Origin of the sequence: Micromonospora sp. DT231 (assembly GCF_049847025.1) — a bacterium.
In the GTDB taxonomy this organism is placed as follows: Bacteria; Actinomycetota; Actinomycetes; order Mycobacteriales; family Micromonosporaceae; genus Micromonospora.
Genome location: NZ_JBNCNO010000005.1, coordinates 230304 through 287198 on the forward strand (window position 1 = coordinate 230304; position 56895 = coordinate 287198).

Annotated in this window: 48 protein-coding genes (1 of these 48 cut by a window edge); 25 read left to right on the forward strand and 23 right to left on the reverse strand. The window is 71.9% G+C overall.

The window, feature by feature from the left end; genetic code table 11:
• The 4 genes from ACPXBU_RS15385 to ACPXBU_RS15400 all read left to right on the forward strand — a co-directional run.
• Positions 1-295 carry the 3' end of a DUF5753 domain-containing protein gene (locus ACPXBU_RS15385; RefSeq protein ID WP_393361420.1) on the forward strand. Its footprint begins 473 nt before the window's first position, so 295 of the gene's 768 nt are visible here — the last part of the coding sequence; its start codon lies beyond the left edge, outside the window; it ends in the stop codon at positions 293-295.
• Entirely contained in the window at positions 292-474 is a 183-nt protein-coding gene (locus ACPXBU_RS15390) for a DUF397 domain-containing protein (protein WP_393361423.1), read from the forward strand. Before ACPXBU_RS15385 ends, ACPXBU_RS15390 begins: the two co-directional genes overlap by 4 nt.
• 164 nt (positions 475-638) lie before the next feature.
• Positions 639-902, forward strand: coding sequence for a VanZ family protein (locus ACPXBU_RS15395; protein ID WP_425758527.1), 264 nt, complete (start codon positions 639-641; stop codon positions 900-902).
• The gene (locus ACPXBU_RS15400; RefSeq protein ID WP_425758772.1) at positions 883-1989 is read left to right on the forward strand and encodes a hypothetical protein; all 1107 of its coding nucleotides are present in this window, start codon (positions 883-885) and stop codon (positions 1987-1989) included. The genes ACPXBU_RS15395 and ACPXBU_RS15400 overlap by 20 nt, the downstream gene beginning before the upstream one ends.
• Positions 1990-2030: 41 nt before the next feature.
• Here the strand turns inward: ACPXBU_RS15400 and ACPXBU_RS15405 are convergent, their stop codons facing one another.
• Together ACPXBU_RS15405 and ACPXBU_RS15410 are read right to left on the reverse strand one after the other, a co-directional pair.
• A complete protein-coding gene (locus ACPXBU_RS15405) occupies positions 2031-2249 on the reverse strand; it encodes a hypothetical protein (protein ID WP_393361428.1) in 219 nt (72 codons plus the stop codon).
• Between the two features lie 846 nt (positions 2250-3095).
• Entirely contained in the window at positions 3096-3557 is a 462-nt protein-coding gene (locus tag ACPXBU_RS15410; RefSeq protein WP_425758528.1) for a PLAT/LH2 domain-containing protein, read from the reverse strand.
• A 222-nt stretch (positions 3558-3779) separates the two neighbouring features.
• Between ACPXBU_RS15410 and ACPXBU_RS15415 the strand changes: the two genes are divergently transcribed.
• Positions 3780-6575: a BTAD domain-containing putative transcriptional regulator gene (locus tag ACPXBU_RS15415; RefSeq protein ID WP_425758529.1), complete on the forward strand. Its 2796-nt coding sequence runs from the start codon at positions 3780-3782 to the stop codon at positions 6573-6575.
• Positions 6576-6605: 30 nt separating this feature from the next.
• A complete protein-coding gene (locus tag ACPXBU_RS15420) occupies positions 6606-7214 on the forward strand; it encodes a class I SAM-dependent methyltransferase (RefSeq protein WP_425758530.1) in 609 nt (202 codons plus the stop codon).
• Between the two features lie 33 nt (positions 7215-7247).
• On the opposite strand, the gene ACPXBU_RS15425 is transcribed toward ACPXBU_RS15420, so the two are convergent.
• The 3 genes from ACPXBU_RS15425 to wrbA all read right to left on the reverse strand — a co-directional run bounded on the left by ACPXBU_RS15425 (position 7248) and on the right by wrbA (position 9527).
• The gene (locus tag ACPXBU_RS15425; protein WP_425758531.1) at positions 7248-7976 is read right to left on the reverse strand and encodes a tetratricopeptide repeat protein; all 729 of its coding nucleotides are present in this window, start codon (positions 7974-7976) and stop codon (positions 7248-7250) included.
• Between the two features lie 68 nt (positions 7977-8044).
• Positions 8045-8785 (reverse strand): GNAT family N-acetyltransferase, encoded by a 741-nt coding sequence (locus tag ACPXBU_RS15430; protein WP_425758532.1) that lies wholly within the window; start codon positions 8783-8785, stop codon positions 8045-8047.
• A gap of 142 nt (positions 8786-8927) precedes the next feature.
• Positions 8928-9527, reverse strand: coding sequence for an NAD(P)H:quinone oxidoreductase (gene wrbA, locus ACPXBU_RS15435; protein ID WP_393361444.1), 600 nt, complete (start codon positions 9525-9527; stop codon positions 8928-8930).
• 338 nt (positions 9528-9865) lie between these two features.
• On the opposite strand from wrbA, the gene ACPXBU_RS15440 reads away from it, so the two are divergent.
• Positions 9866-10810: an acyltransferase domain-containing protein gene (locus ACPXBU_RS15440; protein ID WP_425758533.1), complete on the forward strand. Its 945-nt coding sequence runs from the start codon at positions 9866-9868 to the stop codon at positions 10808-10810.
• Between the two features lie 19 nt (positions 10811-10829).
• Here ACPXBU_RS15440 and ACPXBU_RS15445 read toward each other — a convergent pair whose 3' ends face one another.
• The 3 genes from ACPXBU_RS15445 to ACPXBU_RS15455 form a co-directional block, all read right to left on the reverse strand.
• On the reverse strand, positions 10830-11264 hold the full coding sequence (locus ACPXBU_RS15445; protein WP_393361450.1) for a VOC family protein: 435 nt from the start codon (positions 11262-11264) through the stop codon (positions 10830-10832).
• Positions 11265-11355: 91 nt separating this feature from the next.
• Positions 11356-13953: a rifamycin-inactivating phosphotransferase gene (gene rph / locus ACPXBU_RS15450; protein WP_425758534.1), complete on the reverse strand. Its 2598-nt coding sequence runs from the start codon at positions 13951-13953 to the stop codon at positions 11356-11358.
• A gap of 97 nt (positions 13954-14050) precedes the next feature.
• Positions 14051-16252 carry an MMPL family transporter gene (locus tag ACPXBU_RS15455; RefSeq protein WP_425758535.1) on the reverse strand — a complete coding sequence of 734 codons (2202 nt, stop codon included), beginning with the start codon at positions 16250-16252 and terminating at the stop codon, positions 14051-14053.
• Positions 16253-16321: 69 nt separating this feature from the next.
• Here ACPXBU_RS15455 and ACPXBU_RS15460 point away from each other — a divergent pair, with 69 nt between their 5' ends.
• On the forward strand, positions 16322-16948 hold the full coding sequence (locus tag ACPXBU_RS15460) for a TetR/AcrR family transcriptional regulator (RefSeq protein WP_393361459.1): 627 nt from the start codon (positions 16322-16324) through the stop codon (positions 16946-16948).
• Positions 16949-17001: 53 nt separating this feature from the next.
• Positions 17002-18408, forward strand: coding sequence for an acyl-CoA synthetase (locus ACPXBU_RS15465; RefSeq protein ID WP_425758773.1), 1407 nt, complete (start codon positions 17002-17004; stop codon positions 18406-18408).
• Positions 18409-18453: 45 nt separating this feature from the next.
• Here the strand turns inward: ACPXBU_RS15465 and ACPXBU_RS15470 are convergent, their stop codons facing one another.
• Together ACPXBU_RS15470 and ACPXBU_RS15475 are read right to left on the reverse strand one after the other, a co-directional pair.
• Entirely contained in the window at positions 18454-20829 is a 2376-nt protein-coding gene (locus ACPXBU_RS15470; protein ID WP_425758536.1) for an FtsX-like permease family protein, read from the reverse strand.
• On the reverse strand, positions 20826-21518 hold the full coding sequence (locus ACPXBU_RS15475; protein WP_425758537.1) for an ABC transporter ATP-binding protein: 693 nt from the start codon (positions 21516-21518) through the stop codon (positions 20826-20828). The genes ACPXBU_RS15470 and ACPXBU_RS15475 overlap by 4 nt, the downstream gene beginning before the upstream one ends.
• Positions 21519-21723: 205 nt before the next feature.
• Here ACPXBU_RS15475 and ACPXBU_RS15480 point away from each other — a divergent pair, with 205 nt between their 5' ends.
• The 4 genes from ACPXBU_RS15480 (at position 21724) to ACPXBU_RS15495 (ending at position 27331) form a co-directional block, all read left to right on the forward strand.
• Positions 21724-23100 (forward strand): sensor histidine kinase, encoded by a 1377-nt coding sequence (locus ACPXBU_RS15480; protein ID WP_425758538.1) that lies wholly within the window; start codon positions 21724-21726, stop codon positions 23098-23100.
• Positions 23097-23756 (forward strand): response regulator, encoded by a 660-nt coding sequence (locus ACPXBU_RS15485; RefSeq protein ID WP_393361474.1) that lies wholly within the window; start codon positions 23097-23099, stop codon positions 23754-23756. The genes ACPXBU_RS15480 and ACPXBU_RS15485 overlap by 4 nt, the downstream gene beginning before the upstream one ends.
• 331 nt (positions 23757-24087) lie before the next feature.
• A complete protein-coding gene (locus ACPXBU_RS15490; protein ID WP_425758539.1) occupies positions 24088-25602 on the forward strand; it encodes a family 43 glycosylhydrolase in 1515 nt (504 codons plus the stop codon).
• A 79-nt stretch (positions 25603-25681) separates the two neighbouring features.
• Positions 25682-27331, forward strand: coding sequence for an RICIN domain-containing protein (locus ACPXBU_RS15495; protein ID WP_425758540.1), 1650 nt, complete (start codon positions 25682-25684; stop codon positions 27329-27331).
• A 48-nt stretch (positions 27332-27379) separates the two neighbouring features.
• Here the strand turns inward: ACPXBU_RS15495 and ACPXBU_RS15500 are convergent, their stop codons facing one another.
• Positions 27380-28645 (reverse strand): prolyl oligopeptidase family serine peptidase, encoded by a 1266-nt coding sequence (locus ACPXBU_RS15500; RefSeq protein WP_425758541.1) that lies wholly within the window; start codon positions 28643-28645, stop codon positions 27380-27382.
• 293 nt (positions 28646-28938) lie between these two features.
• Between ACPXBU_RS15500 and ACPXBU_RS15505 the strand changes: the two genes are divergently transcribed.
• Together ACPXBU_RS15505 and ACPXBU_RS15510 are read left to right on the forward strand one after the other, a co-directional pair.
• A complete protein-coding gene (locus ACPXBU_RS15505; protein WP_425758542.1) occupies positions 28939-29730 on the forward strand; it encodes a hypothetical protein in 792 nt (263 codons plus the stop codon).
• 13 nt (positions 29731-29743) lie between these two features.
• Positions 29744-30022 carry a hypothetical protein gene (locus ACPXBU_RS15510; RefSeq protein ID WP_393361487.1) on the forward strand — a complete coding sequence of 93 codons (279 nt, stop codon included), beginning with the start codon at positions 29744-29746 and terminating at the stop codon, positions 30020-30022.
• 97 nt (positions 30023-30119) lie between these two features.
• On the opposite strand, the gene ACPXBU_RS15515 is transcribed toward ACPXBU_RS15510, so the two are convergent.
• Positions 30120-31127, reverse strand: coding sequence for a hypothetical protein (locus tag ACPXBU_RS15515; RefSeq protein WP_425758543.1), 1008 nt, complete (start codon positions 31125-31127; stop codon positions 30120-30122).
• Between the two features lie 84 nt (positions 31128-31211).
• Positions 31212-32105 carry an N-acetylmuramic acid 6-phosphate etherase gene (murQ, locus tag ACPXBU_RS15520; protein WP_425758544.1) on the reverse strand — a complete coding sequence of 298 codons (894 nt, stop codon included), beginning with the start codon at positions 32103-32105 and terminating at the stop codon, positions 31212-31214.
• 257 nt (positions 32106-32362) lie between these two features.
• On the opposite strand from murQ, the gene ACPXBU_RS15525 reads away from it, so the two are divergent.
• Genes ACPXBU_RS15525 through ACPXBU_RS15535 form a run of 3 tightly spaced genes read left to right on the forward strand, consistent with a single transcriptional unit; the run spans position 32363 to position 38001 of the window.
• A complete protein-coding gene (locus ACPXBU_RS15525; RefSeq protein WP_393361495.1) occupies positions 32363-33922 on the forward strand; it encodes a sodium:solute symporter in 1560 nt (519 codons plus the stop codon).
• An 11-nt stretch (positions 33923-33933) separates the two neighbouring features.
• Positions 33934-35103 carry an anhydro-N-acetylmuramic acid kinase gene (locus tag ACPXBU_RS15530; protein ID WP_425758545.1) on the forward strand — a complete coding sequence of 390 codons (1170 nt, stop codon included), beginning with the start codon at positions 33934-33936 and terminating at the stop codon, positions 35101-35103.
• Positions 35104-35127: 24 nt separating this feature from the next.
• A complete protein-coding gene (locus tag ACPXBU_RS15535) occupies positions 35128-38001 on the forward strand; it encodes an FAD-binding and (Fe-S)-binding domain-containing protein (RefSeq protein WP_425758546.1) in 2874 nt (957 codons plus the stop codon).
• An 11-nt stretch (positions 38002-38012) separates the two neighbouring features.
• Here ACPXBU_RS15535 and ACPXBU_RS15540 read toward each other — a convergent pair whose 3' ends face one another.
• The 8 genes from ACPXBU_RS15540 to ACPXBU_RS15575 form a co-directional block, all read right to left on the reverse strand.
• The gene (locus ACPXBU_RS15540; RefSeq protein ID WP_425758547.1) at positions 38013-39056 is read right to left on the reverse strand and encodes an NAD-dependent epimerase/dehydratase family protein; all 1044 of its coding nucleotides are present in this window, start codon (positions 39054-39056) and stop codon (positions 38013-38015) included.
• The gene (asnB, locus tag ACPXBU_RS15545) at positions 39053-41023 is read right to left on the reverse strand and encodes an asparagine synthase (glutamine-hydrolyzing) (protein ID WP_425758548.1); all 1971 of its coding nucleotides are present in this window, start codon (positions 41021-41023) and stop codon (positions 39053-39055) included. Before asnB ends, ACPXBU_RS15540 begins: the two co-directional genes overlap by 4 nt.
• Positions 41024-41034: 11 nt before the next feature.
• Entirely contained in the window at positions 41035-43128 is a 2094-nt protein-coding gene (locus tag ACPXBU_RS15550; protein WP_425758549.1) for a 3-oxoacyl-[acyl-carrier-protein] synthase III C-terminal domain-containing protein, read from the reverse strand.
• 38 nt (positions 43129-43166) lie between these two features.
• Positions 43167-44438, reverse strand: coding sequence for a beta-ketoacyl-[acyl-carrier-protein] synthase family protein (locus tag ACPXBU_RS15555; protein WP_425758550.1), 1272 nt, complete (start codon positions 44436-44438; stop codon positions 43167-43169).
• Complete coding sequence (locus ACPXBU_RS15560; protein ID WP_393361516.1) at positions 44438-44737, reverse strand: acyl carrier protein; 300 nt, start codon at positions 44735-44737, stop codon at positions 44438-44440. The genes ACPXBU_RS15555 and ACPXBU_RS15560 overlap by 1 nt, the downstream gene beginning before the upstream one ends.
• Positions 44738-45046: 309 nt before the next feature.
• On the reverse strand, positions 45047-45763 hold the full coding sequence (locus tag ACPXBU_RS15565; protein ID WP_425758551.1) for an alpha/beta fold hydrolase: 717 nt from the start codon (positions 45761-45763) through the stop codon (positions 45047-45049).
• A 122-nt stretch (positions 45764-45885) separates the two neighbouring features.
• Entirely contained in the window at positions 45886-47067 is a 1182-nt protein-coding gene (locus tag ACPXBU_RS15570) for a MalY/PatB family protein (RefSeq protein ID WP_425758552.1), read from the reverse strand.
• 26 nt (positions 47068-47093) lie between these two features.
• Entirely contained in the window at positions 47094-47873 is a 780-nt protein-coding gene (locus tag ACPXBU_RS15575; protein ID WP_393361524.1) for a group II truncated hemoglobin, read from the reverse strand.
• Positions 47874-47946: 73 nt separating this feature from the next.
• On the opposite strand from ACPXBU_RS15575, the gene ACPXBU_RS15580 reads away from it, so the two are divergent.
• The 7 genes from ACPXBU_RS15580 to ACPXBU_RS15610 all read left to right on the forward strand — a co-directional run bounded on the left by ACPXBU_RS15580 (position 47947) and on the right by ACPXBU_RS15610 (position 55032).
• On the forward strand, positions 47947-48306 hold the full coding sequence (locus ACPXBU_RS15580; RefSeq protein WP_425758553.1) for a winged helix-turn-helix transcriptional regulator: 360 nt from the start codon (positions 47947-47949) through the stop codon (positions 48304-48306).
• Between the two features lie 593 nt (positions 48307-48899).
• Positions 48900-49964, forward strand: a complete 1065-nt coding sequence (locus ACPXBU_RS15585) for an ABC transporter substrate-binding protein (RefSeq protein ID WP_393361531.1) — start codon at positions 48900-48902, stop codon at positions 49962-49964.
• Positions 49961-50797, forward strand: a complete 837-nt coding sequence (locus ACPXBU_RS15590; protein WP_425758554.1) for an ABC transporter permease — start codon at positions 49961-49963, stop codon at positions 50795-50797. Before ACPXBU_RS15585 ends, ACPXBU_RS15590 begins: the two co-directional genes overlap by 4 nt.
• On the forward strand, positions 50773-51510 hold the full coding sequence (locus tag ACPXBU_RS15595) for an ABC transporter ATP-binding protein (protein ID WP_425758555.1): 738 nt from the start codon (positions 50773-50775) through the stop codon (positions 51508-51510). The genes ACPXBU_RS15590 and ACPXBU_RS15595 overlap by 25 nt, the downstream gene beginning before the upstream one ends.
• Positions 51507-52844, forward strand: coding sequence for an LLM class flavin-dependent oxidoreductase (locus ACPXBU_RS15600; protein WP_393361539.1), 1338 nt, complete (start codon positions 51507-51509; stop codon positions 52842-52844). The genes ACPXBU_RS15595 and ACPXBU_RS15600 overlap by 4 nt, the downstream gene beginning before the upstream one ends.
• A gap of 20 nt (positions 52845-52864) precedes the next feature.
• Complete coding sequence (locus ACPXBU_RS15605) at positions 52865-53908, forward strand: aldo/keto reductase (RefSeq protein ID WP_425758556.1); 1044 nt, start codon at positions 52865-52867, stop codon at positions 53906-53908.
• Positions 53908-55032, forward strand: a complete 1125-nt coding sequence (locus tag ACPXBU_RS15610) for an LLM class flavin-dependent oxidoreductase (protein WP_425758557.1) — start codon at positions 53908-53910, stop codon at positions 55030-55032. Before ACPXBU_RS15605 ends, ACPXBU_RS15610 begins: the two co-directional genes overlap by 1 nt.
• A 42-nt stretch (positions 55033-55074) precedes the next feature.
• Here ACPXBU_RS15610 and ACPXBU_RS15615 read toward each other — a convergent pair whose 3' ends face one another.
• Positions 55075-56439, reverse strand: a complete 1365-nt coding sequence (locus tag ACPXBU_RS15615) for a hypothetical protein (RefSeq protein WP_425758558.1) — start codon at positions 56437-56439, stop codon at positions 55075-55077.
• Between the two features lie 37 nt (positions 56440-56476).
• Positions 56477-56848, reverse strand: a complete 372-nt coding sequence (locus ACPXBU_RS15620; RefSeq protein ID WP_393361557.1) for a DUF302 domain-containing protein — start codon at positions 56846-56848, stop codon at positions 56477-56479.
• Between the last annotated feature and the right edge of the window lie 47 nt (positions 56849-56895).

A 56895-nucleotide genomic window follows, 5' to 3' on the forward strand; every position in this document is an offset into this window, starting at 1 on the left:
CATGGCCGCCCAGCTTGACTACCTGGTGCAATGCTCCGAACTGCCCAACGTCGAGCTTCATGTAATACCGCGCGAAGCGATGGCCTACCCAGGGCTCAACGGACCGTTCACCATTGCCGATCTACCGAACGGGACGCGAGTGGCGCATGTGGACAGCCAAGCGCACGCGCAGATCGTTGAGCAAGCGTCCGAGCTTGGTACGCTCGAACGGCGGTGGGAACTCATCCGGAGTGAGGCTCTACCCCGGGGGCGATCAGTGCAACTCCTGAGAGAAGCGGCAACATCATGGACATGAGCGGCGCGCAGTGGCGTAAGAGCACCAGAAGCGGCAGCAACGGTGGCGACTGCATAGAGGTCGCCGACAATCTCCCCGGCGTCGTACTCGTGCGCGACACCAAGAACCGCGACGGCGGAACGCTCAACTTCAGCGCCCAGACCTGGCGCTCCTTCCTTTCGTTCGCCAAGCAGCACTGACCCCGAGGCGCAAGAAGGCCCGGCTCCCACTCGGGGGCCGGGCCTACGTCTTTCGGTGGTGAGGTCGAGGCGACGATCATGTGCCGGACCTTGGTCGCGGATGCAGGTCACCGGGGCGCCATCCCGGAGTGGGAGCCTCCAGGGCCGGCGGCAGGTGTACGGCGATGTTCGCGGCGCTGGCGTCGGTGTCGCGGATCGTCGCGCTCGCGGCGGGCTGCTCGGTCGGTGTCGAGGCCGCGCAGTACGTCCTGCGGCTGGATCGGGTGTCGTCGGTGGACGACGTACTGCTCAACGCCGCCGGCGCCGGACTTGCCGCGTTGGCGTCGCGCCGCTGGTGGCGCGCTGCGGCCCGAGACTCGGGTCCCTGCGCCATCGAAGGCTCGCCGACGGTGGGATCGTGTACGGGTGATGGAGGCCGCGCGACGTGAACTCGAACGGGCACGAAGCTCCTCGGCCGGGTGGCACGAGCTGCGCTACGAGCGCGGCACCGACGCCGATGGCCAGGCCTGCGACGAGAACGCCTGTCGGCGGGCGAGCGTGTTGTGGGCGCTGCAGTACGGCCGTCGGGCCGAGGACCTCCCGCTGGTGCGGTGGCTGACCAGGCAGGAGGCACAGTGTCGACGCGAGGCGCCGTCCCAGGGCATGACCGACGAGACCGAACTGGCCGGCTATCTGCTCGCCGAGTATCGACAGGTCGAGGACGTGTGGCTGCACTGGGAACTCAAGCGGGCCAACTTCGACACCTGGTCTGGCTACGACGGTGAGCACCTGTTCGCCGCCGGCGTGCCGGTCACCGTTGCCTTCGTGCGGGACAGCGGGCACGCCGAGCGGGACGACGTGCTGGCGTACCTGTTTGACGAGGAGGGCCAGCCGTGGGTCTCCGAGGAGACGCTGGCGGAATGGTGGCGAGGGAAACGATCGTTCTTCCCGGATGATCCGAACGCCGAGGACCCGCTCACCTGGATCGCTCGCGCCAAACTGGTCGGTGATCGGGTGCTGGCGCTGGAGTTGTTGGACCGCTGGGCGGTGGACCGGCCTCGGGACGAGTCCACACTGAGCCATCTGCGATATGAGTTGGCCGACCTCGGGGCGTTCGCTGAGGCCGCTGCGGCGCAGCGGGAGAGTCTGGTGTTCACCGACACCGCATGGGATGCGGCGTCGGCGTGGCAGTCCCTCGCCGAACTGGAGCGCCAGGCCGGCGACCACGCCGCCGCCTGGGAGGCGTTACGTGAGTGTCGCCGGGCCCTGCACGACGTGTCCGGCTGGACCGAGGTCGGCCTGGGTCGGATGTACGTGGGGGAGCTTTTCCTCCTGGCCCGTTGCGCCAGCGCCGAGCTTGCCGCTGTGGTGTTCGCCGAGGCCGACCGGCAGGCGCACCAGGTCCCCCGGTTGCCTGTGGTGGTGCTGCGAGTCGCCGCCGAGGCGGCGGACCGAGTCGGTCACCAGGCCGCGGCGAGGCTCTACCGGCAGCTCCGCGATGCCGAACAACGCCGCATCGACGGCGAGCGCGGGTAAGGCCGGACACCTCGCGCTCTCGCGCGGGAGCCGGTGGCGGGTCACGCGGGGCCGCGTGCCCTCCGACCCGCTCGGCCGAGGTCTGGCGACTTCTTGAGCAGGACGACACCGCCCACGACGAAGATGATGCTGAGGACTATCCCGGTGACGTTGCCCTGGGCCAGGGTCGCGAAGAGGCCCAGCAGGCCCACGATGACCGCCACCCCGCCGACAAGTCGCATGAAGTAGCCGCCGACCGACTTGACTCGTTCATTCGCCATGGTGATTCTGTGCCCGACGGGCCGGTGCCACAAACACGCGATGGCGGCGGAGCGCTCAGCAGTGCCCGGCCCAGTCGTCAGGCTGCGACAGCGATCCGCACAGTCAGCCCAGGACCGCTCGGATGACCGCGTTGTTTCCGTCCAGTTCCAGCAGGTTGACGACCCACCCTCCCGGTTTGGGCTCGGCTCCGGGTTGGTCGCATCCGACTCGCCCGCCGCCGTCGGCGTGTATCGCCACAGTGCACCCGGGGCGCGACAGGAAGCCGCCACCGCCGCCCCTGCCATTGGCGTCGGTCAGTCGCACCCGGACGCCGCCGTCCTCCACCGAGGACGACACCGTCCATCTGCCGAGCGGGAATTTGACCGAACCGGAGAAGGACACTGTGCAGTCGCCGTCGGCACACGCCGGGTACGTGGTGCCGCCCCCGCTCGGCGCCTTCGTCCTCGGTGCCGCCGTGGACTCCTGTGCCGCTTCGGGCTTCCGTGACGCGTCCGCGGAGGGGGAGGAAGATACGGAAGGTCCGGCGTCACGGGGACTTGTGGGGGAAGCAGCGAGGGAGGCGGTCGCGGTAGCGGCGGTGTCAGGGCTCGACCACGTGGCACCGGAGGACGATTCCGCCGTGGAGTTGCAGCCTGCTACGGCCAAGACCAGCAGTAACGCCCCGATCGCGGTGCGCTTGGCGGAGGAGGGTCGGCAATGCTTCACGCGCGGAGTCTAGTGGCCCGACTGTGCCGGACCCTTGGAGCGCCCAGGCGTCGCCGGCCCATCGTGAACGCCGGGCGCGGCGGTGTCCCCGGCCGTCGATTGGCCGGGGACACCGCCGAGGCGCCGGATCGGGCTCGATCTCAGGGGCAGTCGAACCAGCGGGTCTCCTCGCCGTCGCCGTAGTAGGCGTTCATCGGGCAGTTGTACCAGGTTCCGGTGGCGTGCGCGTAAACCTGCGCGTACTCCGGGTACCACTCGGAGCCATTACTTCCCTTGTAGACACCGATGAAGTCCGGGCGTCCGATGTCGAACCACGAGAATGGCCCGAAATAGTCATTGCTGTTGCGCTCGAAGTTGTCGGCCGAGTTGTCGAGGTTGACATAGCCGGGCGATTCGGCGACCGTGCCGTAGACCTTCATCTTCACGGTGGCGTCGGTGCCGGCCCCGTTGATGTTCGCGGTGTGCACGAAGATCGTGTACCGCTGAACTGCGTTGACGCCCATGTCACCGGCCGCGGCGGCGCTGGCGGCGGTGCCGCCGACCAACGCCGTCATCATCACGACGAGCGCGCCGGCAACTGCGATGGGGATTCGGAATCTCATGGCTGACTTCCTCCTACGGAGAGCTGGAAACGATTGCTGCCAGGGCAGTGCAACGACTGTGGCAGCGCCTACTGTCGCGACGCTGACGTGGCGCTGAAAATGCCGGCACCGTCCGGTCTCCGACTGAGCCGTCCAGGCCACGGGTTCCGTCGATAACCTGAGTCGAATCGTGTGGTCGAGGCGGGGGACCCAATGCGAGTCAGGCTTCTTGGACCGGTCGACGTGACCACGGAGACGACCGCCCGTACGATTTCCGGACTCCGCCGCAAGGGCGTGCTCGCCGTGCTCGCCCTGCACCCGGGCGTCATCGTCAGCACCGACCGCCTGATCGACGTGATCTGGGCGGACCAGGCCCCCGCCACCGCGCCGAACAGCCTGCAGAGCCACGTGTCCTACCTGCGTCGCGTCCTCGGCGCGCGCAGCGCGATCCTGAGCCGTCCACCCGGCTACCTGCTGGATCTGCCCGGCGAGGCCACCGACGTCGAGGTGGCCGAGCGGCTCATCCGCGAGGGCACCCGGTCGACCGACCACGGGCACGCCCGCGCGCTGCTGGCGGATGCCCTCGACCTGTGGCGGGGTCGTTCACTCGTCGACGTCGCCAGCCTCGACTGGCTGCACGCGCAGGCCGAACGCCTGGAACACCTCCGGTTGGTCGCCGTGCGCGCGCTCGCCGACAACCGCCTGGCGCTCGGCGAACACGCGCAACTCGTACCGGAGTTGGAGCTGTCGGCCCAGAACCATCCCCTCGACGAGCACATCCACGACCAACTCATGGTGGCGCTCTACCGCGCCGGCCGACAGTCCGACGCGCTCGCGACGTACCGGCGGTTGCGCCGCACCCTGCGCGACGACCTGGGCATCGAGCCGAGCCCGGCGCTGCGCGACCGGGAGAGCGCCATCCTGGCGCAGGACCCGGCGCTCGCCTGGTCGGCGCCGACCGGGGAGGTGGTCGCGGTCGCGGCCCGCGAGTCCGCGCCGGCCCAACTACCCCCGGCGGTACGCGCCTTCGCCGGTCGTCACGACGAGGTGCGCTGGCTCGACGACCGGCTCGGTCGGCCGGGTGCGCCACACCCGCCCGCGGTGGTCATCTCGACCATCTCCGGGACACCGGGCGTCGGCAAGACGACGCTCGCCGTGCACTGGGCCCACCGGGTCGCCGACCGCTTCCCGGACGGCCAGCTCTATGTCAACCTTCGGGGCTTCGACGCCGGTGGGGCGGTGCTGGACCCCGCCGACGCGATCCGGGGATTCCTGGACGCGCTCGGTGTGCCGGTGCAGCGCGTCCCGGCCGGCCTGTCCGCACAGGCCGCGCTCTACCGCAGTCTGCTGACCGGCCGACGGGTCCTCGTCCTGATCGACAACGCGCGCGACGCGGAGCAGGTCCGCCCGCTGCTGCCCGGCTCGGCCGGCTGTGTTGCCGTGGTGACGAGTCGCAACCAGCTCACCTCGCTCGTCGCCGGCGAGGGCGCCCAGCCGCTCGCTCTCGACCTGCTGCCCGCGTCCGAGGCCCGGGACCTGCTGGCCCGCCGGCTGGGCGGTCATCGCGTCGCCAGCGAGCCGGTCGCCGTCGACCAGATCATCGCGAGCTGCGCCCGGCTGCCCCTCGCGCTGGCCGTGGCCACCTCGCGGGCCGCCACCCGTCCCGGTTTCCCACTGGCGGCCCTGGCCGGCGAGTTACGCGACGCGGCCGACGCGTTGGACGCCCTCGACGGCGGTGACCCGACCACCGACGTACGCGCGGTCTTCTCGTGGTCCTACCGCGCACTGAGCCCGGCGGCCGGTCGGATGTTCCGGCTGCTGGGGTTGCACAGCGGTCCGGACATCGCCGTGCCGGCCGCGGCCAGCCTGGCCGGCGTCCCGCTGCGCGAGGCCCGGGCGCTGCTGACCGAGCTGACCCGCACCCACCTGGTCATCGAGCACACGGCCGGCCGGTACGCGATCCACGACCTGCTGCGCGTCTACGCGACCGAGCTGACCCACGACCTCGACAGCGACGGTGAGCGGAAGGCCGCCGTGCGCCGTGTGCTCGACTCCTATCTGCACGTCGCGTATGCCGGCGCCCGGCTCCTGCAACCCTTCCGCGACCCGATCGACCTGGGCATCGTCCACGCCGGCGTCGCGGCGGTGGCGCCGGCCGACGCCGGACAGGCGATGGCCTGGTTCGTCGCGGAGCATCCGGTGCTGCTCAACGCCGTGACCCGCGCGGCGGAGGACGGGCTCTACGCGCACGCGTGGCGGTTGGCGTGGACGATGGCCGACTTCTTCGACCGTAAGGGTCACTGGCACGACTGGACCACGACCCACGAGACGGCGTTGACCGCCGCCGACCTGCTCGCCGACAGGTGGGCGGCGGCGAGCGTACGCCGTGGTCTGGGTCGTGCCCGCGCCCACCTGGGCCAGTTCGCCGAGGCGCACGCCCAGCTCCGGCAGGCGGCCGACCTGTACGTCCTCCTGGGCGACCTGACCGGCCAGGCGCACGTGGCCCGCAGCATCGCCTGGGTCTGCGCCCGGCAGGGGCGGCACCGGGAGGCCCTGGCCCACGCGCAGCACGCCCTGACGTTGGTCGAAGCCGTCGGTGACCGCGCCCTGCAGGCCCGCGCCCTCAACTCGGTCGGCTGGCAGTACGCCCAGCTCCGCGACCACGGCGCGGCCCTGCGGCACTGCCGGCGGGCGCTGCGCCTCGTCCGCGAGGTGGGCGACCGGTTCGGGGAGGCCAACACCTGGGACAGCATCGGCTACGCCCACCACCACCTCGGCGACTTCCAGCAGGCGTCCGTCTGTTACCAGCGGGCGGTGGAGCTGTTCCGGGATCTCGGCGACCGCTACTACGAGGCCGACACGCTCACCCACGCCGGGGAGAGCCACCAGGCGGCGGGCGACCCGGAGGCCGCCCGGGTCGCCTGGACGAGGGCGTTGGACATCCTCGGCGCCCTCGGCCATTCCGACGCCGACCGGCTCCGCGCCAAGCTCCGCCACCACCGGATCGTCGGCCCCCCGACCCCGGCGCCCTGCGCCTGACCCCCACCCGGGCCTCGTATAGTTCCGGCGGTGCGGAGCGAGAAGGTTCGGCAGGCGTACGGGTCCGTCGCAGACCTCTACATCGACCTGTTCGGCACGACCCAAAAGATCAACCCGGACGACCCGGCCTTCATCGGCCGACACCTGGCCGGTCAGACCGGCACGGTGCTCGACCTGGGCTGTGGCCCTGGCCATCTCACCGGTTACCTTCGGTCGCTGGGCGTCGACGCCAGGGGGATCGACCTGGTCCCCGAGTTCATCACCCATGCGCGGGCGGCCCACCCGGACGTCGAGTTCCACCTCGGGTCGTTCGAACGCCTCGACGTCGACACCGGCTCCGTCGACGGCATCCTGGCCTGGTACTCGCTGATCCACCTGCCGCCGGAGGAGGTCGACGGCGTACTCGGTGAGTTCCGCCGGGCGATGGCGCCGGGCGGCAAGCTGGTGCTGGGCTTCTTCGACGCCGACGAGGTCGGCCCCTTCGCGCACAAGGTGGTGACCGCGTACCGCTGGCCTCCGGACGAGGTCTCCGCGCGACTCAGCCGGGCCGGCTTCCGGGAGGTCGAACGCGTCCAGCGGCCGGCCGAGGGCGGTCAGCGGCCCCATGCCGCCATCGCGGCGGTCGCGGAGGCCGGGTAGCCGGGGTCCTCGGCGCGGTCGGTGTCGATCGCGTCAGTCGGCGTCCTCGACGAACGCCGCGCGCGGCGCGAGGTGCTGGCCGCGCGCGTACTCCGCGGCGAAGCCGGTCGCGCCGAGCGCCTCGACCGCGGCCGTCCGGACGGCGGCCAGGTCGGCCGCGTCGTCGGGGTCGGGCACCTGGCCCAGCTCCGCGAAGGCGGCGTCCGTGACGGCGACCAGCAGGCCGGCCCGCGCGTGGTCGCCGTGGGCCGACGCGAGCGCCGCGCCCGCCAGGCAGACGTACGGGACGAAGTCCGCCCAGCCGTTGCGGAAGACCCTCTCCCGACTCGCGGCGAACAAGGCCCGCGCCGCGTCGAGATTGCCGAGACCCAACTCGCAGAACCCGAGGTTGTGGGTCTCCGAGCTGGCGAGCTTGGGCTGGCCCAGAGCCTCGTTGAGCGCGATGCTCTCCCGGTAGAGCTGCCGGGCCCGGGTCAGGTCGCCGGACATCCGGGCCACCGCGGCCAGCACGTGGCGGGGCCGCTCCTCCAGACTCCGATCGCCGGACCGAAGGGCGACCACGAGCGCTTCCCGGGCGCGCGCCTCCCCGCCCGGGAGGTCACCACCACGGATGGCGACCCGGGCGAGGCTGTAGCGGGCCTCCACCTCGCCCGCCGGATCACCGGCGGCCCGTGCCCTGTCGATCTCGGCCTCGCTCATGCGCACCACCGCGTCGGTCTCGCCCCGACGGAAGGCCGCGCGAACGTCCTCGCGGAAACCCATGTCTGCTCTTCCCTCTCCGCTGCGGTCGTCGTCCTGCGCGTACGCGTGCTCGTCGGCCCGCTGTGCGGTCAGCCCGCTGTGAAGAGGGTCCAGGTCTCCACGAGACCGAACCCCATCGACTCGTAGAGCGCCCGGCCCATCGCGCTCGACTGCAGGTAGGCGGCGTCCGCGCCGGCCGCGATGCCATCGCGCAGTACGGCCTCCGTGATCTCGCGACCCAGTCCGCGGCCTCGTGCGGATGGCACGACCGCGATGTTGAACACGCCAACCACGCCGGAGGTCGACATCGCGAGCCCGGTGCCGACGGGCCGACCGGACTCCTCGGCCAGGTAACCGGTGATGGAGTCGGCGTCGAGCACACCGCCGCTCATCAGTGAACCGAAGATGCCCTCGGGAGCTTCGAAGCCCCGCGTGAGGGTGTCGGTGTAGAGGTCGGCCTCCGCCGCGCGGACCTGGCGGACCGGTTCTCGCCGCCTCGCGTCGGACCGGAACACAACGTCCTGCGCGCCGCAGGCCAGCATCGGCACATCGCTGCGATGGAGCAGCCCGTGTCGAGCCGCGAGAGCGCGGACCTCGTCGTCGGCCTCGCCGCGAACCATTATCGACCAGCGCGAGGCCTGTCTGCCCACCTCGACCGCCATCTCGGCGAGCGCCACGAGGTCCGGTTCGAGCGTCGTGTCGTAGGCCGCGTTCAGCGTCGCCACCCCGGAGTGGGTCAGCGCTGCGCGGGCGGTGCCCCGCTCGGCGTACCAGCCCTTCGGGGTGACCGCACAGAGGCCCCTGATGGCGTCGAAGTACGACGCCGCCATCCGCTCGGCGATGGTGGTGATCGGAACCCCCTCGTGCTGTCCGCGGCCACCAACCCCAGCCCCGCGGCCCCGGACCAGCCCGGGAAGCGTTCGAGTGCCTGGGCCGGTCTCCACCGATGGAAACCGGCCCCAGCGAGGGCGGTCAGGCGGCGAGCTTGTCGGCGATCTTGACGACCCGCTGTGCCATGTGGTCGAGGGCGTTGAGCTGCGCGTCACCCAGCGGGGCGTCGTTGCTGCCGCCGGTGACGTGCGAGACGCCGTACGGGTTGCCGTCGGCGAACTTCAGCGGGTCGGTGTAGCCGGGCGCGACGACCAGACCGCCGAAGTGGTGGATCGTGTTGTAGAGCGCCAGCAGCGTGGACTCCTGCCCACCGTGGGCGGTCATGGTCGCGGTGAAGCCGGCGTACACCTTGTCGGCCAGCAGGCCCTGCGCCCACTGCGGGCCGAGGGTGTCGAGGAACTGCTTGAGCTGGCTGGCGACGTTGCCGAACCGGGTGGGGCTGCCGAACAGCACCGCGTCGGCCCAGACGACGTCGTCGGCGGTCGCCTTCGCCTCGTCCTTGGTGGCGTCGAAGTGCTGGCTCCAGGCGGCGTTGGAGGCGATGGCCTCCGCCGGGGCAAGCTCCGGGACCTGGCGCAGGCGCACCTCGGCGCCGGCCTTCTCGCCGGCCTCGGCGAGCCGCTTGGCCATGGCGTGAATGGTGCCGGTGGAGGAGTAGTAGATGACGGCGAGCTTGGTCATCGGAGGGTCCTTCCGTCGAAGTAGTTGCTAGCGATAAATTTGCTGCCGCAACAATCTCACTCTAGCAACGGCGGCGAGCGGTTGCCACCGGACCTCGGCCCGACCGGTCGGCGGGGAACCGAATACCGACAGACCGCGCTCGGCGGCGCAGAACCGCCGAACGACTACTGATGCCCCAGTCAGGACGGCTGACGCCAGACGGGGCAAACTCGTGTCCCGTGCCACACCGGGCGCCGCTGCCGGATCACCCGACGCCACGCCGGTGGCTCGCCAGGGATCGGGGCCGCCAGAGCATCGACGGGCGATGGGGCGAGTCCACCGCCGGTACGATCGCTCGCGTGGATCTGGAGGTCGTCGCCGACCAGCTCGGGGTGCCCGTCGAGGCCGTCGACCGCGTGCACCGCCTGGCGAACGACGGGCCGTCGGCCCCGCTGCCCGCCCCGGCCGACGCGCCAGCGATCCTCGCCCGGCTCGCGGTACGACCGGACGACGCCGCCGAGATCATGGCGGGCTGGCCCCACCCCAATTCACCACTGTGGACACCGGAGTTGCGCTGGCTGCTCGACCGCTCGACCGCCCTGGTTCTCGCCGATCTCGGTGGCCACGGCTGGCTGCCGCCCGGTCCGGAGCTGCCGCGCGACCGAGGTCCCGCCTGGCGGCACCTCTACGTGTACGCGTACCTGGCCCTGGTCGACGTCGTCCGGGGATACCACCGCGACCACGGCATCACCGACGAGGTGTCCTGGGCGACCCTCGCGGACCTGGGCCGCAACCTCGCGATCGACAGGCGGATGCGCGGCGAGGGTTGGCCGGTCATGCAGAGCTGGCTGACGCTGCACGCGCGCGGCGGCCTCTACCAGTTGGGCCGATTGCAGCACCAGCGCGGCGGCACGGCCATCGACCTGCACATCCCCGAGGCGGGGCCGCTGACCCCGGAGGCCGTCGAGGCGTCGCTCGACGAGGCCCGCGCGTTCTTCCCCCGTCACTTCCCCGACGAGCACTACACGGCGTTCGCCTGCGGATCCTGGCTGCTCGACCCGCAGTTGCGGGAGTACCTGCCCGCGGACTCCCACATCATCCGGTTCCAACAACGCTTCGTGCTGGACCCCTACGAGGAGCCGGAGGGGCTGGACGCCGATGTCGAGGTGCGACGATTCGTGTTCCGCACCCTGACCACGCCACTCGACGAGTTGCCGCGCGACACCGTGCTCCGGCGTGCGGTCGTCGACCACCTGGCGGCCGGCCGCCACTGGCGCTGGCGCCGGGGCCGGTTCCCGATCTAGTCGCGGGTGGCGCGGCCCCTCAGCCGAGACAGAACTCGTTGCCCTCGACGTCCTGCATCACGAGGCACGACTCGTTGTCCTCGTCGGCGGTCAGCAGCCGCACGCGCGTTGCGCCGAGCGCGACAAGTCGCGTGCATTCGGCCTCCAGCGCGGCCAGCCGCTCGCCGCCCACGAGCCCGGTGCCGACCCGCACGTCGAGGTGCAGCCGATTCTTGACGATCTTGCCTTCGGGGACGCGCTGGAAGAACAGGCGCGGGCCCACCCCGGAGGGATCAGCGCAGGCGAACGCCGAACCCCGCTGCGCAGCCGGCCGGGTCGCCTCGAAATCGTCCCAGGTGGCGAAGCCCTCCGGCGGCGGCGGTACGACGTATCCCAACACCGCACACCAGAACCGGGCGACACGCTCCGGCTCCGCGCAGTCGAAGGTGATCTGGACCTGCTTGACCGGCGACATCGCTCCACCCTAGAGGGGCCCACGCGGCGGTCGCACCGAATTATCGGCGCGACCGCCGCCGTCGGTGGTCCACCGCGACGACGACCGGCCGTCACGGCAGAATCTCGACGTACCCGTCACTGCCGTGTACGCGGATCCGCTGTCCGTCGGCGATCAGCCGGGTGGCGTCCACCACGCTGACGACAGCCGGCAGGCCGTACTCCCGGGCGATCACCGCGCCGTGTGTCATCAACCCGCCGACCTCCGTCACCAGGCCCGCGATGGCGACGAAGAGGGGCGTCCAGCTCGGATCCGTGTGCGCCGTGACGAGGATGTCGCCGGGTTCGAGATGAGCCTGTGCCAGGTCCAGGATGACGCGGGCGCGCCCCTCGATCGTCCCGGCCGAGACCGGTAGGCCGACCAGAGCGCCGGCCGGGACGTCGTCGCGTCGGTACGCCCCGGTGAGGGCCTCGCCCTCGGAGGTCAGCACCCGGGGCGGCGTGAGCGCGTGGTACGACCGGAACGCGTCCCTGCGTTGCCGGATCAGCGTGTGGTCCACCCGGTGAGAGCGCACGACGTCGTGCAACTCCTGGAACGTGAGGTAGAAGGCGTCCTCCGGCTCGCGGAGCACGTCGGCCCGCACGAGGCGCTCGATCTCTCGCAGCAGGGCCTGCTTGTAGACGAAGTAGCGGCTGATGATGCCGTACTTCGGGTACTCCCGGTAGCCGACGAAGGTCCGGACCCGTTCGATCATCCGCTCGGTCTCGTCGGCCTTCTGCTCACCGTCCGGCAGCGCCCGCAGGCGCGTCAACACCTCGCGCGTCTTCCGCTGCGCCTCCTGCCTCCCCTGCTCGAAGCGCTGCTGGGCGGCGCCCGGCGCGAAGTTCGCGACGTTGTCGAGGAGCACGGGCAGGAGCGTGGCCGGGCGTTCGCGCCACCGCGGTCTCGTGATGTCGATCTCGCCGACGCAGCGCATGCCGTACCGGTCGAGGTAGGCCTCGATGGCGTCGCGCGCTTCGGCCCCGCCCGCGAGCTTCGGCAGCTCGTCCAGGAAACCGTCGTCCTCGACGCCCCGCAGGAACGCCACCACCTCCGGATGCGGTCGGATCACGTCCGCGACGTCGAGCAGCGCGAGCCCCATCTCCGACGTGACGTTGCCGGGGGCGGACAGGGTGAGGGTGTCGGCGGCGTTCCGCTCGCCGAGCCATTCCCCCAGCCGGTCGTTGAGCCACCAGGTGGCCTGCATCCCCGCCATGATCGCCTGCATGCTCAACGGATCGCCGAGGTCGCGCCTGTGCTCGTCGAAGGCCTTCAGCAGGAAGTCGAACAGCGCTGGTCCGGTCAACGGGGCGATGTCGTGCCGCAGGGCGGCGACGGACGCCTCGTTGCGCTCGACCAGTTGGGTGACGATGGCCGGGTCGGTGGCGATCGGGGTGGCGGTGGCACCGCCCGGCGGCCGGAGGGGACCGCTGTCCGGCAGCGCCGGGACGAAGCCGGGGCGGTCGAGGACGGTCCGCAGCGCGTCCCCGGTCAGCGGATCGGTCCGGCCGGCCATCTCCAGGAAGCTGGCGCGGCTCGCCGGCGCGGCCAGCATCCGGGTCGCGTCGACGAACAGCCTGCCGCCGGCCTCGTGCATCGGCGTCATGGCCGTCAGCTGCCACATGGAGAGGCCCAGCGGCTTCATGGGATCGGTCATCATCTGCTGGTGGCCGACGGAGAGATAGATGTGGTTCTCCTGGTCGTCGGCCACGGGGATGGGGAAGAGCGTGGTGATCGGCCGGCTCTGCACGATCTGGAAGTCATCGTCGACCAGGCACCACTCGATGTCCTGCGGACAGCCGAACCGCGCCTCGATCCGTCGCCCGAGGCGCACGAGCCGGAGGGCCTGCTCATCGGTCAGCGCCGGCTGCTCCTGCCGCTGGCTGTCGATCGTCACCTCGTGCGTCCCGCCACCGGGCAGGGCGTGCACGGCGACCTGTTTGGCGGCGACCGCCCTGTCGACGACCGCACCGTCGCGCACCCGGAAGACGTCCGGGTTCACCCGGCCGGAGACCAGTGCCTCGCCGAGGCCGAAGCTGGCGTCCACGGTGGCGACCTGCCGGTTGCCGGTGACGGGGTCGGCCGTGAAGAGGATGCCGGCCGACCGTGGGAAGACCATCTGCTGGACGACCACGGCCATCCCGACCCTGCGGTGGTCGAAGCCGTTGCGGAGGCGGTAGGTCACGGCCCGCTCGGTGAACAGCGACGCCCAGCACCGGCCGACGTGCGCGAGGACCGCCGTCGGACCCTGGACGTTCAGGTAGGTGTCCTGCTGGCCGGCGAAGGAGGCCGTCGGCATGTCCTCCGCCGTCGCGCTGGACCGCACGGCGTAGGCGGATTGCTCCCCGTGCACGAGGAGCGCGCGGGTGATCGCCGCCCCGAGGTCGTCAGGGATGGCGGTCCCCTCGATGCGCTGGCGGACCTCGGCGCTGAGCACGCGGATCGCCTCCCGGTCGTCCGGCCTCAGGCGCGCCAGCTCATCGAGCAGATCGCCGATCGCGGGCCCCTGCGCCACGATCCGCCGGAAGGCGGCAGTCGTGACGCAGAAGCCGGCTGGCACCCGGACGCCGTCGATCCGGGTCAGTCCGCCCAGGTTCGCGCCCTTGCCGCCAACGAGCGCGACAGAGGTCCGGTCCACCTCTCGAAGATCCACAACGTACGGCTCGATCATCGCCACACCTCCTCCGCGGCCGCGCTCGGGCGCACCGCAGCCGCCGATTCTGCGGCAGGACCCGGGTCTTGCCGCAAGCCCCCCGGTACGCTATAAGTTAGAAGTGGCAGGGAGTCGGATCTCCCTGCCTTTTGCTGTGGTCGCCCCGGGCAGGCTGAGACTCTGGGTGACGCCGGCCCGGCCACCGACGCCAGGCGGCCGACCCGAGAATGCTCAACACCGCCGGGCCGAGCACCAGGCGGATGACTGTGACGTCGATGATGACGGCGGTCGCCAGTCCGATACCGATCATCTTGATGCTGGTGTCCTCGATCGGCACGAAGGACAGGAACACCACCGTCATGATCGCCGCGGCGGCGGTGATCAGCCGGCCCGTGCTGTCCACGCCGACCACGATGGCCCGCTGTGCGTCGTGGCCACTGTCGTACTCCTCCTTGACGGCCGAGAGCAGGAACACCTCGTAGTCCATGGAGAGTCCGAAAAGGACCGCGAACAACAGCATCGGCACCATCGACATGATCGGCACGGGTTCGTCGATGCCGATCAGCGACAGGCCCCAGCCCCACTGGAAGACGGCCACCAGGACGCCGAACGCGGCGCCGATCGACAGCAGCGCCAGCACCGCCGCCTTGAGGGCGAGCACGGGCGCCCGGAACATCGCGATCAGCAGTAGCGCCGCCACGACGAGCACGGCAAGCACCATCCAGGGCAGCCGACCGCCGACCGCGTCGGACAGGTCCGTGACGAAGGCGGTGGGACCGCCGACGTAGATTGTCCCGTCCGTGCCCCGCTCGGCTGTCGGCGCCACCTCGTCGCGGAGGCGATGCAGCAGGTCACTGACCTCGGCGTCCTGTGGCGAGTGCCGGGGCACCACGGTGAGCAGCGCGAAGCCGCCGTCCGGGCTCAGGTGGGCCGGGGTCACCAGGGACACTTCCGGATCGGCCGCGAGGCCGCTGCCCAACCTCGCCAGCATGGCGTCGCCCCGGCCACCGCTCGGCAGGTCGGCGACGACCAGGAACGGCGCGTTCCAGCCGGCCCCGAACTCCGTGGCGATCCTGTCGTACGCCTTGCGCTGGGTGAAGCTGGGCGGCGCGTTGCCGTCGTCCGGGGTGCCCAGCCGCAGGCTGAACATCGGGATCGTGAGCACGACGAGGAGCAGCAGTGCGCCGGCGGCGTACGGGTAGGGGTTCTTCGCCACCCGGCTCGCCCACCGCCCCCAGCCGCCGGTCGCCTGCCCCGCGCCGGGCTTTCCCGCGACCGGCGCGTCCGTGCGCCGACGGCCGACGCGCAGGGCGTTGACCTTCGGCCCCAGCAACCCGAGCACCGCCGGCAGCAGGGTCAGCGCGGCGAGCATCGTCATGCCGACGGTCAACGCCGCGGCCACACCCATGCCGCCGATGAACGGGATGCCGGTGAGCAGCAACCCGAGAATCGCCGCCACCACTGTCGCGCCGGCGAACAGCACCGCGTGGCCTGCCGTGGCGAGTGCCCGGCCGACGGCGTCCACCGTCGGCATGCCGGTCGCGAGGTAGTGCCGGAATTTGGTGATCACGAACAGCGCGTAGTCGACGCCCGCCCCGAGACCGAGCATCACCGCCACGATCGGTGCGATGGCCGGAATGTCCATGCTGGTTCCGACGATCAACACCAGCGCGGTGCCGGCCATCAGCCCGAGCACGGCGACCAGCACGGGCAGGCCGGCGGCCACCACCGACCCGAACGCGAACAGCAGGACGAGCAGCGCCGTCCCGACGCCGATGAACTCGGATCCGCTGGTCTCCGGGGTGGCGGCCAGATCCACCACCAGGCCGCGGAACTCCACCGTCAGCCCGGCGGCACGAGCCTTGTCGGCGGCGGCGTCGAGCCGTTCGCTCTGCTCGGCGGTGAGGTCGCCGAGGTCCCTGTCGTACTGCACGGAGCTGATCGCGGTGCGGCCGTCGGCGCTGAGCTGACCGCCCTCCTCGGCCAGCGGGTCGGTGGCCGACCGGACGTCCGGTTGTCCGGCGAAGTCCGCGACCACCGCGTGGATGGCCTCGGCCTGGGCCGGCTCGTGGAGCGGGCCGCTGTCGCTGTGCCAGACGACGTCGGCGCTGGCGGCGCCGAGTTCGGCGAAGTGTTTCTGGGTGAGGTCCACGGCGCGCTGCGACTCCGCGCCGGGGATCCGGAATTCGTTGACGAAGGCGCCGCCGCTGACCTGGGCCGCACCGAGCAACGCCAGGACGCTCACGACCCAGGCCGCGAGCGTCAGCCAAGGGTGCCGGGCCGTGGTGCGCCCCAACCGATCGAGGGTTCTCTCCATGCCCGAAGCCTAGATGCACTCTATGCAAGATTGCAATGTATGCAACATTCGGGCTTGTAGGATGCAGCGATGACGGGCAACATGGGCCTTCGCGAGCGGAAGAAGGCGCGCACCAGACAGGCGCTCGTCGACGCGGCGATCGCACTGTTCGCCAGCAAGGGATACGACGAGACCACAATCGCCGACGTGACGGCCGCCGCCGACGTCTCGCCCCGCACCTTCTTCGTCCACTTCGCCAGCAAAGAGGACGTGCTGTTCGACGATCCCCCGCTCAAGCTGGAGCTCTTCACCGCTGTGCTGGCGCACCCCGGTCCGGACGAGACCCCCGCGCAACTGCTGGTCCGGGCGTTCCACTCGGTTCTTCACTCCGACACCGACCTCATGGGCCAGTCCGAGCGTGTCCGCGCCGACCTGATCCTCCAGACACCGGCACTACAGGCCGGCGCCGTGCGCAAGGTGTTGGAGGGTCAACGCGAGATCGTCCGGGCGCTGCTCGACGCCTATCCCGACACGCTGGACCCGGTAGCCGCCTCGGCGCTCGTCGGTGCCATGGTGGGCACCCTGGTCGGCGCGATCACCATGCTCTACTCCGATGCCGCGGTGGCGGCCCGGATGGCCGCGGATCCCCAGCGGATGCGCGCCGAACTGGAAGCCGCCATCAGCTCCACCTGGCACCACCTCGGCGGCACCGGCTGACCCCGCGTACGCCGGTGGCGCACGCGGGGCACGACGAGAAGGGTCCCGTGCCTGTGCTGCTGAGCTGGCTGCTTTCGGCAACCGACGAGCGTCCGGATGCGATCCGGATCGACGACCGGGCCACGTCGTGGGTCGAGTTGCGACGGCTCGCCGCCGCGGTGGCCGACGACCTGCGCGGTGTGGACCGTGTCGCCGTCGACGCGACTGCCAGCCTGCACACGGTGGTCGGTGTCGTCGGCGCGCTGCTGGCCGGATCCGCGGTGATACCGGTGCCGCCGGACGCCGGCCCGATGGAACGTGAGCACATTCTGCGTGACTCGGCGCCCGGAGCGATGCTCGTGCCGGCTCACGGTGAGCGCCAGCAGCCACCCGACGGGCTGCCGACAATTCCGATCGACCTGGGCCGAGGGTCGGACACCCACCATCCGGAGCCCGACCCGGCCGGCATCGCGCTGATTCTCTACACCAGCGGCACCACCGGCGCGCCGAAGGGCGTGACGCTCTCCCGCCGAGCCATCGCCGCCTGTCTCGACGGGCTCGCCGCGGCCTGGCGGTGGACGCCCGACGACCTGCTCGTGCACGGCCTGCCGCTGTTCCACGTGCACGGTCTGGTGCTCGGGGTGCTCGGCCCCCTGCGCGTGGGCGGCCGGCTGCACCACGTCGGCCAACCCCGCCCCCAGCGGTACGCGGCGGCGGCCGGCTCCCTCTATTTCGGCGTCCCCACCATCTGGTCCCGGATCGCCGCCGACGAGACCTCGGCCCGGGCGCTACGCTCCGCGCGGCTGCTGGTGTCGGGCAGCGCCGCCCTGCCCGCGACGGTCTTCGCCGACCTGACCAGGCTCACCGGCCACGAGATCGTCGAGCGGTACGGGATGACCGAAACGTTGATCACGATCAGCGCGACCGCCGACGGCCCCCGCCGGCCCGGCGCCGTCGGTCTGCCGTTGCCGGGGGTACGCACCCGGGTCGTCGACGAGCAGGGCCGCTCGATGCCCACCGACGGGGTGGCGATGGGCGAGCTGGAGGTGTGCGGCCCGACCCTCTTCGACGGGTACCTGAACCGGCCCGACGCGGACGCCGCCACCCGGACCGCGGACGGTTGGTTCCGCACCGGCGACGTGGCCACGATCGGCCCGGACGGCTGGCATCGCATCGTCGGCCGGGCAGCCACCGATCTGATCAAGAGCGGCGGTTACCGGATCGGCGCCGGGGAGGTGGAGGACGCGCTGCTGGCGCATCCGGGCGTCCGGGAGGCCGCGGTGGTCGGCACTCCGCACCCTGACCTCGGCCAACAGGTGACGGCGTACGTCGTGGGCGACGGGATCGACGAGGCGCACCTCATCGAGTTCGTGGCCCGACAGCTGTCGACGCACAAGCGTCCCCGACAGGTGCGGCTGGTCGAGGCCCTGCCCCGCAACGCGCTCGGCAAGGTGCAGAAGAGCCGACTCGGCACGGAGTGATCCGCCGCTCACGGGCAACTCCCGCGAGCGGCGGCTCCCCCTTCGTCACTCGGTTCGCAGTGCCACCGCTACCCGGGTCTTCGCCGCCCAGCCGGCCGGCAGTAGGGCGCCGACCACGGCGACGACCAGCCCGCCGAGACCGAAGAGCAACAGGTCGACCGAGCCGTACACGTCCAGGACCGCGTCCGGCAGGCGGAAGCCCACGCTGCTCGCCATCTCGGTGATGACCGTGCGTTGCAGCAGCACGCCGACCGCCGCGCCGACCACGCCGCCGACCAGGCCGGTGACCACGACCGAGGCGATGACCATGGCCGTGGTCTGCCGGGGTGTCATCCCGAGCGCCTTGTGCACGCCCAGGTCGTGGACGCGTTCCCGGGTCTCCAGCACCACCGTGTTGAGCACACCGAGGCCGGCGACGACCATCAGCAGGAGGCTGAGCAGCCCGGTCAGCGCGTTGATGATGATGATCATCTCGTCGGGCTCGTGGCTGAGTCCGTCGGCCAGCGCGCCGAGCGGCTCCAGAGCCGCCGTCAACGCCGTGGCGTACGCCCTGGCGTCGGTGCCGGGCTCCACCGTGACGTAGTACGTCGACGGTGCCAGCTCCGGCTCGGCCGCCCGCAGGGTGGCGATGTCGGTGACGACCTGCATGCCGTCGTCGTCGATGTTGAACGCCTCACCGACGATCGTGACGGGGATGTCGACGCCCTTGTCGGTCAGCACGATGCGGTCACCGACCCCTTTTCCGGCCGCCGTGAGGAACGGCGTCGAGACGACGATCTGCGCCGGGCCGGTCAGCCAGCTCCCCGACACCATCCGGTAGTAGCGCGCCGCGTCCGACCCGGTGACCGCGACCGCGTCCAGCTCGCCGGTGATCCCCGCGGCGGTGATCTCGCTGCGGGCCATGCCCAGGTACCCGTCGGTGCCCGGCTGGCCGGCGATCACCCGCTCGATCGCGGCCGGGTCGCCGAACGGCTCCGGCTGCCCCGGCCTCGGCGGCTGCCCCGGCGGTGGCGGTGGCCCGCCCTGCGGCCCCCGGTGCGGCTGCCCGACCTGGACGTCGGCGATGTCCTCGACCTCCTGGATCCGGTTCAGCGACGTACCCAGACCGACCGCGAAGGTGACCGCGGCCGCACCGAACGCGATCGCGGCGACCACGCTCACCGCCCGCACCGGTCGGGCGAAGGGGTGGGCCAGGCCGAGCGTCACCGGCCGGGAGACCGGCAGCCGGCTGGTCAGGCGGGCCGCCCACCGACCACGGCCGGGCCGGGGGGTACGCCCGACGGCGAGCGCGTCGACGCTGCGCAACCGGCCGGCCCGGGCCGCGGCGGCCAGGGCGGTCACCGCCACGAGGGTGAGCGCGCCGCCGGCCACCACCGCGTCGACCCAGAGCGCGACCCCGTTGTCGTCCGTACCGTAGATCCGGTCGGTCTGGGCGAGGATCGGCACGGTCAGGAGGTTGCCGGCGACCACACCGAGCGCCGCACCGACGGTGGCCGGGATGAGCGCCTGCCCCACGTACGCCCGGACCACCTGGGCCGGCGTGAAGCCGAGCGCCTTGAGGATGCCGATCCGGCGGGTGGCGGTGGAGACCGCGCCGGCGATGACGTTGCCGATGATCAGCACCGCCATGACCACGCCCAGCATGCCGAAGGCGATCAGGAACGGCACCAGCAGGACTGTCTCGCCGGTCGCCTCCCGGCGGACGTCGAGCCACGACACGGCGCTGTCGAACGCGGCGGCGGGGACGGACGCCTGCACGGCGGTCCGGCCGGCCTGGACCTGTGCGGCCGTGCCGGCCTCGGTGAAGCGGTAGAGCATCTGGTAGGCGCGGGGGCCGTCGGGTCCGGTCCACGCCGCGAGCTGCGCCGGGGTGGTCCAGGCGTCGGCGGTCTGGCTGGCCGACCGGGCGAGCCCGACGACCGTCACCGCTGGGCTGCCCGGCGCGTCGGACACCGTCCACCGCTGGCCGAGCACCTTCGGCGGCAACCGCAGGTGCTCCCCCGTGGCCAGCACGATCTCCCCCGGGCCGGTCGCCCACCGGCCGTCGACGACCTCGACCCGGTCGACCGCGCCGCCCGGATCGGCACGCCCGACGACGGTCAGCGGCGGCATCGGGTTACCCGTCGGGCTGGTCAGGTTCAGCTCCGCGTTCGGGAACGGTCCCGCCGACCCGGCGACCCCGGCGGCATCGGCGGAGGCGGCCAACTGCGCCTCGGTGACCGCCCCGGCGTCGAACTGGGCGGTGAGGTGCGCCCCCTGCTGCTGGCTGAAGGCCCGGTCGAAGGGTCCCCGGGAGGCCACCATCAGCGAACCGCCGAGGACGGCCGAGGTCACCGCGATCATCACGACCAGGCCGATCACGACAGTCTGTACTCGTCGCCGGCCGACCCCGGCCCGCACCACCCGAGCCAGCGCGCTCATCGGGTCCGCTCCAGCGCGGAGTCGGCGGCGACCTGGCCGTCCAGGAGCTGGACGGTCCGGGTCGCGCACCTCTCGGCGAGGACCAGGTCGTGGGTGACCACGACGATGGTCTGGCCGTCGGCGTGCAGCTCGGTCAGCAGCCGCATGACCTCCTCGCCGGAGGCGGTGTCCAGCGCCCCGGTCGGCTCGTCGGCCAGCAGCAGCGGCGGCCGGTTCATCAGCGCGCGGGCGACGGCGACCCGCTGTCGTTCACCCCCGGAGAGCCTCCCGGGGTACGCGCCGGCGTGTCGGTCGACGCCGAGCCGGGCGAGCAGCTCGGCCGCCCGCCGCTGGGCGGTGCCGCGGCCCATGCCGGCCAGCTGTGCCGGCAGCATGACGTTGTCGGCGACGGTCAGGTCGTCGAGGAGGTTGAAGAACTGGAACACCAGGCCGATCCGGGCCCTCCGGTACCGGGCGGAGGCCGCTTCGCCGAGCTGGTCGACCCGCACCCCGTCGACGGTGACCGTGCCGGTGCTCGGCCGGTCCAGCCCGGCCACCAGGTTCAGCATCGTCGACTTGCCGCTGCCGGACGGGCCGAGAATCGCCACCGCCTCGCCGGGCGCGACGCTCAACGACACCTCACGCAGCGCCGGTGGCCCCTCGTCGTACCGGCGTGTCACCTCGTGCAACTCGATAAGCGGTGTGGTCATGTCCCCGTCTCCTCAGGTGGTGGTGAGCTGGCGAGGCTGACGCTAGGGGCGGGAACGAGTCGGACACATCGGCAGCGGGAGGCATCTTCGGTACCGCGTCGGGATGAGCGCTGCCGGCGTCATCCCTGCGAGGTAGGCGTGCGATGTAGCGACACCGCTCGCCAGGCGGATTCCCACCGGCGCGGTCGGCACCGAGAATGAACCGATGACGGAGGGTGCGATGGTGAACCGGCTGTGGTCGCACATCCGGACCCTGGTTCGTCCGGTCGGCCAGCTGCCGCCGTTGTCGCGCCGGGGGCAGCTGTTCGACGCGCTCGTGGCGCTCGGGCTCGGTCTCCTCGCCATCCAGGCGGACAAGGGTGTCGATGACCGGCCGGCGGCGCACCGCATCGTGTTCGAGCGGGGCGAGGTCTGGCCGGGTCCGCCGGTGCCACCCGACCCGGTGTGGCCGCCCTTCCTCCCGGTCGAGGACGACGGCACCGGCTGGACGGCGGTGCTGCTCATGCTCGTCGTCCTGCCGTTGCTCTTTCGCCGCCGGTACCCGCTGGGGACGCTCTGGGTGGTGCTGGCGAGCGCCGGGCTCATCGAGGACAATCCGGCCGCGCTGCGGCTGTCCTTCTTCGCCTGCGTGGTGGCCGGCTACAGCGCCGCGGTCTTCAGCCCGTACAAGATCCTGGCGTTGGCCAGCCTGCCGGCGGCCGCGATCCTGCACGCCGGGTTGCAGTCGGACGCCAGCTCGGTGTCCGACAGCGCCGTGCCGTTTCTGATCCTGCTGCCGATCGCGGTGGCGGCCGACGGGCTACGCCGGTGGAAGGAGCACGCCGACGAGGGCCGGGCACGCATGTCGGCCATGGAGCACGAGCAGGTCGAGGCACTGCGCCGGGCGACGGAGGTCGAACGCGCCCGGATCGCCCGGGAGTTGCACGACGTGGTGACCCACAACGTCAGCGTGATGGTGATCCAGGCCGGCGCGGCCCGCAAGGTGATGGAGTCCAGGCCGGAGGACGCCCGGGCGGCGCTGCTCGCCGTCGAGGCCGGTGGCCGGGCGGCGATGACCGAGCTGCGGCACGTGATGGGGCTGCTCACGATGGACGGCGACGTGCTGGGGCAGGAGGGCGCCGCCGAGCTGGCTCCGCAGCCCGGCCTCGATGGGCTGGACGCGCTGGTGCGGCGGGTGCGCGACTCGGGGGTCGAGGTCGAGCTGGTCCTGCGCGGGCAGCGAGGGCCGCTGCCGTCCGGCATCGAGCTGACCGTGTACCGACTGGTGCAGGAGGCGTTGACGAACGCCGTCAAACACGCTGCCGGCGCACCCGTACGCGTGCTCGTCGACTATGCCGGGACGCACCTGCGGGTCGAGGTGACCGACACCGGCGGTCGCGCCGGCGCGACCGCCGGTACCGGCACCGGGCGCGGGTTGATCGGTCTGCGCGAGCGACTGGCGGTCTACGGTGGCACGGTGCGGGCGGGTCCACGACTCACCGGCGGATACCGGGTCCAGGCCCTGATCCCGCTGGAAGATGCCATGATCGACGACGTCGCGGGCGACGGCCGGACGGGCACACCTCTGGGGGGCACGGCATGACAGAGGCGCTGCGGGTGGTGGTCGCCGACGACCAGGCGTTGGTGCGGGCCGGGTTCCGGATGATCCTGACCGCCGACGGGATCGACGTGGTCGCCGAGGCGACGACCGGGGTCGAGGCCGTCGAGGCGGTCCACCGGCATCGCCCCGACGTGGTCCTGATGGACATCCGGATGCCCGACCTGGACGGTCTCGCGGCAGCCCGCCAGATCCTCGCCGGCGTTGGCGAGGCGCCCCGCATCATCATGCTCACGACATTCGACCTCGACCAGTACGTGTACGCGGCACTGACCGCGGGAGCGAGCGGCTTCCTCCTCAAGGACGTCACCCCGGAGCACCTGGTGGGCGCGGTCCGGCTGGTCCGCACCGGTGACGCGCTGCTGGCGCCGACGATCACCAGGCGGCTTGTGCAACGGTTCGCCCAGCGCGACTCCGACCCGCCGGCCATCCACCGGGACCTGGCCGCGCTGACCCCACGGGAGTTGGAGGTGCTGGGCCTGCTGGCGCACGGCCTGAGCAACGCCGAACTCGCCGGCCGCCTGCACCTGTCGGAGGCCACCGTGAAGACGCACGTCGCCCGGATCCTGGCCAAGTTGGGCCTCCGTGACCGGGTCCAGGCCGTCGTCGTCGCGTACCGGACCGGCCTGGTCGCTCCCTGACCGCGCCGACCGGTCGACCCTCGCGCCCACGACGCCGACCCTCGGCCGGACGCCGAGCAGGTCACCGGCTAGATTTCCTTGACACACATCAATGTTAACGCCAACATTATGACCGCTACCTGGGCGCAACACCGCCGTCACGTTTTCCGTCCCGCTCGCGTTTGTGCTCCGGCGGTGTGCCCCAGGTCGACCGCCCGTGGTGGCGTCGCCACCAGGCACGACCCCCACCGGTCCGCTGTCACCGCGCGGCGATCAACCGGATCGGCCACGACGCCTCGGCCGGCACTGCCGCACCGACAGACGGGTCGCTCACGAACCGCACGGAGGACAGATGCCGCTGCCACTCCCCCGCACCGATCCCGCCACCCGCCGCGCCATCGGTCCGGTCCGCGCCGACCGCCGGAAGCGCCGACGCCTGCGGTCGGTCGTGGCCGCCGCGCTCGTGGTGCTCGCCGTCTCCGCCGGGCTGGCCGCGGCAGGGCCGGCGCAGGCGGCGCCGGCCGTCAGCTACACGAACCCGCTGGTGAACCAACGGGCCGACCCGCACATCTTCCGGCACACCGACGGCTACTACTACCTGACCGCCACGGTGCCGCAGTACGACCGGATCGTCCTGCGCCGTGCGACCACCCTGCAGGGGCTGGCGACGGCTGCGGAGACGACGATCTGGAGCCGCCACACCAGCGGAGAGATGGGCGCCCACATCTGGGCGCCAGAGATCCACTTCATAAACAACAGGTGGTACGTCTACTTCGCCGCGGGGCGGACCGATGACGTGTGGCGGATCCGGATGTACGCGCTGGAGAACGCCGGCGCCAATCCGCTCACCGGTTCCTGGACCGAACGCGGACGGATCACGACTCCATGGGACACCTTCAGCCTGGACGCGTCGACATTCGTCGCGAACGGGGTGCGGTATCTGACCTGGGCCCAGCAGGAGCCGGGCATCTCCAACAACTCGAACGTCTACCTCGCCCGGATGGGTGCCAACCCCTGGCAGATCACGGGCACCGTGACCCGGCTCGTCGTGCCGACGTACGACTGGGAGACCCGCGGCTACCGGGTCGCCGAGGGACCGGCGGTGATCCAGCGCAACGGCCGCATCTTCCTGACCTACTCGGCCAGCGCCACCGACGCCAACTACTGCCTCGGGATGTTGAGCGCCTCCTCCACCGCGAACCTGCTCGACGCCGGCTCCTGGAGCAAGAGCCCCAACCCGGTGTTCGTCAGCAACGCGGCCACCAGCCAGTACGGCCCCGGGCACAACTCGTTCACCGTCTCCGAGGACGGGCAGAGCGAGATCCTGGTCTACCACGACCGCAACTACCGCGACATCAGCGGTGATCCGCTCAACGATCCGAACCGGCGGACCCGGCTCCAGAAGGTGTACTGGAACGCCGACGGCACCCCGAACTTCGGCATTCCGGTGCCCGACGGGGCCACCCCGGTCCGGCTGCGTTCGCACGACCTGGCCACCAGCTACATCCGGCACTGGGAGTACCGGGCCCGGATCGAGCCGAACGTGACAAATCTGGCCGACTCGCAGTTCCGGATCGTCAACGGGCTCGCCGGCGGCGGATCGGTGTCGCTGGAGTCGACGAACTTCCCCGGGTACTACCTGCGCCACCGGGGCTACGCCCTGTACGTCGAGAGGAACGACGGCTCGGCCCTCTTCGGCGGCGACGCGAGCTTCCGTCGCCAGTCCGGCCTCGCCGACAGCGCCGGGATCTCCCTGGAGTCCCACAACTTCCCGGGCCGACACGTGCGCCACCGCGCCGGACTGCTCTACGTGGAGCCGGTGAGTTCGAGCGCCGACCGCGCCTCGGCCACCTTCCACCTGGAATAGTCGCCCACCGGCCGCGGCGCCCACGGCCGTCGACACCCGTCCCGGCTCGCCCGCAGCCCATTCCAGTCCAGGAGGAGCGATGACCTTCCCCAGCAGGACAAGACCGCCCGGCGGTGGATCGATCCGTCGGCGTACGGGCCTGGTCCTCGCCCTGATCACCACGCTGGTCGGCGCGGCCGCCGCCGTCGTTGTCGGCGCACCGCCGGCAGCGGCGGCGAACATCGACACCAACGCCTACTACGTCCTGGTCAACCGATACAGCGGCAAGGTGCTCGACGTTCGGGACACCTCGACGGCGGACGGCGCCGTGCTGCAGCAGTGGTCCCGCAGCGACGGCGCCTGGCAGCAGTTCCAGTTCGTCTCCTCAGGTGGCGGCTACTACCGCCTCAGGGCGCGGCACAGCGGCAAGGTCGTCGACCTCTGGGAGTGGAACACCGCCGACGGCGCCGACTTCCGCCAGTGGTCCGATGTCAACGGCGCCAACCAGCAGTTCCAGGTGCTCGACTCCGACGGCGGCCACGTCCGGCTGATCAACCGCCACTCCGCGAAGGCGCTCGAGGTCTGGGAGCGGTCCACCGCCGACGGCGGCCGGATCAGTCAGTACGCCGATGTCAACGGCCCGAACCAGCAGTGGCAGTTGGTCGCGGTCGGCGGCAGCACACCACCGACCACCGGCTGTGGCAGCGGGTCGAGCAACGCCGAGGCCGTGCTGAGCGGGAGCACCTGGACGGCCCGGAACGGCTCGTCGACTGTCTACTCGGGTTCGGACATGCTGGCGGCGATGCAGGCGGCGGTCAACTCGCTCGCGGCGGGTCGTACGTCGAAGCAGCGGGTGGTGGTGCGCGGCTCCGGCTCGATGAGCGCGGGCGCCCGTTTGTCGCTGCCGTCGTACACGACCCTGGCCGTGTGCGGGACGATAAACGTGACCGGGTCCGGCTCGGGCGACCAGGCGCCGGTCTACTCGCGGGGGACCACCGACGTCGAGGTGCAGAACCTCACGCTCACCGGCTCGCCGTTGTACGGGATCTTCATGCGCAACGTGAACAACCTGACCCTCGGGCAGATCGACATGCGGCTCTCCGCCGGTCTGGGCGTCCGCATCGACAACCACGGTGGAGACCGGGCGGTGAAGGTGCGCAACGTCCGCATCGACACCGTGTACGTGTCGGGGACCGGCACCCACGGGGTGGAGACGTACGGCGTGGACGGTCTGACGATCGGCACGGTCACGGCCCGGAACACCCGCGACTCCGGCCTGCTGCTCAACGACACGATCAACGCCACGGTGGGCACCGTCGACGCGCAGGGCGCCGGGACCGGCACCGGGTACGCGGCGTTCCGGATGGCCAATCGCAACGGCCGGGTGGGCAACTCGTACCCGACGAACATCCGGGTCGGCACCGTGCTCGCGTCCGGGGGTGGTCGGGGGATCTTCTGCGTGTCCGAGTCCGGTGGCGCGGTCATCGACCGGGTGACGATCTCGAACACCGGCAACAACGCGATCCTGGTGGAGAACTGCTACAACGTCGTCATCGCTGGGGTTTCCGGGACGGTGACGGGCGGTGGTGAGGTACGGATCGCGGCGCGCAGCGAGTTCCCGATCTCCTCCGGCATCCGGTTGCAGAACCTGACCGTCAGCGGCACCAACATCACCCAGAGCCCCTGCGGTGGGGCGAACAACACGATAAGCAACGTCACGCGGGTCAACTCGACACTCACCTGGTGTTGAGCCGAGCGGGTGCGGCGGCCCGGGTTCGGGCGGCCGCACCCGCTGCGCTCACCGACGGCGGCGGGCCATCCACTGCCAGATGTGGGTGCCGTTGAGGCTCGGGTCGTTGCGGGCCACGTAGATCCAGGACCAGTGGCCGGGGAACTGGTAGCCGTTCCAGACGACGTGGTCGTACAGACTGACAAGCGATCCCGGGATGAGGTCGTGGGCGTGGATCGTGTTGGTCTGCGGTGGCACGGTGTCGTCGTCGAGCGAGGTGACCAGCCAGGTGGGGGTCCGGATGTTCGCCAGCTCCGCGTCGGTGATCAGCGGCGGGCCCTCCCCGCCGAGCGGCTCGACGACGCCGCAGATCGGCACCGACGCGGCGAACAGGTCGGGATAGGCCACTGTCATCTCCAGCGACATGTAGCCGCCGTTGCTGCAACCGACCACGTAGATCCGGTCGGGATCGACGCGCTCGCGACGGACGAGGTCCCGGACGATCTCGCGGATCAGCGGGGCGAACCGGGGGCCGTCCTCCATCCAGTACGAGGTGCTCTGCGGCGCCACGACGTACGCCCCGCCGAAGATCCGCTGCGCCTGCGGGGTGGCGAAGCCGAGCGCCCCCCGGTTGGCGCGCAGCGTGGTCTCGTTGTCGTAGTAGTCGTCGGGCAGCGAGGCGCCCTCACCGGCGCCGTGCAGCCAGACGACGAGCGGCCGCCGACCCCGCCGGGGCGAGTTGTCGGGCGAGAACAGCCGGTACTTCAGGCCCGAGCCCGAGGCGTGGTAGCTGAAGGCGTCCACCTCGGGGTTCGACAGCCGTCCCTGCACGAAGCGCGTGATGGTGACCGGCGAGCCGTGGCGTCGGGCGATCGGGGTGTTCTGCGTGATGGTGTAGACGAGGTCCAGCCGGACGTTGCGGCCCTTGCTCAGGATGTAGCCGAGGGTGCCGCCGCCGGGTTGACCTTCGGCGGTGCTCAGCTCCAGCACGATGTTGCCGTGCCGGTCGAGCCGGGCCGCGGTCACCGTACGGTCCAGGTCGTACTCGCTGAAGATCTGGTCGCCGGGGGCGATGGGGAGCGGGCTGGTGGCCTTGGCGTGCACGCTGAACGTGCCGGGGGTCAGCCCGGCCGGGTCGATCGGCCCGAGCCGGCGGGTGTCGAGGGTGACCGAGGTGACCTGTTCACCGCCGTCGAGCGTTGTCGCGTCGAGGGTGAAGCTCACGTGTGTGGGATGGCGGTCACCGGCGTGGGCGGCGCGACCGGGCAGGGCCAGGCCGATGGCGGCACCGGCCCCACCGACCAGAACGGTGCGACGAGTGACAGACGTGGACATGCGGCCCCCGTACCTTTTGAGGTAGACGTGCGTCGATGAGACCTCAACGTAACGCCGCCGAGATCCGCTGGCAACCAGCGCCGGCACGAGCGATCAGGGCGCTCCACGTCCGGAGAGGTGGAGACGTTCGCCAGTACGCCGGAGCCGAGCCAGCCAACCGGACATCGACAAAGGGTGTAGCCCGGGGATTCCCGGGGCAAGAACCCGCAGATGAAGGGAATGGCAGAACGCGACGGGCATCCGCCCGGCCGGCGGCACCGTGCCGGTGAGTCGGACCGGGCGGCCTCCGTCTGATGCGGTTGAGGCACGGCCTTCCGGTGGCGGCGTTCGGGGCCGCGGCGCTCGGCGCGGTCCTGGGCACCGACCCCGCCCACGCCGACACACCGTTGCCGTTGCCGTTGCCGACGAGTCTCCAGCCGGTGGAGGCCGGCACCTCGCCGAGCACCATCACGGTGCGGGTGCCCGACCTCGTCGAGGTGCGGCTGTCCGTCCCCCTGCCGTTGCCGACCGCGCTCCCCCTGCCGCTGCCGTCGGCAGTTACCCTTCCCCTGCCGTCGGCAGTTCCCCTGCCCCTGCCGTCGGCCGTCCCGCTGCCGACGCTGTCGGTCGATCCGTCCACAGTCGTACCGACGCCACCGGCCCGTACGTCGGCGTCGTCCTCGCCGCGGGCCACGCCCGCACCGTCGAACTCGGCCGCCGCGGTGGCACGCGCCGCCCCGCGGTCGGCGTCGACACCCGTGCCGGCGACGGTATTCCGCGTCGTGCAGGACACCCCCGGCGGCCGGACATCGGATCGGGCGCGGGTGGCGAGGGCCGCGATCGCCGACGAGCCGCCCCGGCCACCCGCCCGTCCCGCGTCGGGGCCACCGGCGCTCGTGCTGGCACTCGCGTCAGCGCCCACCGGCGCCAGCACCGGCGGCACCGATCCACCCTTGTCGACAGCCGAAGCTCCGCCGCCCAGCGCGTCGCTGGGCCCGGTGCTCACCGTGACCGCCGTCGACAGGCGCGCTGCCAGCCGACCGGTGGAGCGGGGTCCCCCACCGCCACAGCAACTCCTGATCACCCACTCGCGTCCACGACGTTGATCAGGAGAGGACCATGGAGATAGCCGTTATCTGGATTCCCGCCGACATCGAGCCGGTGGAGCCCGCCGTCGCGACGTGTCTTGCGCACCTGCGCCGACACTCGTACCGGTTCGCGGGAATCATGCGGGCATCGTGGGAGACCGTCGAGCAGGCCATGATCGACGGAGAGGTGGACGTCGTCGTCATCGCCGACCATGCCCACCTCCCGCCGGACCGGTCCCCTCGGATCGAGCTGGCCACCGCGACCGGCGCGGAGGGGGACCGAACGACCTCCTACCCGCAGCTCGGCTGACACGACGAAGCGCCCCGTCCGACCCGGACGGGGCGCTTGGTCGACTCTCGATCGAGCCGGACACCCCGCGCGGCTCGCCACGGATTACGGCGGCTCGCTACTCCGCCGTCGCGCCGTCGTACGGGTCCCAGTGCGCCGCGTAGCGCAGCAGCGAACGGGCCAGGGCCGGGTGTGCCGCCGCCCACCTGGTGTCGAAGAGGAACCACTGGTCGAAGCCGAAGAAGTCGTCGATGTATCGGGCGACCTGCGCGATGTGCGGATCCGACCGGACCAGCGACCCGACGGACGGCTGTGGGGCCAGCAGCCCCAGCACCTCCAGGTGGACCGTGTGGTGTGCCGCCGCCAGCTCGGAGCCGGCGGGCGACGGGTCGTACCCGGGCAGGCGAGCGTAACGCTCCAGCGCCGCGCCGGCGTCCGTCTCGTCCGGCGCGACCAGGGCCCGCAACAGCTGGGCGTCGTGTGGCCAGCGGCGGGCGCCGGGCGCGTCGACGGCACGCAGACGAGCGGCGAGGTCCGGCAGGGTGAGGCCGGGAAAGGCGATGGCGCCAGCCAGGTCCAGGGTCCGGTCGGCGTCGTGCGAACCCCAACCCAGACGGACCGAGAACACGGCCTCCGGACCGGGTGGGGCGATCCCTACCGTACGGACCGGCACCCCGCGGTCGAAGACCGCGCCCGGCGCGGCGGCGTCGGCCGGCAGCGGCCAGGTGTCGTGCAGCAGGAAGGCGAGCCGGTCCGGCGACGCGGCGGCGTCCTCCTCGACGAAGTAGTAGGCCAGGTCCACCTCGTCGTCGTCGGTACGCACGCGCAGGGCGCGCTCGTCGAGCCGGATGAACGTGCCGTCGTCGTCGCCCTCCACGTAGAGGTGCTCGCGCAGCAGCTCGCGCAGCTCATCGAGGGTCTCCGGCGGCGGCAGGTGCCGCTCCCCGGCCTCCTCGAAGATCGAGTCCAGGCCGTACACGTCGTCGCCCAGCTCGCTCTCGATCCAGCCCTGCGGGTTGGCACGGCCCCAGCCCCGGCGGAACCAGTCGAGGATCGTCGCGTCGGGCAGGGCGACCACCCGCTTGCTGAACGGCGATTCCTCTCGCCACCGGCACACGAAGTACATGCGGCGAACCCTAGGCGAACGGCCCGACAGAAGTCCGTGCCCGAACCTGTCCAGGGCCGTGACCGGGCCGGACCCGCCCTCCGGTCAGGCCGCGACCGCCGCCCGGACGTCGTCGTCGGCGTCGCGCAGCCGCGCCGCGGCCTCCTCGGCGGTGCAGTTCGCGAGCAGCAGCACGATTGCCGTCTTGGCGTGCCCGTGCGCCGCCGCGAGCGCCCGGGTGGCGGAGTCCAGATCGGTGTCGGCGGCCTCGGCGACGATCCGTCGCGCCCGGTCGACGAGCTTCTCGTTCGTGGCGTTCATGTCCACCATCAGGTTGCCGTAGACCTTGCCGAGCCGGGCCATCGAGGCGGTCGAGAGCATGTTGCAGACGAGCTTCTCGGCGGTGCCGGCCTTGAGTCGGGTGGAGCCGGTGAGCACCTCGGGGCCGGTGGGCACCTCGATGGCGACGTCGGCGTACCGGCTGATCACCGCGTCGGAGTTGCAGGCCACCGAGACCGTCGACGCGCCGAGCGCGCGGGCGTGCTCCAGCCCGCCCACCACATAGGGCGTACGGCCGCTGGCGGCGAGCCCGACCACCGTGTCGCGGACGGTCAGGCCGACCGCGTCGAGGTCGGCGACGGCGCCGGCCGGGCTGTCCTCCGCGCCCTCGACGGCGACCGCGAAGGCTCCCGCGCCGCCGGCGAGCAGGCCGACAACCCGGTCGGGCGACGTACCGAAGGTGGGTGGGATCTCGACGGCGTCGAGCATGCCGATCCGGCCGCTGGTGCCGGCACCGAGGTAGATGAGTCGCCCGCCCTGGCGGAGCGACGCCACGACGACGTCGACGGCGGCCGCGATGTCCGGGACGGCGCGCCGGACCGCCTGGGCCACCGTCTGGTCCTCGTCGTTCATCGCGAGGAGCAGCTCGGTCGGGGACATCAGGTCGAGGTCGCTTGTCTTGTCGTTGCGGGTCTCGGTGCCGAGGGTGCTGAGGTCCACGGGGTTACTCGTTCCTCTCGCTGGTGCGCGGTCGCCGGTCGGACGACGGGCGGCGGCTCGTCGAGCGCCGCGTCCGCAACGCGCCGTTCCGACCGTGCCAGCCTGGGTGGGCGCGGTGGGATGTCGGCTGGGCCCCGCATCCCCCGTATCCGCAGGCCGGGACCACAGCGTAGCCAGCCCGGGCGGGGACTGGCAAAAACTTTCGCGATACGCTAGACATGCGTCACTTATCTACAACCCCTGGTTGGGAGCGAGCCGTGCGTCAACTCGACCTTGTCGTGATCGTGCTGTACCTCGTGGTGATCGCCTACGTCGGACTTCGCCTGTCCGGCAAGCAGAAGTCCGCCAAGGACTACTTCGTGGGCGAGGGTCGGCTGCCGTGGTGGACCGTCTCGTTCTCCGTGGTCGCCACCGAGACCAGCGTCCTGACGGTGATCAGCGTGCCCGGCGGCGCCTACAGCGGGCAGGGGTTCGGCAACGTCGAACTGGCCCTCGGCTACGTGATCGGTCGCGTCGTCGTGGCGGCGGTGCTCATCCCGCTCTACAAGCGCGGTGGCTTCGTCAGCGCCTACCAGTACCTCGGTGAGCGGTTCGGCCTGAAACTCCAGGGTCTGGCGTCGGTCACGTTCGTCTTCACCCGCCTGCTCGCCGAGGGCGTACGGCTTTTCGCCTCGGCCATCCCCATCAAGCTGCTCCTCGACGAGTTCGGCCTGAATGTCGGTTACCAGGCGATTATCGTGGTCCTGACGCTGATCACGGTGGTCTACACCTACCTCGGTGGCATCAAGGCGGTCATCTGGACCGACGCCATCCAGATGGGGCTCTACCTGGGCGGGGCGATCCTGGCCATCGGTGTGCTCAGCCACGCCGTCGGCTTCGACGGCTACTCGCAGGCGCTGGACGCCGGCAAGTTCCAGCTCTTCGACACCAACCTGACGCTCGCGCACGTGCTCACCAGCCCGTTCGCCCTGCCGACGGCGATCATCGGCGGTGCGATCTTCGCGATGGCCAGCCACGGGTCGGACCAGCTGATCGTGCAGCGCATCCTGTCCACCCGCACGCTGCGCGAGGGACAGAAGGCGATGATCTCCTCGGGCATCTTCGTGGTGATCCAGTTCGCGGCGTTCTCCCTGGTCGGCGCGCTGCTGTGGTCGTACAACAAGGGTCAGACCTTCAAGGAGCTCGGCCTGGCCAGCAGCGACAACCTCTACCCGAGCTTCATCCTGCACGCCCTGCCGGTGGGCATCTCGGGCCTGCTGGTGGCCGGCATCCTCGGTGCCGCGATGGGTTCGCTGTCGTCGGCGCTGAACTCGATGTCCAACTCCACCGTCGCCGACTTCATCCACAGCTTCTTCCGGAAGGTCCCGTCGGACGACGCGATGCTGCGCCTCGCCCGGGTGATGACACTGGTCTGGGCGGTGTTGATGGCGATCTTCGCCTGCGCGTTCAGCTCCAGCACCGGAAACGTCTACCTGACCGGTCTGACCATCGCGGGCTACACCTACGGGGCGCTGCTCGGGGCCTTCCTGCTCGGCCGCCTGGTCAGCCGGGCCAACCAGGTCGACGCGTTCGTCGCCTTCCTCGTCACCGTGGCGGTGATGACCTACATCGTCCGCTACGTCAAGATCGACGTCACGACGGCCGGGCACACCGTCCCCACCGCCATCGCCGCGCAGTGGCTGGTGCCGATCGGCGTCCTGATCACCCTGCTGGTCGGCGCGGTGTCGAGCCGATTCCACGCGGCCCCCGCGACGCCGTACGACCATGGACGTGCCGACGAGATCGACGACGCGGCAGAGCCGGCCGGCCGGGCGTGAAGGAGACCCTGATGCGTGTCATCGGCCTGATGTCCGGTACCTCCTACGACGGCATCGAAGCCGCCGCCGCCGAGTTCCAGCTCAGCGGCGACACCCTGCGGATGCGGCCGCTGGGCCGGCTCAGCCACCCGTACCCCGAGGAGCTGCGCACCCGGATCGCCGCCGCCCTGCCGCCCGCGTCGACCACGACCGAGGCGATCACGGTGTTGGACACCGGCATCGGCCAGGCCTTCGCCGAGGCCGGTGTGCGGGCTCTCGCCGAGCTGTGCGGCGGAGACGCCGACCTGGTCGTCTCGCACGGGCAGACAATGCACCACTGGGTCGACGGCGGTGTCGTCCGGGGCACCCTGCAACTGGGGCAGCCGGCCTGGATCGCGGAGGCCACCGGCCTTCCGGTCGTGGCCGACCTGCGCACCCGCGACGTCGCCGCGGGCGGCCAGGGCGCTCCCCTGGTCGCCCTGTTCGACACGCTGCTGCTGCGTGGTCTGCCCGGCGTCCCCGCCGCGCTCAACCTCGGCGGCATCGCCAACATCACCGTCGTCGCGCCGGACGCGGACCCGCTCGCGTACGACACCGGCCCGGCCAACGCGCTCCTCGACGCCGCCGCGCGGCACTTCAGCGGCGGCGTGGAGGAGTACGACCGGGACGGGCGCGGGGCGGCGGCCGGGGAGGTGAACCCTGCCCTGCTGCGGCGGCTGCTCGACGAGCCGTACTACCGGCAGCCCGGCCCGAAGAGCACCGGCAAGGAGCTGTTCCATCTGCCCTACCTGCTCGCCGCCCTCGCCGACGCGCCCACGCCGGATCAGCGGGACGTCCTGGCCACGCTCACCCGGCTGACGGCGGTCACGGTGGCCGCCGCCTGCCGCGACCACGGCGTCACCCAGCTCGTCGTCTCCGGCGGCGGCGCGCACAACCCGACGCTGCTGCGCATGATCGGCGAGGAGCTGCCGGACGTGCGCCTGTCGTCAAGCGACGACCTGGGTGTCGTGTCGGACGCCAAGGAGGCGCTCGCCTTCGCGCTGCTGGGCTACCTGAGCGTGCACGGGCTGCCCGGCACCCTGCCCTCGGGCACCGGCGCGCGGCACGCCTCGGTGCTGGGCAGCATCACCCCCGGTCGCCAGCCGCTGCGGCTGCCGGCGCCCGTCGACACCGCGCCGGACCGGTTGATCGTCGCCTACTGACCGCCCCTCCCGGGAGGACCGCCCATGAGACCCGTCGTAGGAGTACCCGCGCCGACCACCGCCGGCGTCCGCGCCCGCGAGGTCGTCGAGCTGCTGCGCTCGCGCCTCGGTGATCCGACCCGGGTCAGCACCGAGCTGCCCCGGCGGCTGGCGGCGGCGCACGACGCCTCGCCGTACCTGTTCGAGCCGCAGGCGGTGGTGCGCGCCGCCTCGGCGGCCGAGGTGGGGGCGTTGCTGGCCGCCGCCCGGGAGGCCGGTGTCCCGCTGACCCTGCGCGGCGGCGGCACCAGCCTCGCCGGGCAGGCCGGCGGCGCGGGCGTGCTCGTCGACGTCCGGACCGACTGGCGGCACGCCGAGGTGCTCGACGACGGCCGCCGCATCCGGCTCCAGCCGGGCCTCACGATCCGGCAGGCCAACGCCCGGCTGGCCCGCTACGGCCGCCGGCTCGGCCCGGACCCGGCGAGCGAGGCCGCCTGCACGGTGGGTGGCATGGTGGCCAACAACTCCAGCGGGATGACCTGCGGCACCACCGACAACGCGTACCGCACCATGGAGTCGCTGCGCTTCGTCCTGCCGTCCGGCACCGTCGTCGACTCCGGCGCGCGCGACGCCGACGACCGGCTGCGGGCCGACGAGCCGGGGCTGCACGCCGGGCTGCTGCGCCTGCGCGACCGGGTGCGCTCGACACCGGGCTCACGCGCCACGATCGAGCGGCTGTTCGCGATGAAGAACACCATGGGGTACGGGCTGAACTCCCTGCTCGACCACGACAGCCCGGCCGACATGCTCGCCCACCTGATGATCGGCAGCGAGGGCACCCTCGGCTTCGTGGCCGAGGCTGTCTTCCGGACCGTCGAGATCCACGAACACGCCGCCACCGGCCTGCTGATCCTGCCCGGCCTCAGCGCCGCCACCGACGCGTTGCCCGCCCTGCTCGCCGCCGGCGCGCGTACCGCCGAACTGCTCGACGCGGCCGCGTTGCGGGTCAGCCAGCGCGACCCCGACGCGAGCGCGGCCCTGCGCGGGCTGACGGTCACCGGCCATGCCGCGCTGCTCGTGGAATTCGCCGAGGACAGCGCGGAACGGCTGGCCGCGACGCTTGCCGACGCCCAGCCCGTGCTCGACCGGCTGCCCGCCGTCACCGGCACCGCGCTGACCCACGACCCGCGCGAACGGGCCGCGCTCTGGCACCTGCGCAAGGGCCTCTACACGGCGGTCGCCGGCGCCCGCGCACCCGGCACCACGGCCCTGCTGGAGGACATCGCGGTGCCGATGCCACGCCTGACCGGCACCTGCGACGGGCTGATCCGCCTGTTCGACAGGCACGGCTACCCGGACGCGGTGATCTTCGGACACGCCCGCGACGGCAACCTGCACTTCATGCTGACCCAGTCCTTCGACACGCCGGCCGAGATCGACCGCTACGCCCGGTTCACCGACGACATGGTCGACCTCGTGCTCGCCGAGGGGGGCACCCTCAAGGCCGAGCACGGCACCGGCCGGGCGATGGCGCCCTTCGTCCGCCGCCAGTACGGCGACGAGCTGTACGACGTGATGCGCGACCTCAAGCGGTTGTGCGACCCGAGCGGCCTGCTCAACCCCGGTGTGCTGCTCAACGACGACCCGACCGTGCACCTGCGACAGCTCAAGGCCGTCCCGACTGTCGACCCCGAGCTGGACGCCTGCGTCGAGTGCGGCTACTGCGAGCCGGTCTGCCCCACCGCCGACGTCACCACCACGCCCCGGCAGCGCATCGTCCTGCAACGGCAGATCGCCCTCGCCACCGCCGCCGGTGACGAGGAGCGCCGCCGGGAGTTGACGGCCGACTACGCGTACGCGGCGGTGGACAGTTGCGCCGCCGACAGCCTCTGCGTCACGGCCTGCCCGGTCGGCATCGACACCGGCGCGGCCATGAAGCGGCTGCGCGCCGAGCGGCACAGCCCCCGCGCCCAGCGCACCGCCCGCACCGCCGCGCGGCACTGGCAGGCCGCCGTGACAGGTGTCCGGGTGGGACTGACCGCCGCGCACGCCGTCCCGACACCGCTGACCCGCGCCGCCACCGGGGTGATCCGTGGACTCGGCGCCACCGAACTGGTGCCGCGGTGGAGCGACGACATGCCGCGCGCCGGCGCTCCCCGTCCCCGGCCCCGCAGCGCGCCGGACGCCCAGGCGGTGTTCTTCGCGGCGTGCGTCGGCAGCCTCTTCGCCCCGGAGGACGGCCCGTCCGGCGGCGCGGCGGCGGCGTTCCTGCGCCTGTGCGAGCTGGCCGGCGTGCCGGTCGTCGTGCCGGCCGGCACGGCGGGCCTGTGCTGCGGCACGCCGTGGCAGTCCAAGGGCTATCCCGCCGGTCACCGCGAGATGGCCGAGCGGACCCTGGCCGCGCTGTGGGAGGCCAGCGACGAGGGTCGCCTGCCCGTCGTGTGCGACGCGTCGTCCTGCACGCACGGGTTGACCCAGCTGACCGCCGCGCTGGCCGAGGAGGACCGGGCACGGTACGACGCCCTGCGCTTCGTCGACAGCGTCACGTTCACCGCCGAACGCCTGCTGCCGGCGCTGCCGGCGCCCCGGCGGCTGGGCTCGCTGGCCCTGCACCCGACCTGCTCCACAGTGCACCTCGACGGCATCGACGACCTGCGCGCGGTCGCCGCGGCGGTCGCCGACACGGTGACCGTGCCGGACAGTTGGGGATGCTGCGCCTTCGCCGGCGACCGGGGGCTGCTGCATCCCGAGGTGACCGCCAGCGCCACCGCCGCCCAGGCCGCCGAGATCAACGAGCGCGACCACGACGCGTACGCCTCCTGCAACCGCACCTGCGAGATGGGCATGAGCCGGGCCACCGGGCAGCCGTACCGGCACGTGCTCCAGGTCCTCGTCGAGGCGGTCGAGCCGCAGGCGTAGCCGCGCGGGCGTCAGCGGAGCAGGCCCTGGTCCCGGTACCACGCCACCGCGCTGGCCAGGCCCTCCGGGAGGCGGTACGCGGGCGTGAAGCCGAGGTCCGCCCGGGCCCGGTCGGTGGCGCACGTCCACGCCAACTGCCGGATCTCGTACGCGCGGTCCCGGTTCATCGTCAGGGCCGGGCCCCGGCGAACCGGACTCAGATCGCACAGCCAGCCGGTCGCGTGCACGAGCGGACCCGGCACCGCGATGAAGCGCGCGCGGGGACGGCCGACCGCGACGGCGAGTTCCCGACAGAAGTCGCTCCAGCCGTACACCGCGCCGTCGCTGATGAGGTACACCCCCTCGGCACCACCGTCCGGGGGCAGCGTCCCGCCCCGGACGACGGCCGCGATCAGGGCCGCGCACAGGTCGTCCACGTGCACGAAGGAGTACTCGCGTTCCGGGCGGGTGGGGCGCAGGTGGGCACCCCACCGGGCCATCGGCAGGAAGGACGGCAGGAAGTCGTGGTCACCCGGGCCGTAGACGATCGTCGGGCGGAGGACCACTGTGGGGACACCCGCGGCGCGGGCGATCTCCTCGGCGGCGAGTTTGCTGCGGCCGTACGCGGAGACCGGCGCGACCGGGGTGGACTCGTCCCGGGGCCGGCCGGGACGCGACGGGCCGGCGGCGGCCAGGGACGAGCACAGCACCAGCCGAGGGGTCGGGTCGGTGGCGGCGAGGGCCGCGACCAGCCGGCCGGTGGACTCGGTGTTCCCGCGCCGGAAGTCCCCCGGACGGCGGGCCTTCACCTGGCCGGCCAGGTGCACGACGGTGTCGACGCCGGCGACGGCCGCCGGCACGCCCGCACCGGTGTCGAGGTCGGCGACCGCGTAGCGCAGCCCGGGGATGCCGGCCAGGACCGTGCGGTCCGACGTGGGGCGGACCATCGCGACGGGTGCGCAACCCAGGTCCGCCAGCCGTCGCACGAGCCGGGCGCCGATGAAGCCGGTCGCCCCGGTGACCAGGATGGTGCGCGACGCGATGCCGGGCCAGCGGTGCCGTTCGGGGCTCGTCATCGCCGCTCGGCGCGTTGCACGGCGCTGGCGAGCGGCGCCGGGAGCGCGGCCGGTGCGGTGACGGCCGCCGCGTCGCGGAACACCTCCAGCAGCAGGTGGGTGGTGAGGACGGCCATGCTGGCCCACTCGGCGACCGTGCCCTCCCAGGTGCGTCCGGCACCCCGCAGCGCGGCCTGGTGCAGCGCTGTCACCTGCGTCGGGTCGAAGAGCCCGTGGGCGCGTACCGCCGCCGGCCCGAGATAGGTAGCCGCGAGGTCCTCCCCGGGGCCGGTGAGATACCACGGCGTGATGGGTGTGAAGAACGGTTTCTTCCGACGGCGTCGGATCGGCGCCGGAACCACGTCGCGAAGGGCCTCCTTGAGGATGTGCTTCTCGCTGGTGCCGCGCAGGAGCACCCGTGGATCCAACCGCGCCGACAGGTCCAGCAGCGCCCGGTCCATGAACGGCACGCGTACCTCCACGCCGTTGGCCATGGACAACCTGTCGCTGAGCATGAGGACCCAGCTGGGCAGGCGGGTCTGGTACTCGTAGTGCAACGAGCGGTGCAGCGCCGTGTGCGTCGGCGGGGCCGGCAGCGGCGAGGGGGTGAGAGCGCCGCTGGACGGGCGCAGCAGCGCGGGCGCGACCGCGTCCATCGCCGACCAGAGGTAGAACCAGGCGGGTGCGCCACCGCCGAAGCGATCCGCGGCGGTCGCGAGCCGCCCCGGCACGGCGGCCACGTGGGCGGCCGCGCCGGTGGGGGCGCCGTGGTAGGCCAGCACCCCGCTCAGGATCAGCCGACGCAGCGGGTCCAGGCCCGCCCGGGTCAGCCGGCCGAGTCGCTGTTCCAGCCGCTGGAGGACGTACCAGGAGTAGCCGCCGAGCAGCTCGTCGGCGCCGTCGCCGGTCAGCGCGACCTTGGCGCCCCGCTCGGCGGCGATCCGGGTCGCCTTCAGGAACGGCGTGGCGACGCCGAACCACTGCGGCGTCTCCAGGTGCCACAGCGTCTTCGCCAGGTGCTCGCACGCCTCGGCGCCGCCGAACTCGATCTCGACGTTGTCGACGCCCAGCGCCGTCGCGGCGAGCCGGGAGTAGCGGCCCTCGTCGAGGTCCGAGCCGGGCAGTCGGATGCTGGCGGTCTGTACCTGTGTGCCGAGGACGGCCGAGATCGTCGCGACGACGGCCGTGCTGTCCAGGCCGCCGCTCAGCGTCGCGCCGAAGCCGACCTCGTCCGGCAGCCGTTTGCGGACCGCCTCGACCAGGGCCGAGCGGAACTGTTCGACGGCGGGCCGCCCGTTGAGCAGGTCGCGCGGGTCCCCGGCCAGCGGGGTGAAATACCGGCGTAGGACGACCGCCTGCCCGTCGGCCACCAGCAGGTGCCCGGGCGGCAGGTCGTGGACGTCGGCCCAGAAGGTGCCGGGCGCGGTCGGCTGGCCGTACCCGAAGACGTCGCGCAGCCCCTGCGGGTCGACGCGCGCCGCGCACAGCCCGGACGCGAACAGGGCCTTCACCTCGCTGGCGAACTGAAGCCGGCCCCCGGCGACGTGGTAGTAGAGGGGTTTGACACCCACCGGGTCCCGGGCGAGCGTGAGCCGGCGAAGGCGGACGTCCCACAACGCGATGGCGAAGTCCCCGTCGAGGTGGTCGACGAAGGCGAGGCCGTGCTCCTCGTAGAGGTGGGCGATCACCGCGCCGTCGCTGCCGCTGGTGAACGTGTGGCCGCGCGCGACGAGCCGGGCCCGCAGCGCCCGGTGGTTGTAGATCTCGCCGTTGAAGACGACCTGGACGTCGCCGCGCTCGTCGCTCAGCGGTTGCTGCCCACCGGCCACGTCGACGATCGCGAGCCGCCGGTACGCCAGCCCGATCCCCGGGCCCACGAAGTAGCCCTCGCCGTCGGGGCCGCGATGCGCAAGCGAATGCGCCATCCGGGCCAGCCGGTGCGGCTCGACAGCGGCGTCGAGATCGAGGATGCCGGCGACACCACACATACGCGTTCCCTTCAGATGCGGTACAGCGCGGCGCCGATCTCCATGCCGGTGCTCGCGCCGACGACCACCACCAGTTCGCCTGGCGATGCGCCGCCGGCGGACACGGCGCGCAGGCCCATCGGCAGGGCCGAGGTGAACAGGTCGGTGCCGTCGCGCGCGGGCGGCAGCGCGGCCAGCCGTGGACCGAGCACCGGCCAGGTGTCGCGCAGCCGGCGCTCGACCGGCGGTGGCAGCCAGGGCGGTACGACCGCGCGGATCGCGTCGGGGCGTACCCGCAGGCGGTCCAGCAGCTCGGCGACGACAACGGGCAGGTGCTCGGCGTACGCCGCGGCGGGCTCGGCACGGTCGGTGGCGCGGATGAAGCTGTGCCCGCCGTCCTGCATCACCCAGGCGCCCCGGTCGGCGGCGGGCGTCGCGACGGAGCGGCTGTGGAAACCGAGGAAGCCGCTGGCCCGGTCGGGGTCGAGGCGCAGCAGCACCGCCGAGCCGCACCTGGCCACCGCGGGCCCGGCGGCACCGGGCTCGCGTTGCTCGACCTCGGAGGCGACCACGACGGCGGTGTCGGCCTTGCCGGCCCGGATGAGTTCGGCGGCGATCCGGCAGCCGTCGAGCATGCCGAGCGCGCCGTTCGTGACGTCGAAGGCGAGGATTTCGCCGGTGGCGGCGGTGCTGCCGTCGAAGCCCAGCTCGCCCGCGGCGATCGCCGCGATCGCCGGCTCGGCGATCATGCCGGTGCGGTACACGCCGACGTGGATGAGCAGGTCGACGCCGGAGGCGCGGACGCCCGCCCGGCGCAGGCAGTCGTCGGTGGCGGCCCGGATGAGCTGGAGCGTCGTCACGTCGGGCCCGGCCGCGGTCGCGGCTCCGGTCGCGGCTCCGGCCGCGGCTCCGGTCGCGGCTCCGGTCGCGGCTCCGGTCAAGGCTCCGGTCGCGGGTTGGGGTTCGGTGAGGCCGATCGCGACGGCGCGCACCGGGTCCGACCATCGCGTCGGGCGGGGGCGCGGGGGCGCGGTCCGCGCCGAGCGGGTCCCCCGGGCCAGCCGGTCGGGCAGCCCGTCCAGCCGGTACGCGGCGGTGCCGACGTTGACGCCGGACGCGGCGACCTCGAACAGCACCCGGTCGCCGGTCCGGATCCGCCCGTCGCGGCTCGCGTCGCGCAGCGCGACCGGGTGCGTCGTGGTCGCGGTGTTGCCCCGCCTCGGCAGGTTGTTGATGACGTCCCGCTCGTCCAACACCACACCGCCGAAGACCTTGTTCGTACGACGGACGGCGGCCTGGATCGCCAGCGTCGACGTCTGGTGCGGGATGAACCGGTCGAAGTCCGTCGGCGACAGGCCCATCGCGGCGAGGGCCTGTTGGGTGTGCTTGACCATCTCCCGGATGCCGACGGCCGCCAGACCCATCATGTCGGTCTTCATGATCACGCCACCGTGCGGCTGGTCGGTCGGCCCGGCCACGCACAGGTTGTGGTACCGCCCGACGGTACGGATGCCGATGTGGTCGAAGCCCCCCGGCCCGTCGTCGGCCCGGGTCAGCAGGACCGCCGCACCCGCGTCACCGAGCGTCAGGCAGGCGACGCGGGCGTCGAGCTCGTCGGTGATCTCCAACTGGGCGGTCCGCATGAGATGGGAGATGTACTCCCCGCTGACGATCAGCGCCGAACCGATCTCGCCGGCCCGGATGAGCGCGTCGGCGACGTAGATGCCGGTGAACTGGCCGGCACACGCGTTCGTCACGTCGAACGCCCAGGCCCGTTCGCAGCCGAGCCGGTGGCGCAGTTGGGTGGCCGCCGACGGCTCGTACGTCGACCGGTCCGGGCTGTCGACACGGGAGATGCTGGCGCTGATGAGCAGGTCGACGTCGGCGGGCCCGATCGACGAGCGGGAGACGCAGTCCTGCGCGGCCCGGGTGGCCAGGTCGAGGGCGTACTCGACGTCACCGGCGACGCGCCGCGACACGATGCCGGTGGTCTGTTCCAGCGGCAGGGCCAACCGGCTCCGGCACCCGTCGAGCACCTCGCGGGTGGTCATGACCCGGTCGGGAAGTGCGACGCCGATGCTGTCGATGACGCTGCCGGGCCCCGCCGGGGCGGCCTGGATGTTCACCCTCGACCACCTTGTCTCGATTGGACGGTGCGGATGATTCAGTTGGAGTGGACGACCGCTGCGCCGTCGTCGACGGAGGCGAGCACCAGCGAGGCGTTGTGCCCGCCGAAAGCGAACGAGTTCGTCAGGATCGGGCCGGGACGGCCGGCGCGCGGGGCGTCGGCGACGACGTCGATGGGGATGTCGGACCCGCGGGTGCTCAGGTTGGCCGTTGGTGGGATCTCGCCGTGGCGCAGGGCGAGCAACGATGCGACGACCTCGACCGCGCCGGCGGCCCCGATCAGGTGTCCCAGCGTGCCCTTCGTCGAGGTGGTCGGCGGTGCGGCGCCGCCGAAGACGGTGTGGATGGCCTGCGCCTCGGCGGCGTCGTTGAGCGTCGTCGAGGTGCCGTGGGCGTTGATGTGCGCGACGTCGCCCGGGTCCACTCCGGCGTCGCGCAACGCCAGCCGCATGCAGTGCACCGCGCCGCGCCCCTCCGGGTGCGGCATCGTGGAGTGGTACGCGTCGCTGTTGAACCCGTAGCCGGTGACCTCACCGTGGACGCGGGCGCCCCGGGCCAGCGCCCGGTCGAGGCGCTCCAGCAGCACGAAGGCCGCGCCCTCGGCGAGCACGAAACCGTCCCGTGCGCCGTCGAACGGACGCGAGGCGGTCTCCGGCTCGGCATTGCGGGTGCTCAGCGCGTGCATCCGGGCGAACCCGGCGACGACGATGGGGTTGACCGCCGCCTCCGCGCCGCCGGCCAGGACGACGTCGGCGCTGCCGTCACGGATGAGCCGGACGCCCTCACCGATCGCGTTCGCGCCGGCCGTGCAGGCGGTCGAGATGCAGAAGTTCGGTCCACGCCAGCGCAGGTGCCGGGCGATGAGCGACGCCGCCGCGTTCGGCATGATCATCGGGATCGCCCACGGGCTGATCCGGTCCGGGCCGTTCTCGATGAACGCGCGGACCTGCCGGTAGAAGCTGTCCGATCCGCCCATGCCGGTGCCGACCACGACGGCGCACCGGTCCGGGTCGAAGTCTCTGGTGTCGGCGTCGGTGAACGCGTCGAGCGCCGCCGCGAAGGCGAGTTGGCTGACCCGATCGGTCTGCCGGACCATTTTCGGAGTCAGGTAGGCGGTCGGATCGAAGCCCTGGATCTCACCGGCGATGCGGGTCGCGAGCCCGGAGGCGTCGAAGCTCCGGATCGGGCCGATGACCGATCGCCCGGACCGCAGCACCGTCCACAGTGTGTCGGGGGTGTCGCCGGCCGGCGTCCTGGCGCTCAGCCCGGTGACGGCAACCCGGTGCCGGACAGGGCTGTCGCCCGTCATCAGGCGGGCGTCTTCCGTTCGGCCTCCCCCACCACCCCGGTGCCCTCGGTGGCATCGCCGGCCCCGCCGGCGAGCACCATGTCGAGCGCCTGCCCGACGGTGTTGATCCCCCGCAGACCGTCCTGCGGCAGTCGGATCCCGAGCCGGTCCTCGAGCGCCATCAGAAGCTCCACCAGGTCGAGACTCTCCGCGTCGAGATCCTTGCGAAAGTCGGCGTCCTCGGTCACCGCCTCCGGCTCGACCGTCAACACCTCGACCGCAACCTCGCGTAAGACCGAAAGAGCCTGCAGTCTGTCCATGTGCCCTCCCACAATCACCCGAGGTGATCAGTGCCTGATTGGGGCTTTACCTGCAAGAGTTGAGGCAGGCTAGCACGCAGCGTCGGGGCCCAGAAAGGCCTCGATCACGCCTGCGTCATGGATCCGACTCGGATTTGGCATCGCCAATACGGCGTGCTCATTCCGTCCGGCGGAATCCTCGACACCAGCGGGCGCGGGCGGTTGGTAGGCGCACGGCTGCGGCCCCGCGTCGTGACGCGGGGCCGCAGCCGTGCGGCACGCCGGCCGACCGGGGCAGCGGTCGGCCGGCGTGCCCTCCGGGATCGGACGTCAGCCGCCCACGCCCCGGACCGCCTCGATGATCGTCTCGGTGACCTCACTCGGCCGGGCCACCACCATGGCGTGCGAACCACCGGCGACCTCACGCTGGCCTCGCGGTTGGGCCCGCTCGGCCATGAACCGGTGCGCGGCGGCCGGGATGTTGTTGTCCGCGTCCCCGAAGACGAACCAGCTGGGCAACGATCGCCAGGCCGGGTCGCCGGTGAGCCCGTCACCCAGGGCCTTTTCGGTGATCGGTCGCTGGGTCCGGGCCATCTGCGCGGCGACGTCGGCCGACACGTCCGCGACGAACTGCTTGTGGAAGGTGTCCTGGCCGATCGCCACCTCATTGCCGCCGGTCGACAGCGGGTACTTCACAAGCGTGTCGGCGAGCGTGCTGCCGGGGAACTTCCCGGACAGCGACAGCCCCGACTCGCCGGTGTCCGGGCAGAAGGCGTTGACGTACACGAGGGCCCGCACCAGTGGTTCGTCGGCAGCGGCCTGCGTGGTCACCATGCCGCCGTAGGAGTGTCCGACGAGGATGACCGGGCCGCCGATCCCGCGTACCACGTCCCGGACGTACGCGGCGTCGCCGGCGACCTCCCGCAGCGGGTTGGCGGCAGCGACCACGTCGTACGCGGCGCCCAGCCGCTCGATCACGCCGTTCCAGCTGCCCGACTCGGCGAACGCGCCGTGCACGAGAACGATTGTGGGCTGCGGATCAGACATAACACGCACTCCCTTACTCCGTGACACTGTTCCACCCACGGCCGCGCCGGTGCGCCTGAATACCCGTTCCGCGAGACCGAAACATCTCAGCGCCGTCACCACCACGCTCTCGGCGACGTGACTCAGCCGGCGACGGCTGCCGCCATCCGGCGTACCGCCTCGATGATCAGCTCCGGCGCGGTGGCCAGGTTCAGCCGCACGTGCCCGTCGCCACCGGTGCCGAAGGCCGAACCCGAGTTGAGCGCCACCCGACCACGGTCGAGGAACACCGCGGCGGGGTCGTCGCCGAGGCCGAGGGCGCGGCAGTCGAGCCAGGCGAGATACGTGGCCTGACCGGGTTGGTAACGGATGGCCGGCAGGTGCTCGGCGAGCAGCGCGGTGAGGAGCCGACGGTTGTCGTCCAAGCCGGCCAACAGGGCGTCGAGCCAGTCGCCGCCGTCGCGGAAGGCGGCGGTGTGCGCGATCACGCCGAGGTGGCTGGTGCTGACGCTGGCCTCGAACGGAACGCGGGCGAGGTCTCCGGCCGCGGCCGGGCCGGCGATGAGCAGCCCACCGCGCAGGCCGGCCAGGTTCCACCCCTTGGAGGCCGACATGAGCGACAGGCCGTTCTCCGTGCCGGGCACCGAGAGGTACGGCACGAAGCGCGCTCCCCCACCCACCACCGGGGCGTGGATCTCGTCGGCGACCACCCGCAACCCGTGCCGTCGCGCCAGCCCGGCGACGGCGGCCAACTCGTCGGCGGTGTGCAGGACGCCGGTCGGGTTGTGCGGGCTGCACAGCAGGTACGCCGCCTGTCGCCCGCCGACCCGAGCCTGCCGGAAGGCGTCCTCCAGCGCGCCGAGGTCGAGCCGCAGGTCCGCGCCGAGCGGCGCCTCCACGATCCGGCGGCTGGCGTGCGCCACGAACTCGTAGAACGGCGGGTAGACCGGACAGTTGACGACCACCGCGTCCCCCGGCTCGGTGACCAGCCGCAGCGCCTCGACGACGCCGTGCATCACGTCGGGCACCAGCGCGGTGCGCTCCACCGCCAGCCCGTCCCAACCCCACCGACGCCGGGCGAAATCCGCAAGTGCCCGCGGGTACGCCGTCCCGGCGGGGTAGCCGGTGTCGCCGCGCGCGACCGCGTCGGTGATCGCCGCCGCGACCGGCTCGGCCAGCGGCACGTCCATCTCCGCGACCCAGAGCGGCAGCACGTCGTCGGGGTACTCCCGCCACTTGAGGCTCGTCCGTTCGCGGAGCTGGTCGATCGTGAGCTGGCGAAGGGGATTCGTCGAGTCTCGGGTACCGCTCAGCACGCCACTCATCGCCGAAGCCTATTCCGCCCCCTGCGTCACGCCGGCCGCGAGCCGTCCCGGTACGGCGGCGCGACACCCCAGCCCCAGCGTGGCACCGGTGCCCGTCGGATCGGGTCCGCGTCCGGTTGGGAGTTGCGGACCGCCAACCGGGTGCCCCACTCGAGGTAGCCCGTGAAGGCGGCACGGAACTCCGGATCGTCGGGCAGGCCGGTCTCGTCGGCGGCGTCCATCATCAGGTTCACCCACCGCCGACGCTGCGCCTCGCTGATCGTCAGGCCCAGGTGCTGGCCGAGCATGTGCCGGTAACCGCCGCGCTCGGCGGTGTAGGTGGCCGGGCCGCCGAAGACCTCGGCCAGCCACATCGCCACGTGGTGGGCGTGCGCCGGGTCCATGTGCGCGAAGAGCGGCGCGAGGAGGTCGTCGGCGCGGACCAGACGGTAGAAGGCGTCGCAGAGCCGTACGAACGCGTCGCCACCGCCGGCCCACTCGTACAGGCTCGGCGGTGCGCCGCCACCGGGCCCGGAGATCCCGGTTCGGCGGTAGTGCCGCATCTCCTCGATGTCCTCGACGTACGGCCTGATCGCGGCGAAGAACCGCCCGAACACCGGGCCGCCCCGAAACCCGTTGAGGTGCTCGTCGACCGACGTCCAGGTAATGCGCAGCACGGAGCAGGAGGGGTCGTCCAGGCAGCGGCTCAACTCGTAGTCCACGCACTCCGGCGCGGCGCGCAGCGCCTCGGCGGCCCGCTCGTACGCCGCCTCGAACCCGTCCAGCCGCTCCTGCGGCACCCGGTACCTGATGTACTCGATGACCATGGGGACAGCCCAACACCCGTAGCGGCGGCGATCAAGTACGCACCATCTGGTGCGTGCCCCGAGGGAGGCCACGATGCCCAAGCGTTATCACTGCCCGGTGGAGTTCGCCGTCGACGTCATCGGCGGCAAGTGGCGGCCGGTGATCCTGGCCCATCTCAAGGAGGGCGTACACCGCTACGGCGAACTGCGCCGCCGGATGCCGGGAGTCAGCGAGAAGATGTTGACCCAGCGTCTGCGCGAGTTGGAGGCCGACGGGCTCATCCTGCGGCACGACCGCGAGACCACCCCACCGCACGTCGAGTACCGGCTCACCGAGGAGGGACTGAGCCTGGCCCCGGTGTTGCAGGCCCTGTACGACTGGGGTGCGGCACGGGCCACCCGCACCGGCACCACAATCGACGATCCGGTCCGGCTGGCGCCTGTTGATCGCTGAGGCCAAGGTGGAGCAGGGCGAGGCCGCGCTGCGCGACGGCATCGCCACCCTGCACCGGGCCGGGGTCCGCCTGGTGGCCGGCTCGGACGCGGGGTCGCTGGCTCCCTCGGCTCTGACCCGGCGCGGGGTGCGCACCCTCGGAAGAGATTTAGGTATTTCTATCCATTGTCACCCCTCGCGCGTCCCAGCGCATGAAATCCTAGTTGACACATAGGAATTGTGGATTAGCGTCGTACCCATGACCAGCCAGCACACCCTGCTTCGGGGCACCGCCATCGCGGTGTCGCGGGGATGCTGCCGCGGCTGGACCGCCGCCTGCGGCTGCTGCCGCTGCTGCCGCTGAGCGAGCGTCAACCCCCTCCCCCATCCGCGGCGCCGCCGGCTCGACGACGACCGGCAGCCGCCTCCTCGAACCGATCAACAGAAGCGCGCCGAGCCGATCGCCTGGCGCCTGCCGTTCACCCGGCGGGTGCCCGCTGGCGAGCACACGATCGTGCTCGCCGAGCCGCCGATCGGCAGTCACGGCGACGGCGCCGCCCCTCGACCACGTGGGGCGCGGTCCCGTCGTGCAACCAGCTACGAAGGAGTCGCAAGTGACGTCACCACCCCTCCTGGATCGCCGGGCCATCCTGTCGGCCGCCCTCGGCGTGGTCACGCTGGGCCTGACCGCCTGCGCCGGCGACGAGACACCCGCCGTGACCCTGGCCGCCGGCGCGCCACTGCCGGAGGCCGTGCCGAAGGGCACCAAGCTCGTCATCGGAGACAAGGAGCACCAGAAGGCGATCGAGTTCTCCGGAGAGGCGGAGAAGCTGACCTTCGACGTGGAGTGGGCGAACATCAGCGGCGGCCCACAGACCCTTGAGGCATTCCGCGCGAAGGCGCTGGACATCGGAGCGGTCGCCGACATCCCGCCGATCCACTCGCACTGGACGGGCATCCCCACGAAGATCGTCGCCTCGAAGTACCGCCAGGACCCGCTCAACCACGCCCTCTACCGGCTCGGCATCGCACCCGGCGTCCGGGTCGCCACCCTCGCCGACCTGCGGGGCAAGAAGATCGCGTACAGCCCGGGGCAGGCACAGGGGGCGCTGGTGCTGCGGGTGCTGCACAAGGCCGGCCTCGGCCAGAAGGACGTCAAGCTGGTCGAGCTGCCCAGCACCGGCGACGTCTACGCGACAGCGCTCGCCAGCCGCCAGGTCGAGGTCGCGCCGATCGGCGGCGTACAGATCAAACGCTACGAGACCAAGTACGCCCGGGACGGCGCGACAGCGATCGCGCACGGACTGCGGGACGACCCCGGTCACCTGTACGCGCCGGTCACCGTGCTCGGCGACCCGGCCAAGGCGGCCGCCATCCGCGAGTACGTGCAGGTGTGGGCGCGGGCCTGGCGGTGGCGCGAGGCCAATCCCGACGAGTGGATCGAGCGGTACTACGTCAAGGACCAGGGGCTGACCCGCGACGACGGCAAGTGGCTGGTCGAGAACGCCGGCCTCGCCGACATCCCGGCCAGTTGGACCGAGGCCATCGGCCGGCACCAGGAAACCATCGATCTGCTGGCCAAGGAGACGGGCAACAAGCCCCTCAAGGCCGAGAACCTGTACGACCGACGGTACGAATCCGTCGCCGCGCAGGCACTGACCGCGGGAGGCGCCAAGTGACCGCCTCGACACTGACCCGGCCCGGACCGGCCATCACGGTTCCCGCCAGTCGCCCACGGCGTCGGCTGAAGCCGGGTCGCCCCATCCCGTTCGGGTCGGCGATCGGGCCGTTCCTGCTGCTGGCGGTCTGGTCGGCCGGTTCGGCGGGCGGCTGGATCGATCCCCGTACCCTGTCGGCGCCCTGGACCGTGGTGACGACGGCGGGTGACCTCATCGCCGACGGGCGACTTCAGGACAACCTGATCGTCTCGGCGCAGCGCGCCGGCCTGGGCCTCGCCATCGGCACCGTCGTCGGCACGGTGCTGGCCGTGCTCGCGGGCCTGAGCCGGTGGGGCGAGGCCATCCTCGACGGTCCGATCCAGATCAAGCGGGCCATCCCGGCCCTCGCGCTGATCCCGCTGCTCGTCCTCTGGTTCGGCATCGGCGAGCAGATGAAGGTCATCACCATCACGCTCGGCGTGTTCGTCCCCGTCTACATACACACCCACAACGGGCTGCGCACCATCGACAGCCGGTACGTCGAGCTGGGTGAGTCGCTGCGACTGCGGCGGACCGCCTTCATCCGCCGGATCGTGCTGCCCGGAGCGTTGCCCGGCTTCCTGCTCGGCATGCGGTTCGCGGTCGTCGGGGCGTGGCTGTCCCTGGTGGTCGTCGAGCAGATCAACTCGACGAGCGGCATCGGCTACATGATGGACCTGGCCCGCGAGTACGGCCAGACCGACGTGATCATCGTCGGACTCGTGCTGTACGGACTGCTCGGACTGCTGTCCGACGGTGCCGTCCGACTCGTGCAGAGGAGGGCCCTGTCATGGCGACGCACCATGGCGGACTGACCGCCACCCGTACCGTCCGGGTCGGGGGGTTGATCCGCGGCTTCGGGGATCGGGCCGTCCTGGACGGGTTCGACCTGGAGATCGGCGAGGGCGAGTTCGTCGCGCTGCTGGGCCGCAGCGGCTCGGGCAAGAGCACCCTGCTGCGTGCGCTCGCCGGCCTGGACGGCGAGGCCACCGGCTCCGGCCTGGTCGACGTGCCGGAGAACTCCTCGGTCGTCTTCCAGGACGCCCGCCTGCTGCCCTGGCAGCGGGTGCTGGACAACGTGGTTCTCGGCCTGCGCGGACCGGACGCCCACACGCGCGGCCAGGCGGCACTCGCCGAGGTCGGACTGGCCGGACGGGAACGGGCCTGGCCCAGCGAGCTGTCCGGTGGCGAGCAGCAACGGGTGGCGCTGGCCCGGGCGCTGGTGTCCGAGCCGAACCTGCTGCTCGCCGACGAGCCGTTCGGCGCGCTGGACGCGCTGACCCGACTCCGCATGCACGGCCTGCTGCGCGAGTTGTGCGCCCGGCACCGGCCCACGGTCCTGCTCGTCACCCACGACGTCGACGAGGCGATCACCCTGGCCGACCGGGTACTGCTGCTCGACGCCGGCCGGATCGCCGTCGACCTCGCCATCGACCTGCCGACGCCCCGCTCGTACCGGCAGCCGCAATTCCTCGCCTACCGCGAAACCCTGCTCCGCGCACTCGGCGTCGACCCGACGGAGGGATGACCATGCTGCACCTCAACGCGTTCCTGATGGGCGTCGGCCACCACGAGGCGGCCTGGCGGCTGCCGGAGAGCGACCCGTTCGCGCAGACCGACGTCGCGCACTTCACGCGCCTGGCGCGCATCGCCGAACGGGGCAAGCTCGACTCGCTCTTCCTCGCCGACAGCCCGGTGCTCTGGAACAGCATCGGCCGGCGGCCGGCGGGCACACTCGAACCGACGGTGCTGCTCACCGCGCTGGCCGGCGCGACACAACACATCGGGCTCATCGCGACCGCCTCGACGACGTACAACGAGCCGTTCAACCTGGCCCGCCGGTTCGCGTCGCTGGACCACGTCAGCGGCGGCCGGGCGGGGTGGAACATCGTCACCACCGCAGGCGTGGACGCGGCCCGCAACTTCAACCTGGACGAGCTGCCCGCCCACCGGGACCGGTACGAGCGAGCCGCCGAGTTCCTGGAGGTCTCCCTGAAGCTCTGGGACAGCTGGGACGACGACGCGCCACTCGGCGACAAGGACGCCGGCCGGTGGGGCGACGACAACCTGCTCTACCCGCCCCGCCACGTCGGACGGCACTTCCGGGTGGCCGGCCCGCTCAACGTGCCCCGCTCACCGCAGGGCTACCCGCTACTGGTGCAGGCCGGGTCGTCCGAGGACGGCAAGGAGTTGGCCGCCCGGTACGCCGAGGCCGTCTTCACCGCACAGCAGACGCTCGCCGAGGCGCAGGACTTCTACCGCGATCTCAAGCGGCGTGCCGCGCAGTTCGGCCGCGACCCGGACTCCGTCAAGATCCTGCCCGGCATCGTGCCGGCGGTCGCCGCCACCGAGGCGGAGGCCCGCGCGCTGGAGGAGGAGCTGGACCGGCTGATCAAACCGGAGTACGCGAGAGCCCAGCTCGCCACCACCCTGCGAGTGGCACCGGAAGACCTCGACCTGGACAAGGAACTGCCCGCCGACCTGCCCAGCGAGGACGAGATCCAGGGCGCCAAGAGCAGGTACACCCTCATCGTCACCCTGGCCCGGCGGGAACGCCTGACCGTCCGCCAACTCATCGGCCGGCTCGGGGGCGGACGCGGGCACCGCACCTTCGCCGGCACGCCGGAGCAGGTCGCCGACGCCATCGAGGAGTGGTACCGCAGCGGCGCCGCCGACGGCTTCAACATCATGCCGCCGGTGCTGCCGTCCGGGCTGGAGACGTTCGTCGACCAGGTCGTGCCGATCCTCCAGCGCCGGGGCCTGTTCCGCACCGAATACACCGGGACCACCCTGCGCGACCACTACGGGCTGCCCCGCCCGGTCAACCAGTCCGCCCGGCGGCTCGCCGCCGCTTCCCACTGACCACCAGGAGAGGACGAACCATGGTCGACCAACGACCCTTCGGACGCACCGGCGTACGCATCAGCTCGCTGACACTGGGCGCGATGAACTTCGGCCAACGGGGTAACCCCGACCACGAGGACGGCATCCGGATCATCCACCGGGCGCTCGACGCGGGCATCAACGCCATCGACACCGCCGACGTCTACTCGCACGGCGAGTCGGAGGAGATCGTCGGCAAGGCCCTCGCCGCTGGGCGTCGCGACGAGGTCTTCCTCGCCAGCAAGTTCCACGGTCAGGTGGGCGACAACCCGCAGCACCGGGGCAACTCCCGCCGCTGGATCGTCCGGGCGGTGGAGAACAGCCTGCGCCGGCTGAGCACCGACTGGATCGACCTGTACCAGGTGCACCGGCCGGAGCCGGACACCGACTTCGACGAGACCCTGGGCGCGCTCACCGACCTGGTGCGCCAGGGCAAGATCCGCTACATCGGCACCTCCACGTTCGAGCCTTCGGCCATCGTGGAGGGTCAGTGGATCGCGCAGCGGCGCGGCCGGGAACGGGTGGTCAGCGAGCAGCCGCCGTACTCGATCCTGGCCCGCGAGATCGAGCGCGAGGTGCTGCCGGTGGCGCAGCGTTACGACCTGGCGGTGATCCCGTGGAGCCCGCTGGCCGGTGGTTGGCTCTCCGGGCGCTACCACGGCGGGCTCGACGCCCCGATCTCCCGCCGGGCCGACCGACTCCCCGCCCGGTTCGACCCGACGCGCCCGGCGAACGCCGCCAAGCTCGCCGCCGTCGACAAGCTGGCCGCCCTCGCCGACGAGGCCGGGTTGTCGTTGATCCACCTGGCTGTCGCGTTCGTCCTGGAGCACCCGGCCGTCACGTCGGCGATCATCGGCCCGCGCACGCTCACCCACCTGGAGTCACAGCTCGGCGCGGCCAAGGTGAGCCTGTCCCGCGACGTGCTGGACCGGATCGACGCCATCGTCCCGCCGGGCACCACGCTGAACCCCGCCGACGCCGGATACCAGCCGCCGTCGCTGACCGACCCGGAGCACCGGCGTCGCGGCGGGAGGAACGGCTGATGAGTTCGAAGTTCCTCTGGTACATCCCCAACCAGGTCGAACCCGGCCACCGCGGCGACGACGTCGTCCAGCACCACAACAGCCTGGACACCCTCACCGGTCACGCCCGGGCCATCGAGCAACACGGGTGGGCCGGTGCGCTCATCGGCACCGGCTGGAGTCGCCCCGACACCTTCACCGTCGCCGCCGCGCTGGCCGCCCGCACCACGACGTTCCAACCGCTGATCGCGATCCGGCCCGGCTACTGGCGTCCGGCCCACTTCGCCGCCGCCGCCGCGACGTTGGACCACCTCACCCAGGGGCGGGTGCTCGTCAACATCGTGTCGGGCAAGGACAACCTGGCCGCGTACGGCGACAGCGACGGCGACCAGGCCGCGCGGTACGCCCGGACCAGAGAGTTCATCCAGATCGCGCGCAGGTTGTGGACCACCGAGCGGGTCACCTATCGCGGCGCCCACTTCAGCGTCACCGACTCCGCCCTGGCACCCCGACCGGTCGTCCGGGGCGAGCGCCGGCACCCGACGTTGTACTTCGGTGGCGCCTCGGCCGCCGCCGAGGAGGTGGCCGCCACCGAGGCCGACGTCCAGCTCTTCTGGGGCGAGCCGCTCGACGGCGTGGCCGAGCGGATCGAGCGGCTGCGGCAGCTCAGCGAGAAGCTGGGGCGCGAGCACGCCCCGTTGGAGTTCGGGCTACGGGTCACCACCCTGGTCCGGGACACCACCGAGCAGGCGTGGGCCGACGCCGAGGCGAAGGTCGCCGAGCTGGCCCGCCGCAGCGGCGGCATCGAGCGCAACCCGCACTGGCAGGCCGCCGTCGGCCAACGGCGGCTGCTCGACCTCGCCGCGCGCGGAGACGTGCTCGACGACAACCTCTACACCGCGCCCGGCAGGTACGGCGGTGGTGGGGCCGGCACCACGTGGTTGGTCGGCTCGGCCGAGGACGTGGCGCGATCACTGCGCCGGTACGAGCGTCTCGGCATCACGCACTTCGTGCTCTCCGACACGCCCTACCTTCCGGAGATCGATCGCCAGGGCACGCAGCTCCTGCCGCTGCTGCGCCAGGGAGCCGTCGCCGCCCGCCGGACCAGCACCCGGGAGCGAGAGGCGGTGCCGACGGCCACCTGACCCGAGCACCCGCGACGCGGCCCGGAGGGCTCGGCAAGCAGGTCAGGGTCGCGTCGACACCGACGACGACGCGCGCGGGTTTCGACCCGGGTCGTTGATCTGGCGCCGGAAGGCGAGGTACGCGCTCAGGTTTGCCAGCAGCAGCACCAACCCGATCATCGACGCCACGAGCCCGACATCGAGGCTCGGCAGCGCCACGAAGGTCAGGGCGGCCAGCACGATGGCGAAGATGTTGAGGAAGGTGAAGGCCAGGACGAGCTCGTTGAGCAGACGGGAACGGCGGTCCTGGAGCCGGCCGACAAGTTGCTGGTGCAGCGTACGGACGAAGTCGAGCCGCTCGTCCAGCGTGGTGAGGACGAGTCGGAACTTCCACTGCCGCTCCAGGGCGTTCCAGACGGCTCCGGCATCCGCGTCGAGATGCGCCTCCACCGACGAGTAGCCGAGCCGGAACAGGCGGATCCGGTGGTAGCCGGTGAGGATGCGTGCGGACTGTTCTTCGAGCGCGTTGAGGGACAGGCCGGCGCGTCCCGGCTCGATCTGGGACAGCTCCGCCGACAGCACCGCGTCGTATCGCAGCGCCGCGGCCCAGCAGACGTGCTGCACCCCGGTCAACCGCGACAGCAGCAGCGCCGGACGGGACCCGAAGTCGGTGACCACGGCTGTGGTGTGCGAGCCGACCCGCAACACGGCATCCCGGGCGCCGTCGGGCGTGCAGTCGACACCGTCCGGGGTCAACTGCTCAGCGATGGCGCGCCGTCGTGCCGGAACGCACTCCGGGTCCACCTGGACGGCGAATGTGGTGTTGCCCCAGAGGACGAACATCTCGTCCTCGCCGACCGGCGGCAGGACGGCGCGTAACAACCGGGTCACCGCGGGCAGCATCCGCTGGACCGCCGGGGCGACCTCGGCGACCACATCGTCGCCGGTGCCGTCGACGATGCCGTCCGGCAGCTGGTAGGTGACGCACAGGAGACCGCAGTCGACGTTCCAGAGACTGATCCGGGCGGAGATCACCCGCCACGCACCGGCGACGGTACTGGGCAGCAGGCTGGCCTCGATCTCCTCGTCCCCGGGCGTCCGCAGCACCTCCGCGCCACCGCTGATCTCCATGGTCGGCCGTGGCATGCTGCCCAGCAGCTCGTCGAGCAGCCGTTGACCGTAGGGCTGCAACGCCAGGTCGGTGAGCCCGTCGGTGACACTCCACCGGGTCGATTCGGCACGCCAGGACGCGGCCTCCGCCGACAGCTGGCACGGAAAATAGGCGACCACACGTATCGACGTGACGTCCTTCAACATCAACGACCTCTCCCCGAGCGGCCCCTGCAGGGTATCGAGGAAGTCAACAGCGTTGATGTCGACAGGCAGCCCGGCCGGGGACGCGTACGGGTGGATCCACGGCGCGCTCACCGTACGTGGCGCTGGAGCGGCGGCGCCGGGGCCGCGCTCAGCGACCCTCGACCGCCAAGGCGATCTTTGCCGGGGCGTTCAGGGGTGCGAGCTGGTCCTCGCCCAGTCCGTAACGCCGGGCGAGGTACGCGGGGTCCTGCCAGGTGATCAGCGAGCCGGGCTGGCCGTCGTCGCGCACCATGAGTCGCATCGGCAGGTCGATGGCGATCTCGGGACGGGCCTGCATGAGCGGCGTGCCCGCCTGCGGGTTGCCGAAGATGATGACCTGCGTCTCGGGCATGCTCAGCCCGGCCTTGCGAGCCGCCGCCGCGTGGTCGACCACCGCCGCCACGGCCGCGCCCAGGCGTTCCGCCTCGGCCCGCAGCGCCGAGACCGTCTCCGCGACGTCGTGGGCACTCCGCCTGGTCACCAATCCGTCGTTCATGGCCGACCCCCGCTCACCGTGCCACCCAGCGA

Bases quoted from the DNA above. Each gene is read 5' to 3' on its own strand.
- ACPXBU_RS15405 (WP_393361428.1), bottom strand. From the start codon at position 2,249: ATGGCGAATGAACGAGTCAAGTCGGTCGGCGGCTACTTCATGCGACTT.
- ACPXBU_RS15570 (WP_425758552.1), bottom strand. From the start codon at position 47,067: ATGAGTGGCGTGCTGAGCGGTACCCGAGACTCGACGAATCCCCTTCGC.
- ACPXBU_RS15480 (WP_425758538.1), top strand. From the start codon at position 21,724: ATGACGGAGGGTGCGATGGTGAACCGGCTGTGGTCGCACATCCGGACC.
- ACPXBU_RS15530 (WP_425758545.1), top strand. From the start codon at position 33,934: ATGCGTGTCATCGGCCTGATGTCCGGTACCTCCTACGACGGCATCGAA.
- ACPXBU_RS15475 (WP_425758537.1), bottom strand. From the start codon at position 21,518: ATGACCACACCGCTTATCGAGTTGCACGAGGTGACACGCCGGTACGAC.
- ACPXBU_RS15390 (WP_393361423.1), top strand. From the start codon at position 292: ATGAGCGGCGCGCAGTGGCGTAAGAGCACCAGAAGCGGCAGCAACGGT.
- ACPXBU_RS15395 (WP_425758527.1), top strand. From the start codon at position 639: ATGTTCGCGGCGCTGGCGTCGGTGTCGCGGATCGTCGCGCTCGCGGCG.
- ACPXBU_RS15540 (WP_425758547.1), bottom strand. From the start codon at position 39,056: ATGACGAGCCCCGAACGGCACCGCTGGCCCGGCATCGCGTCGCGCACC.
- ACPXBU_RS15485 (WP_393361474.1), top strand. From the start codon at position 23,097: ATGACAGAGGCGCTGCGGGTGGTGGTCGCCGACGACCAGGCGTTGGTG.
- ACPXBU_RS15595 (WP_425758555.1), top strand. From the start codon at position 50,773: ATGGCGACGCACCATGGCGGACTGACCGCCACCCGTACCGTCCGGGTC.
- ACPXBU_RS15490 (WP_425758539.1), top strand. From the start codon at position 24,088: ATGCCGCTGCCACTCCCCCGCACCGATCCCGCCACCCGCCGCGCCATC.
- ACPXBU_RS15535 (WP_425758546.1), top strand. From the start codon at position 35,128: ATGAGACCCGTCGTAGGAGTACCCGCGCCGACCACCGCCGGCGTCCGC.
- ACPXBU_RS15510 (WP_393361487.1), top strand. From the start codon at position 29,744: ATGGAGATAGCCGTTATCTGGATTCCCGCCGACATCGAGCCGGTGGAG.
- ACPXBU_RS15560 (WP_393361516.1), bottom strand. From the start codon at position 44,737: ATGGACAGACTGCAGGCTCTTTCGGTCTTACGCGAGGTTGCGGTCGAG.
- ACPXBU_RS15605 (WP_425758556.1), top strand. From the start codon at position 52,865: ATGGTCGACCAACGACCCTTCGGACGCACCGGCGTACGCATCAGCTCG.
- ACPXBU_RS15430 (WP_425758532.1), bottom strand. From the start codon at position 8,785: ATGGCGGCGTCGTACTTCGACGCCATCAGGGGCCTCTGTGCGGTCACC.
- ACPXBU_RS15600 (WP_393361539.1), top strand. From the start codon at position 51,507: ATGACCATGCTGCACCTCAACGCGTTCCTGATGGGCGTCGGCCACCAC.
- ACPXBU_RS15470 (WP_425758536.1), bottom strand. From the start codon at position 20,829: ATGAGCGCGCTGGCTCGGGTGGTGCGGGCCGGGGTCGGCCGGCGACGA.
- ACPXBU_RS15565 (WP_425758551.1), bottom strand. From the start codon at position 45,763: ATGTCTGATCCGCAGCCCACAATCGTTCTCGTGCACGGCGCGTTCGCC.
- asnB (WP_425758548.1), bottom strand. From the start codon at position 41,023: ATGTGTGGTGTCGCCGGCATCCTCGATCTCGACGCCGCTGTCGAGCCG.
- ACPXBU_RS15580 (WP_425758553.1), top strand. From the start codon at position 47,947: ATGCCCAAGCGTTATCACTGCCCGGTGGAGTTCGCCGTCGACGTCATC.
- wrbA (WP_393361444.1), bottom strand. From the start codon at position 9,527: ATGACCAAGCTCGCCGTCATCTACTACTCCTCCACCGGCACCATTCAC.
- ACPXBU_RS15500 (WP_425758541.1), bottom strand. From the start codon at position 28,645: ATGTCCACGTCTGTCACTCGTCGCACCGTTCTGGTCGGTGGGGCCGGT.
- rph (WP_425758534.1), bottom strand. From the start codon at position 13,953: ATGATCGAGCCGTACGTTGTGGATCTTCGAGAGGTGGACCGGACCTCT.
- ACPXBU_RS15455 (WP_425758535.1), bottom strand. From the start codon at position 16,252: ATGGAGAGAACCCTCGATCGGTTGGGGCGCACCACGGCCCGGCACCCT.
- ACPXBU_RS15460 (WP_393361459.1), top strand. From the start codon at position 16,322: ATGACGGGCAACATGGGCCTTCGCGAGCGGAAGAAGGCGCGCACCAGA.
- ACPXBU_RS15410 (WP_425758528.1), bottom strand. From the start codon at position 3,557: ATGAGATTCCGAATCCCCATCGCAGTTGCCGGCGCGCTCGTCGTGATG.
- ACPXBU_RS15610 (WP_425758557.1), top strand. From the start codon at position 53,908: ATGAGTTCGAAGTTCCTCTGGTACATCCCCAACCAGGTCGAACCCGGC.
- ACPXBU_RS15555 (WP_425758550.1), bottom strand. From the start codon at position 44,438: ATGACGGGCGACAGCCCTGTCCGGCACCGGGTTGCCGTCACCGGGCTG.
- ACPXBU_RS15495 (WP_425758540.1), top strand. From the start codon at position 25,682: ATGACCTTCCCCAGCAGGACAAGACCGCCCGGCGGTGGATCGATCCGT.
- ACPXBU_RS15575 (WP_393361524.1), bottom strand. From the start codon at position 47,873: ATGGTCATCGAGTACATCAGGTACCGGGTGCCGCAGGAGCGGCTGGAC.
- ACPXBU_RS15425 (WP_425758531.1), bottom strand. From the start codon at position 7,976: ATGGGTTTCCGCGAGGACGTTCGCGCGGCCTTCCGTCGGGGCGAGACC.
- ACPXBU_RS15505 (WP_425758542.1), top strand. From the start codon at position 28,939: ATGCGGTTGAGGCACGGCCTTCCGGTGGCGGCGTTCGGGGCCGCGGCG.
- ACPXBU_RS15445 (WP_393361450.1), bottom strand. From the start codon at position 11,264: ATGTCGCCGGTCAAGCAGGTCCAGATCACCTTCGACTGCGCGGAGCCG.
- ACPXBU_RS15515 (WP_425758543.1), bottom strand. From the start codon at position 31,127: ATGTACTTCGTGTGCCGGTGGCGAGAGGAATCGCCGTTCAGCAAGCGG.
- ACPXBU_RS15400 (WP_425758772.1), top strand. From the start codon at position 883: ATGGAGGCCGCGCGACGTGAACTCGAACGGGCACGAAGCTCCTCGGCC.